Origin of the sequence: Nitrosomonas halophila, from assembly GCF_900107165.1 — a bacterium.
GTDB classification, from domain to species: domain Bacteria; phylum Pseudomonadota; class Gammaproteobacteria; order Burkholderiales; family Nitrosomonadaceae; genus Nitrosomonas; species Nitrosomonas halophila.
Window position 1 is genome coordinate 1 of the sequence record NZ_FNOY01000004.1, and the last position, 57,671, is coordinate 57,671.

The following is a 57,671-nucleotide window of genomic DNA, read 5'->3' on the forward strand; positions in this document are numbered from 1 at the left end:
CTTTTTCGCGATCACCTTCAGGTACGGCTTCCACATATCCGAACAGACGTACTTGAGCTCGGCGCTGCGCTCCTGGCCAAACCAACGGAAGAAACCCAGCAGGGTCTTCAACTTGCGCTCCTTGCCTATCCACAGCAACCGCTTGCAGTGGCTGTCGATTTGGTAGACCAAGGTCAGATACTTGTGCCCCTTCTTCCAGGCGATTTCGTCAATCCCGATGGCGCGTACACCGCTAAGGTCCCGGTGCTCACGTCCCCACTGCACAGCCATCTCCACCGAGCGAAAGACACTCTCCCAAGAGGTGCGGAACACCTCGGCGGTCTCTTTCCAACTCAAACGCTTCGCCCAACCGGCCAGGAACCAACCCATGGCTTGTGTCAGGGGCCGTTTGCCCAGCGCCCACGGCATTGATTCGACCCGCACCCCGCATTTGGGGCAATCAACCCGGCGCGGGGCATACACCAGATAGGTCTTGATACCCCACAGCGGAACAAACTCAAAACGCCTTTGCCCAAGACGGTCGTACCCAGCCCTTGGCATACCACAGACCGAGCATACGGCACGGCTGTTACGCCTCTCCACCACCTCGATCTCCAGATGGGGAGTTTCTTTGCTGCCACCCCAGCGAACGCCAGCATAGACAAATGACTTGAATTTCTGCAGATGGTTTAAGATAGTCTGGATCTGCATCCCGCTCTCTCCTGTGAAGTTGTTTGTGTCGCAACTTCATCTTCTCAGAGATTGGGCGGGGTGCTCCACTATCACCGGCCATGGTCTTACAAAAGGCGCTTTCGGTTACCCACAAATTCTGCCGAGGAGCCAAAATTACATAAAACCCTACAGCAATGTTCAGTATATAACACAATCGTTTCACAACTCAAGCCCTAAAATTTCCTGGCGCGGACTGGCCACGAAACCGCAAGATAAAACCCGCTACAAGGGTTTGAATTTACACTCTCACGATATAACCACTCCGTAAGTATTGATAAAAAACAGAATTCAACACGCAACACGATTAAAAACCACTCTCTGCAAAAGGGTAATAAAAAAATTGCAACTATTCAACCATCCTCCACTATCCACTACTAAGCAGGTGGCCAAAGAAAAGAAGCAGCAGCAGAGTAATATTAGTTGCCAATCGGTGCGCTTGCGCACCGCAAAACCACAATAGCCAAGCTGCAGGTATCACTCACAACTCTCCTGCACAACCGCCAGCAAACTTCAATTCCGCCCCGCTCACACCGGCGGCACGGCAAGATCCATAGCCAGACAAACATAGCCGACGCAATCCATCATGCCATCACATTATCCAGACGCGGAGCGCTGCAATGACTTACAGCTTTAGTCCGATCACGGTAAAATCCCGATTAAAAATAATTTTTCAGTATCATCAATTTATATAAAATGGCTCGGGTTTTGTAATAAGGGAGGGTGGATGGAAAATAAAGAACGCAACACATCTGAATTGTTGCAATTAATCGTGGTACAGAACACCAATGCAGTCATTACAGTCAATCAAATAAAAAACTCACTGCATGAGCGAGGATTTGGCGTTTTACTGGCCATTGCCGCCCTGCCGCTTTGCCTGCCCGTTCCCGTCCCGCCGGGATACACGACCTTCTTTTCAATCCCACTTTTCATTTTCTCGATACAAATGATGTGGGGCATGCAGGCGCCCTGGATTCCCAAATGGCTGGCCGACAAGGAGATCAAGAAAGACAATCTGGAAAAATTAGTCAGCAAGGCGATGCCCTGGTTGCGCAAAATTGAAAGTTACCTGCATCCCAGGCTGACCTACATCAGCGTGCACGCCTGGGAACGCATCATCGGGATTTTCTCGTTCATCTTCTCCATTTCCATCGCGCTCCCCATTCCCCTGACCAATTTTCCACCCGGCTGGGGCATACTCATCATGTCGCTGGGACTGCTCAGCAAGGATGGCCTCACCATCATCGTCGGCATGATTGTCGGCACCATCGGCATTGGCATCACGGTTGTAGTGCTCGCCCTGCTATGGATGGGTATTTCCATGCCGTCCTTTTATGGTTGATCGAAGCACATGTCGATTTCTTTTACACTGCCCGCACCCGTCTTGACTCCATCCTGAACCACTCTGAGATTCCTTTTTATAAACATTCTGTTACACACCACCGCCGCGCCCCTAAATGACTTGGCACATATTTTGCTTATATTAGTATTGTATGGAAATGTATGCCCATGAATCATTTTCAGTCACGCTTCAGACAAAATGATTATCGCGTTCATGGTGCAGGTTTGACAGCTGGCCACTGAAAGCAGCGTGGAGACATAAATAAGCACAAAACCCAGGGCGGAATATTCCAAGGAGATCTCAGCATGCGCATCGATTCCAGATTATTAGCGATATGGTTGGGTTGCTTGATGACAAGCAGTCTTGCATTGGCCCAGGATAAAGAAACGCCACCCAGTCAAATCACCCAGGACATCGAAATGCTCGTGGCGGAGGCCCGGCGCCACGAACATGGTGAAGGCGTTCCTCAAGACAGAGAGAAAGCGCTGGAATTGTATTGCCGCGCCGCGCAAAGGGGCTCGGCCGAGGGACAATACGCGCTGGGTTGGATGTACGCCAACGGCCGGGGCGTTGCACGCAATGACAACATCGCCGCGCAATTACTCACCATGGCAGCCGCCCAGGAACATCTTCCCGCAAAAAAACTGCTGCAAATCATTCCGCCACCGGATGAAACCAAGACACACCTCCCCGATTGCTGGCAAACACACCTCCACCAACCAGCCAAAGAATTTTATGTCAGCCAGCCTGTCTTCGCATTGGTGCAGAAATTAGCTCCTCAGTACCAAATTGATCCGCATCTGGTACTGGCAGTCATTTCCGTGGAATCAGCCTTCAACACACAAGCCGTATCCGCAAAAAACGCACAGGGGCTGATGCAGCTCATTCCCGCCACAGCGGAAAGATTTCAGGTCAAAGATGCATTCGACCCGGAGGAAAACATCAAGGGCGGCATGGCTTATTTAAGATGGCTACTGGCCTTTTTCCAAGGCGATGTCGCTTTAGTGGCCGCCGCATACAATGCCGGAGAAGGCGCCGTGGAAAAACATGGCGGCATCCCACCCTACCCGGAAACCATCGACTACGTCGAAAAGATTCTTGGCCGCTACCAGAAAACCACCCATCCCTACCAGCCTGAAGCCGCCAACAGAACTGCTTTTATTTTCACTCGCGCCGATCATTAAGGACTGCTCGACCACAAATAGAGTCGGCATTCTGCGCACTTGACCTTTGCGCAGACGGATTCTCCCAATCAGCTCTCCAGTTGTACCCTCTCACCACACCACTACGATCCAGAAAGATTAGGCAACCCAAGCATGCGGGCCACACTCCACAGCCGGCACTCGAAGCGCATTTGCTCGTAACATCGGACAAATATTTGCACAGTTTTATTCAAGCAGCAACGCCAAACAGAAATCACTACAGACAAAAGACCAAATTATTTGTCTCTTTTAAGAGACAAATAAAATACAAACAGAACAATTAGTTAGTTACGGTAAGTGGTTTTTCTCACAAATATGGCGACAAATATCGTAGACACCATCCAAAAATATTAATAACGCACTGATTAAACAACAATTATATTGATGGCACGAATATTGCTTATTTTTCGTCAGTGCCTCACTTTATAACTGAATTTTATCACCCTCCCTACTCACTGATGCAGAACTTTATAGACTGACATGCATTTGATTCGAACAAATATTCTATGAGGAATCGCCACCCATGCTGACCAGTAATCAAACCCAGCCAGGAACTTCAAGAAAGACCCTTCGACAAACGCACCCGATACCAGATCAATATTCCTCAAATTACATGGCATTTGAAAGAACAGCAGAACCCCTTCCTGCTCTGCAATATCGCCCATCGCAAAACTGGATACCCCCCACAGACCGAGCGGCCCAGACAGATTGTTTATTGCAAACTGATAGCTACAGCATTCATCTGGTAAGTACGCTCAAGCAACGCATCAAAGCCAGCACTCTCATCAAGCGCATGTACGCCTCTCGCGGCTACCAGACTGACAGCGCGTCAGTCTTCTCTGCAATCCCTTTTCAGTACACTTACGAAGCACGCTGCGGGCAGCAAATCATTGGCACATTGACTTTAACCATAGATAGCAACAATGGATTGCTTGCCGATACACTTTACAAATCCGAACTGGACCAATTCCGTGAACAGGGACACAAGCCATGTGAGGTATCAAAATTAGCCTTCGCTCCCAACAGCAGCTCCAAGGAAATCTTTGCAGCCTTGTTTCACATTGCCTATCTCTACGCACACGTACTGCATGATGCACAGGATGCCTTTATTGAAATCAATCCACGCCATATGTCTTTTTACCGGCGCATGCTGGGCTTCTGCCAAATTGGACAGCAACAAACCTGCCCCCGGGTCAATGCCCCAGCAGTACTACTTCATTTGGATTTGGAATACATGGGCGCGCAAATTACCTCCATGGCAGGGCAACTCAAACGGAGGGAAAGAAGCATATACCCCCTCTTTCTCACACGAAGCGAAGAAGAGGGGGTTATTCAGAGAATACAACCCAAAAAAACAATCACACACACGCGGCGTGAGTTCTATACCGATACTCGATTATCGCTGGCAAAAACATGATCACAGACGCGCCTGCTGCATTTATTCAGCAGCAAAAGGAGCTTGGCAATCTTCAAGGCACATCAGATCGCGCAACTCGTTATTTCTGTCATCTGTAACAAGCCGCCGCACCCAATCTGTCAGCCTAACACCCTCTGCACTGCTCTCCAGGTAGAAATAACCATCTGGTGGCACGGGCTTGAACAGATCTATCAATGCTGCATGGAACACTCCTGCACCTATGTAGTAATTTACATTTCCACTGGCAGCGACTCCATCAAAAGTGTCGCGCATTCTGACATGCCATTGCAGCCATATTTCGGGAGGTATATTGCTCCACCCCTCTGGATTGTTAGTTCCCGCATCGGTTTGTAGCATAATATTCAAGAAAAATGCTTGAATACCATCCCACGCAGTGGAATAAAAGGCAAATCGACTCCTTTTGAAATGGCCAGACAAGTCTGTCACCAGCTGCTGATAAAAAGTATTTGCATCATAGCCACCGACACGATCAATACCGGGGATCCAGGTCGCCAGCGTATCCCTAACCCCCCAAGGCCCTCCGTCGACCGAATTAAAGACTCGATCGACAAAAGGTTGTGTGAATACCCCCGCAGCCGCATCTACCAGCAAGGCAACGATAGCTCTATTTGGATAAAGGCTTTGCAATCGCGAGAAATTAAGCACGGCACCATAAGCACCTGCGCTGGAACCTGCTATCAGCACTTTCTCAGCACTTTTTCTGTCAAGATTCTGCTTCATCCATTCCCTGACCGCCATGAAATTATCGAATCCCCGATGCTGAACCATTACCGGGTTGCCGGAATTCACGAACCCAAGTGGATCACTGTACAGCATGTCACGCGAACCGATATGCACATCGCCAGTACAATACGGAATAAAGATGATATTCCATTCGCGAGTGGGATTGTCTTCGCGCGCAAGATCCATGATACCGCCGACTATTTCTGGCATATTTTCCGCTTCAATGGTCGGGTTATAAACCGGGCGCACGCCTGCCACCAAGGAAGTCAAGCAAGTCGCATCATTCCAGCACGCCCCACCTCCATTGAAATAGATCAGTGTCTTGTCTTTCTTGACACCCTCCCGGAAATAGAAATGAAAAGGCTGATTGGGTATACCCATTTCGTCCGGCAAATAGCTGAATGCGCAGCCTGGTTTGATACTTCTATCTTGACCATTATCATCTACCACGGTCATTGACGTACTTGAAACTTCTATTTTCTGCCAACCACTTGCAGCCACATTGAAAGCCAATAACACACACAAAAGATTCACCGAGAATTTTACAAACCCCTGAAGTCGGATCATATCCATTACCAATCCTCCCAAATGTAAAAGGCCACCGCATATTATTATGCGATGGCCTTCAGAAAATTAATTTGAATACTTCAGAGTTGAGTTGCCTAGACAGCAATACGGCGCTGCCTTCTTCCTATACCAAGACCAACAAGTCCCAGGCCCAATAATGCCAATGTTGCCGGCTCCGGCACATCTACAAACGTGCCACCGGAAATATCAGCGGTTCCGCCAAAACACCAATCGCCTTGACCAGCAGTACCATCAAAGCAACTTCCATTTACCACAGCTGTATCAAACTGGTTCAAACGGCTTCTCAGGTTTGAAAATGAAGCAGTAATATCTATATCCGCAAAACCGCCGCTGCCATCAGCTACAGAATTTCCATTCAAAAAGCTTGCCACTGAACCAATGCCAAAGCTACCGCTCAAGTCAACATCATAGAGTCCAGCAGTACTGCCAGAAAGGACCTCTGCTCCGACCAAAGTTCCTGTGCCGATAATATCGCCATTATTGTTGAATCTAGCCCATTCAGTCAATCCACCAATAGCGATTAAGTTACCTGGAGAACCAGCTGCATTGGTTAGTAAATTCGAAAGCGGTGCATCGGCACGATAGATATCAATCACACCCGTATCAAACGAAACCGCCGACCCACCTGATTCTACAAAACCAGCAGAGTTGTTAAACGTGGCAATGTAATACAAAGTACAAGTGCCGCCACCGGCACAATAACTGGTTTCGCCGTTAACAGTTGTAATTTGGCCATAGGCAGTTACATTCTGACCGTTTCCATCAATTAGTGTTTGAGCCAAAGTAGCTGTCTCAAAATGAAAGTTATCTGGGTTATCACCTAAAGCACCAAAATCAATACCCCCGACAACAATAGCATTAGCCGACATCGAGGCAACCAAAGCACCACCCGCAAGGGTAGCAATCGCCATTTTCTTAAATTTGTTTATCATCATCTTGCTCCTTAAATTTCCGTCTAATGAAACTTACATATCACTCATGAAGACTAGAGTTCTAGCTCACTTCAATAAAAGCAAGTTGCATGCCACTTCATTAAAAAGATATAAATGATATATATTACAATAGGTTATTATTTACTTATTTGCCGAAAGGCGCTCGGCACATCAACAGTGTAAAGAATTCCGACAGGGCTAAAAATGCAAATATTAATCGATGCCGTATCTTCCCGACGCCAAAACTCCTACAGGATCGAGCGCGGTCTTGAGTTTCTGATTAAAGGCCTTCAATTCCGGACAGTACTGGTACAATTTCTGCCATCCGTTAACCCCGGCACGAAAATGCTGATACCCCTTGCTATGTGATAAATCCAGAATGGCGCTGTAAAGTTGCTCTGCACGCGCACACTCCGCTTCATCCAGGCGATCATACAAGATAACCATCAGCGGACAGACGCTGCGTGCATTGAATATCATGGTCGTCATGTAAAAATCGAAGTTGAATTTCTCGAACAACAATTCACATTCTCGTGTAAACGCCACGACTTCACTCCCACGAAAAGGGAGTACTGGCACAGACCACAAAATACCCAGATCATCGCGCCCAACGTGAATATCCTTTAGGGGGCGCTTCTTTCTGTATCGAAAATACCCCCGTCGCACAACCGTCTCGACGGGCTTTCCTTCATGCAGATCGATCAGTCCCGGAAAGAGTCGAATCAATGCCAGCGAAGTGCCGAGTATTTTTCTTATGGCAAAATCGATCAGCTTCAGCCACAACTTAGATTGAATTGTCTCCACTGCTTCAATTTGCTTACGAATGAAATGTGCACGCTTTTGAGTGAACACATTGATGCGCGTACAGGAATCCGATGCTTTCAATGTTTTTTTTGCCAACCGGCTCGCAGTCTTGACCATGGGACTGTGCCCATAAATACCGAAGGAACCTGTCCAGCCAGGCACGGAATATTTGCGTTTGAGTACCTCAAGTTGATTACGGCTGATAGCCTTTTTAGGCTCCACACCTTCATCAATCGCCTGTGTCAATAGTGTCAGAATTGCAACGCTATTGGAAAACCGGCCGGTTTCATGGATCACGCCCGACAGCATCAATTCCCGCACCGTGTCCATGCATTTTGCCAGCGCGGCATTATCCCGGATATTCAGGCTGAATAGAGCGTAGTCCTGCGGTTTGCGCATCAGCCAAATTCCCGCTTTGGTGACAATACCGTAATTCGACTGACTGAATAGGCCTTCTATATATGGCCCAACCCCCCATTTGTATAAATGTGCAGCACCTTTCCCAGCTTCCTTATTGGCAACACCGGTATGGATCATACTGCCATCGGCTAGCACCACCTCATAACCGCAAAGATGCGCAAAGTGGTCACCGTATTTGGTTACACCCACGCCACGATCCAATGCATTGCCTATGACACTGCCAGTTGGTGGTCCACCTGGGGAATCTGTCCACAATGCATAATGATTCTCCTCAAGAAAGCGATTCAGTGCCTCATAAGTCACACCAGGCTCGATAATGGCATATGCCAGTTCCTGGTCAACATGAATGATTTTATTCATTCGGTTCAGCAGAACCACAAACGAATCCTCGCTTGTACTGGTATTCAGATACCCCCAGTTCTTGCCTGTACTGTAAACCCAGAGTTTGGCTTTACAATCAGTGGCAAGCCTGACCAATGTTTGAATCTGCTCAGGTGATTCCGGATAGATAAATGCATGCGGCTTGCGTGCATTGGCAACTGGATCCTTGGCCAGCAAGTCATACTCATCGCCTGATCTGATGATTTGAGTCTCATTAAAATGCATCATGAGCGACTCGATAAAGATGTCCGTCTTCGTATCCATCCCATCACCGTCATTGTCCAGTTTTGTAATATTTGTCAAACTCATTTGGTATTCCCCGTGAATAATGATCAGGACACTTTTTCATACTCCCGTTTGAATCAGCATCTCTGAAAGCTGAAAGCGACACCGCAGAACAACCTTCCTTGTAGCGCGACTTGCAATGGAAGAATTTTCACCATGTATGTTTATTAGCGACAGTTTATACTGATGGATTGAATTCCAACATTAAGACACGTCTTTTTGAAACAACACACATGTTGAGAACCTGGTCAAACTTTTCATTGTCGCTCCGCAACCTCGCACGCCACAAGCGGCGCAGCGGGATTTCGATTGGGTCGGTCGCTTTTGGGATCACTGCGCTGATTCTGGCCAGCGGTTTTATCGAATGGATTTTCGATGATTTCCGGGAAACCACCATCAAATCCCAGCTGGGCCACTTGCAAATTGTCCGGCCCGGGTATCATGAAATGGGCAAGGCCGATCCTTATGCCTTTCTCCTGCCGGATAATTTGCCACAGCTGCACAACTCCGGTGATGAGATACATCAAATTGCGGCAATTGTGCCGCGGCTGAGCTTCAGTGGCTTGATCAGTCATGACGAAGCGACGCTCTCATTCATTGGCGAGGGCATTGATCCACAGGAGCAGCTTTATTTCGGTGACGCCCTACAAATTTCGGCAGGCAAGAACCTGTCGCCCGACCGGCCTCACCATCTCATCATGGGCGAAGGCTTGGCGCGCAACCTAGGGGTCGCGGTGAAAGACCAAGTGGTGTTACTGGTCAATACTGCCTCGGGGGGGCTAAATGCCGTTGAAATGACTGTGGGCGGGCTGTTCTCCACCGTAACCAAATCCTATGACGACAATGCGCTGCGATTGCCGATCGAGACGGCCCGTGAGCTGCTGCGCACACCGGGCGCGCATAGCTGGGTTGTGCTGCTCAACGACACCGATCAAACCGATATGGTTCTGGCAAAACTGCGCGCTACGCTCCCGAGCGATCAATTCGAGATTGTACCTTGGCATGAACTGGCTGATTTCTATAACAAAACAACCGTATTGCTTGCCAAACAGGTGCAGGCCGTTAAATTAGTCATCGCACTGATTATTCTGCTCAGCATTTCCAATACGATGACCACTAACGTGATGGAACGAACCGGTGAGATCGGCACGGCCATGGCGCTAGGCGTCAAGCGCACCGGGATTTTGCGCCAGTTTCTGCATGAAGGCATGTTAATCGGCTGCATTGGCGGCTTGGTTGGCATCGGGCTCGGCTTGCTGCTCGCCGAGATGATCTCCAATATAGGTATCCCCATGCCACCGCCACCCGGGATGGCGCGGGGTTATACCGGTGAGATACTTGTTTCGTCAAACATGATACTGGAAGCCTTTCTTCTTGCCATCCTCACTACACTCATTGCCAGCATCTATCCCGCCTGGAAGGCTTCACGCATGCAGATTGTGGATGCGTTACGGCATAATCGGTAATTATCGTTCATGGCAAGACTTGCAAATCCGGCAACATGCAGAGCGTTGCACGCTATTTTCTGGGTTGTCGTGCAGGTTTGTACGGCTCACGATGACGAAGCATGTGTACATTCCAGACACTGATCACACATTGATCGCAACAGCAACCGATCAATGCTCGGGTAGCTGTCGGTTGATCGGTGCGCAAGTACACCGATCAACCCGGATTACTCCGCTGCGCTTGCAGTAGCAGCGGTTGCGGGCGTCTGTTGCCTTTGATCTTTGGTGTGTTTGCCCCCATAATACCGGTCATGAAAACTTTTTTTGCAACAGAATGAAAATACTGATTTTATTGGTTTTCTGCTTGTATTCCCTGCCAGCTTTCCCAGTGGATGTCGCGCCGCGTATCTCTGACCGGGAAATTATCGAATCGCTGGCGGAGCTGAAAGCTGGACAAAAGGCGCTTGAAGAAAGAATGGACCAGCGCTTTACCACCATGCAACAGCAAATGGATCTACGCTTCACTACCATGCAGGAGCAGATCGATCAACGGTTTGCGGCTGTCGATCAGCGCTTTGTTTCGATCGATCAGCGATTTGAGTTTCTGCAACAGTTGATGCTGGTGATGATCGCCAGCATATTCGGGCTGATCGGGTTCATCGTCTGGGACCGGTATACGACGTTACGGCCAATGGACCAGCGGTTGCGGCGGATCGAAGAAGATCTGGAAAAAGATCTCGAGCTGAAAGCGCCTGATGGTTCGCGCATTATCCGCCTAATCCATGCGCTGCGCGAGCTCTCCAAAGAGGATAAAAAGCTGGAAGCCGTTCTGCGCAGTTTCTCGTTGCTATAGCACGCTTGTGGGAAGATGGAATAAATCCATATCGACTGCTGCGGGCATGGCGCAGCCATTCAAAACAGCGGCGGAATCCACAAGCCCCGGATCACGCTGCACGACTCACTCACCCGCTTTTCCTTGTCACATATGTTCAAACTCGCTCTGCGTAACGTTTTCAGGCAAAAGACACACACACTCATGACACTGGTGGCGATCATTGCCGGGGTGGTCAGTATTATTCTGGCTGGAGGATGGGTGCAGGATATTTATGTGCAATTGGGCGAGGCCCTCATCCATTCACAGAGCGGCCATTTGCAAGTCTACCGCCAGGGGTACTATGAGGCTGGCTCACGCTCCCCGGAAAAATTTCTGATGGAGACACCTGGCTCGATCAAGCAACGCATTGCGAAGGAAGCAGCAGTCGAACAAGTGATGGCGCGGCTCAATTTCTCTGGCCTGCTCAATAATGGCAGAAGCGATCTGCCCATTATCGGCGAAGGCGTGGAGCCCGGGCTGGAAAGCGAATTGGGCAGCTTGGTTATGCTGACAGCTGGACGCCAGCTGACCGATAGCGATGCTTTTGGTATCTTGCTGGGCAAAGGGGTTGCGCGGGCGTTGCAACTCAAGCCAGGCGATCCAGTCACTTTGTTGGCCAACACACTGGATGGTGCGCTCAATAGTCTCGATTTCGAGGTCATTGGCATCTTTCAGAGCTACTCCAATGACTTTGATGCACGCGCGGTCAGGATTCCACTGCCTGCCGCCCAGGAATTGCTGGGCACAACGGGCGTCAACGCGCTCGTCGTTTCCCTGCAGCGCACTGAGACGACTGAGCAGGTCGCGTTCCGATTAGCGCAACGGCTCGAGGCATTCGGACTGGAAATCAAAACCTGGATGGAACTGAACGATTTTTACGAGAAAACCGTGGAATTGTATAAGGGTCAGTTTGGCGTGCTGCAATGGATCATTCTGGTCATGGTGATATTGAGCGTTGCCAACAGCGTCAACATGAGTATTTTTGAACGCGTCGGTGAATTTGGTACCATGATGGCCCTGGGTAATCGCAGCAGTCAGGTGTTCCTGCTCATTCTTTACGAAAACTTCCTGCTGGGGCTGATCGGCGGCGGATTGGGTGTCGGCCTGGGTATTTTCCTGGCTACGGCCATTTCTGCCATCGGCATTCCGATGCCGCCGCCCCCCAATGCCGATCTCGGTTATGTTGCCCGTATCCAGATTGTCCCCTCGGTCATATTGCTCGCACTGAGCATCGGCTTCATCGCCACGGTGATTGCAGCATTACTTCCTGCCAGACATGTGGCACGCATACCCGTTGTCGATGCGCTCAGGCAGAATCTGTAGGGAAAAGAAGCGTCTTTTTCATCATGTTACCGCTGCACGGCGCATGGAATGCACCCTACGCCTCGGTGGGAATAGCTATCAAGCGTAGGATGTATTACCACCGCACCGTGATAAACGCCTTGTCTACCGCCCCCGTTACAAAGTCCAGCAGTGGCAAGAAAAGCTGTTGCGTTATCGCTGAGATTCAGAATTCCCAATCAGCTTCGTGCTGTAAAATTTTCCGACACTCGCTCACAGGCTCCACAATCTCATCAAAAAGAGAACCGCACTTCGGTATAGACCCTGTCATTATTCGCAAACCGGCCAAAGAGTCCAGTCGGCGGGCCATCAAATATATCCGCGCCAACTGCTAGGTGCCAGTTTCTCGCGAAATTCCAGCCGAGACGGGGTCGAAGCATGCGTTCACTGCGATTGAGGCTTTGAATCAGCAACACCTGCGCATCAAAATCCCGCCAAAAGCTGGCTTGCAGAAAAACGCTGGCGCCGTTTTCGTATTTGTCCGCAAAAATATCCCGGTCGTAACCCAGAAAAACGCGCTGAAAGAACTGCAGATTCAGGCGAACATCCCGAGGTAAAGGAAAATCCAGGCCGAGCGCATAGTCGATCGTATCCTGCCGCACCAGGCCATCGGGCGCGGTCATGCGGGTAACGTTGAAGCGGCGTCCATGCGTGTAAACAAATTCCGCCTTGAGCACCGCGCCGCCCAGATCCTTGGTCAGGGTACCGCCTGCCTGGTCGATTTGGCCATGGCGTGCCTGAAACAGCAGCGGTTCGTCAGGTTGGCTGACACGATGGAAAGTAGGACTGGCATCCAGGCTGTGATAATAAAACGCCGAGATATCCCAGCCCCGGATCAATTGGGAGAGGCGTATACCATAATTCGAATTGGCCAGATTTCTGCCTGAGCGGTCCCCCCCCAGGAATCTGACCGGTACCGGCTCAGGCAAGGCGAAGGGGTAAAACTGCGCCCCCGGCCGGCCAATTTCATCCAGGCTCGCGAAGGGAATCCAGACCAGGTCGGCGTGAAAGTCATGCTTCGAGTATTCGGTACGAATGGCCCACTGCGGTATACGCAAGATATCGAAATCAGGCAGTACAAATTCGCGCATATCTCTTGCAGACACAACATCCGCAAAAAATAATCCAACCATCTCCCCCCAGATGATGTGCTGGCGGCCCACGCGGATATCGAAATCCTTGACCGAAATATCCAGGTAATTTTCCCGCAGAAACAGCTCGAAGCGATGATCCCGGCGCACAGGTCGCGGATAGAAATCCGAAATATCATGGATGGCATCATAATCGATCCGGGCGCTCAATTTCCATTTGATGTTTGGGCTCAACTGGCCGAGATTGGATAACTCCGAACGCAGCCGCAGCTTGGAGGCATGCGCCGGTTCTGCATAAGTATACGCGAACTCCAGTTGAGAAAAACCGCGCCAGGAGGCTGTCTGCTGAAACATGCGTTGAGGAAAACCGGTATCGGCACCGTCATCATCCACATCTTCGAATAAATCGTCCAGGGCAGTGGCCTGTGCCACATGCGTCGCAAAAACTACATCCGGAGAAAAGACCGGTGTCCGAGGGCCACCAGCCAGGGAACCGCATGCCGCAATACTGCTCCATAATGCCAGGCATGGCAGCAACAAGCTCCGCAGTTTTTGGGTCGGCCATTTCATGGCACTGGAAAATGCTGCATCATCTCTCATTAAGCTGATTAGCGTCTTGAGTTCCGGAAAGCTGTTTGGTTATGCGAACAAAGCCGGCCTGAAACCGGCCTGTCCAAGCAAGCTCATTTTGATAAAGCCTGTCACAACGTTATTCAAGTAGAATGATTGCAAAAAGTTCCTGGTATCCCTGCTCACAAGACGGCATGCGCTTCGACAAGTTGACCATCCTCGATCTGTATGAGCCGTTCAGCCAGTGCCATGACTTTGGCGTCATGAGTGGAAAACACAAAAGTCGTGCCGCTCTCCCGGTTGATCTGCTTCATCAACTGTAGAATACCCTCTCCTGTTTGATGGTCGAGATTTGCGGTGGGCTCATCGGCCAGAATGATTTTGGGATGTGTGGCCAGGGCGCGCGCAATGGCGACGCGCTGACGCTGGCCTCCGCTCAATTGATTGGGCCGATGGCGGGCAAATTTGGTCAATCCAACGATGTCGAGAAATTTTACAGTGCGCTCACGGCGCGCCTGCGCATTCAACTCCTTGAATTGCAGCAGAGGGTATTCAACATTCTCTTCTGCGGACAATACCGGGAAAAGATTAAATGTCTGGAAAATAAAGCCGATAGTTCTAGCTCTGAGCTCGGCCAGTTGATCGGGGGTTTGTCCACTCGTATCCTGACCATTGATAAGGATCTTTCCAGCCGTTGGCTTGTCGATACAACCAATCAGATTAAGCAGTGTGGATTTCCCGCTACCCGATGGACCGGCAATGGCAAGAAATTCACCGGCCTCTATTTGTAAATTAATGTCCTTGAGTGCCTGGACTCGGTCGGTACCGAGCACATACTCTTTACAGACGTTTTCAAAATACACAATACGCATTCACCTGATCCTGAATAAATCCTTTCTTAGGTTTCTTAGTTTAGCTGGATAACTTTCTTATAAAAATTCGATATGACACTCAATCCTCATGCATATTTACTGATTGCCGGCACTTTTTTGCTGGCCTTGGCACAGACTTTGTTCTTACCTCCGGCCAAAGCGGAAGAAGTCGATACTCTGGCCCAGAGTATACTGGAAAAAGCGGATGAGATTCGCTTCCCGCGCGGTAGCTTCCAGGTCGAAGTTGCCATACGCACCACTTCAGACCAGCAGTCCGAAGCTCTGCACCGCTACCGAGTGCTCTCCAAAGGCAATGAGAACAGCATCGTCCTGGTGACCGAACCCGCATCCGAACGTGGCCAGGCCATTCTCATGAAAGGACGCGATCTGTGGATTTTCATGCCCAGCGTGTCACAACCCATTCGATTATCACTCTCCCAGCGATTGACGGGGCAGGTTGCCAACGGCGATATCGCACGCGCCAATTTCACGGGCGACTATCATCCCGAACTGTTGCGTGAGGAAACCATCGATGATGCAGATTATTATGTCCTCCAGCTAACTGGAGTGGACCGCTCCGTTACTTATCAAAAAGTGCTGTTATGGGTAAATAAATCCAATTATTGGCCGTTTAAAGCAGAGTTCTATTCTGTTTCCGGCCGTCTGCTCAAGACCAGCCGTTATGAAAACTTCGAAACGGTATTAGGCCGACTGCGTCCGATGCGCCTGGTCATGGAAGATGCCCTGAAACAAAATGAAATTTCGGTACTGGATTATTCGAATATGAAATTACGCAATCTGCCCGACAAGATTTTTACCAAGAATTATCTAAAGAGACTTGAGTAGGTCAGCAACCACCCGTTGATATCTGAGTTTGCGAAGACATCATCGCACGTGCCCGGGCGGCCCTGGATTGACGCTTGGTAATCGGTAAAGCAGTCGTACTGCTGCATGCAATCTGGCCGCAGATCAATCAGGTCATTCACGAACGCTTAATCCATTTCAAAGAGATATTGATATGTTCTCGCGAGAATCCGCACACCTGGGCACGTCCTTTGAGCAATATTTCAGGATCGTGCCAGCATTAACCGAGGCATTAAAATACGAAGCCTATCGCGTTCGTCACTCGGTTTTTTGTGATGATCTGCAGTTCGAACTGACTCGATTCAATAAATTCGAGATGGACGAATATGATGCACATGCACTACATCTCCTGATTCGGAGCATCCAGAGTGAAACCTTTATTGGCTGCACCCGCATCATTCGTCCCTCGCCGGATATGGCCGATGGGCTCTTGCCGTTCGAAAGAACTTGTGCCGAGACCCTGGATCGCTCCATCATAGACCCATCAAGATTACCCAGAGACAAAATTGCCGAGGTCTCTCGCCTCGCTGTCGTGGCAACATTCCGCCGCCGCAAAGGCGAAGAAATTAGCCCCCTCGATATCACGGAATCGGACTATGGTGCCGGGCCTATTCCCCGTTTCCCTTACATTCCACTCGGCCTTTACATCGGAACCGTCGAATTGGCACGAATACATAACATCCAGATACTGTTCATGCTCACCGAAGAACGGCTGGCAAAACATTTCAGTCGGCTAGGCGCCCAACTTGAATTTATTGGCGCACCAGTCGAGCACCGTGGTCTACGTTTCCCATCCATGGTGTATGTCGGCGACATCATCAATAATATGCGGCCGATCTTTCGTCCGCTTTATCAGACCATTGCCACAGAAATCAGAGCCGGTCTGGCTGGAAAAATAATTGTGACCCCATCCAACGAAACTCAACGCAGCATCATCGGTTTCTAATCTGTCCAAAAACAGACAGTCAGCAACATCCATCTGAAAGACGAAAAGCAATACAGGTTACCCATAACACCTGAATCCGGCATTCTCGACCGAGAGGCCGGTGGTATCGGTTTTCAAAGTTTAGGGCGAGACATAACTTTACTGAATGGTCGCTCCCTTCCAGGGCGTCATAACATGCCACCAATCGAAAATCCGGGCCAATGCCTTTGCATCAACCTGCATATCCCTATACCAAGCCGGATAGCGACACAATAAAATCACTGACTGTAATTAAATTGTCACAATCGGGCGAGATAATGCTCGAATTGATGGCGGTCATGACGATTACGCTATCACCGGTTATGGCAAACCCTGGGAGGCTGTCCGAGAGACTGATCTACTGCGGACGAGCCTGATTGGCCGGATTTTACGATCCTTTTCGTTAAATAGAACGACTATTCGCCTCAAATGATCGGAAAAATCCAACTCAACCAGTCTCGCCCTCGCTACGATCGCTATTCTCGGACAGCCTCCTAGCATTTACCGATAATCGATCGAACTGGTTTTTACTTCTCCTTCAGAACTTTTCACACACGAAAATGCTAAAAAGATTCGACCATCGTGCCCTTGTTGCCGCGCTGCTGGCTTTGTTTATTTCACACGAAACACACGCACAACAACTGATTTTATACGTCGATACAGTCACCAAACAGGTCTACACAGAACCCGGTAAAAACAGGGTAAAACTTGGCACTTTCCAGCAAGTGGATGACCCATCCACGCTCGCAGCTGACAAAACGGAAACCAAACCATCAGAAATCGACTTGGAACAGACCAAGGAAGAGCTCAGAAAAGTCAAACAGGAACTCGAAGAACAGCTGATGGCCAAGGAAAAGGCTGCCGAAGAAATGCTCGAGCAGGCAATCGACAAGAAGCTTGATAAAGCCACTCGTGCAGCAGATGCGATCGTGCGCAGCAAGATCCCCACAGCCATCAAACCTGATGCGGAAAAGAAATGGTATGACCGGATCGGTATGCGCGGCTATGTCCAGTTTCGTTACAACAAAAGTTTGTGGGGCGACAAGGACCAGGTCTCGTTCTGGCCGGATAGCTCGGTCGGGCCGGACAAATCATTCCTGATCCGGCGTGCACGGCTGATTCTTTTCGGCAACATCACCGACCATCTCTACCTGTATATCCAGCCGGATTTAGCCAGCACACCAACCGGCTCCAGTACGACACATTTCGCGCAACTGCGCGATGCTTATGGCGACATTTTCTTTGACAAGAAAAAGGAGTTCCGTATTCGGGTCGGGCAATCCAAGATTCCCTATAGTTTCGAAAACTTGCAATCCAGCCAGCTTCGCCTGGCATTGGACCGCAATGATGCAATGAACAGCTGTTGCCGGGATGAACGTGATATCGGGGCATTCTTTTACTGGACCCCTACCCACATCCGGGATCGGTTCAAAGACCTCATCACCAAAAACCTGAAAAGCTCGGGCGATTACGGGATGTTTGCCTTCGGTGTTTATAACGGACAAGGTGCCAACCGCGTCGAACTGAACGACCAGGTCCACATGGTCAGTCGCTTTACCTACCCCTATCAATTCGAGAACGGTCAAATTTTCGAAGCGGGTGTGCAGGGCATCCACGGACGTTTTGTTCCGTCAGCCGGTCCTAACGCCGACGGCATCACGCCGACGAGAAATGCACCCAACAAGGGTTTTAAAGACCAGCGCGTGGGTGTGCATGCGGTGCTCTACCCTCAGCCATTCGGTCTGCAAGCCGAATGGAACTGGGGCAAGGGTCCGCAGTTGGATGGCAGCCAAACGGTAATCGGCAATGGAACCTTGAACGGCGGCTATGTGCAGGCCATGTATAAACATGACAGCGAACGATGGGGTACCCTGTTTCCGTTTGTCAAATGGCAGTACTTCGATGGTGCGCTGAAGTTCGAGCGCAATACCCCCCAAAACCGCGTGAGAGATCTGGAATTCGGTCTGGAGTGGCAAATTTTTCCAGAACTTGAAATTGTGGCAACTTATGCCATGATGAATCGCACCGATGTCAGAAACCCACCCTACGATCGATTCAAGGCCGATATTCTTAGATTCCAGCTGCAGTGGAATTATTTCTAAAACACGGCAACCCTACATAATTGAGAGCAATAGCTGCATTGCTATGTAGGGTGCACCTGTGCACCGATTAGCTGGTGACTGTGCCATATACAGCTCATTTGCCAGCGGATATGCTTCCAGCACACCGCGCCATCACAAGCCACGCGGGCAGCGTGGTGGCCTGAAAAAAGTCGCGTGACCGCCAGTCGCCTCACCGAAGCTTCATGCTGAGCAAGCGCACCCCACGCGCTTGCTCAGCACAATGTACATGGAAATACGCGCGCTGCACGGTGAATGCAAAGCTTTGGCTGATTGAAGCAGGCGTTTTAATCCCGGAAATTACGGAATTGCAGGGGTTGCTCGTTAATGCTGCTTTTAACGAGCTGTATCACCTCCTGCAGGACATCGCGCTTGGTGCCGGTCACGCGCACCACTTCGCCCTGAATGCTGGCTTGGGCTTTGAGCTTGCTGTCCTTGATCAGCTTGATGATTTTTTTGGCCAGATCGCTCTCCACCCCAGTTTTTACCGTGACTTTCTGCCGGACTTTATTGCCGCTGATCTTTTCTATCGTGCCTTTATCCAAACTGCGAACATCGATTTCGCGCTTGGTGCACTTGGCGATCAAAATATCCATCACTTGGGAAAGCTTGAATTCATCATCGGCATAGACCTGGAGCTCATAATCACTCTGCTCGACTCTCGCATCCGAACCCTTGAAATCGAAGCGTGTCCCCACTTCCTTATTGACCTGATCGACAGCATTGCGAACCTCCTGCTTATCTACCTCGGAAACAATATCAAATGAAGGCATAATTTTTCCCCAATTCAGTTATTTCACTACTTTCCGATTGGCCGGAAAGAAAATGACGTCATTATTCAATGCGGCTTTGGACCATTTTCAGTATGCATGTGCAATCCGCAAAAGTTCATCGTTGGTGATTGTTGTGCGCAAGCGCATCCTACGATGGCTGACCATATCCGCCAACCATCGCCACGTATCAGCTGTTACGCCGCGCCTGTGCAATACGCATTCTCAGTGCATTGAGCTTGATGAACCCTGCTGCGTCAGCATGATTGTAAGCGCCTTCGTCGTCCTCGAAAGTCGCGATATTGGGATCGAACAATGAATCCGTCTTCGAATCACGTCCAATCACCATGACATTTCCCTTGTATAGTTTGACACGTACCCAGCCATTCACGGAAGTCTGCGATCCATCAATCATGGTTTGCAAAAGCTTCCGCTCCGGACTCCACCAGTAACCGTTATAAATCAGTGCTGCATAACGTGGCATCAGGTCATCCTTCAAATGCGCCACTTCCCGGTCGAGCGTGATGGACTCGATCGCACGGTGTGCGCGCAACATGATCGTTCCACCTGGGGTTTCATAGCAGCCGCGTGACTTCATGCCAACATAACGATTCTCGACCAGATCCAGGCGGCCAATGCCATGTTTGCCGCCAAGTTGATTGAGTTTGGCCAGCACAGCGGCTGGAGAAAGTTTCTCGCCGTTCAGTGCAACAATGTCACCATGTTCGTATTCGATATCCAGATACTCCGGTTCATCGGGCGCTGCCTCAGGAGCTACCGACCAGCGCCACATGGATTCTTCGGGCGCTTGGGCCGGATCTTCCAGCGCACGCCCTTCATAGGAAATATGCAGCAAATTGGCATCCATGCTATAGGGTGAGCCTTGCTTTTGCTTCATCTCGATCGGAATCCCCTGTTTTTCCGCATAGATCAGCAGCTTCTCACGCGAGGTCAGATCCCATTCACGCCAGGGTGCGATAACGTGGATATCTGGTTGCAGCGCATAATAACCCAGCTCGAACCGGACTTGATCATTGCCCTTTCCGGTTGCGCCATGCGACACGGCATCCGCTCCCGTTGCGCGCGCAATCTCGATCTGCCGCTTGGCAATCAGGGGTCTGGCAATACTGGTGCCAAGCAGATATTCGCCCTCATAAACAGTATTGGCACGGAACATGGGAAAGACATAGTCGCGCACAAACTCTTCACGCAAGTCTTCAATAAATATCTCCTTGATGCCAAATTGTTTGGCCTTGGCGCGTGCCGGTTCGATCTCCTCGCCTTGACCAATATCAGCGGTGAAGGTCACGACTTCACACTGATAGGTATCTTGCAGCCATTTGAGTATGACCGAAGTATCCAGTCCCCCTGAAAACGCCAGAACAGTTTTCTTAATTTTATCCATATCATTAATTCTCAATCAAAATTTTTGCCAGGCCCAGAATCACCTGATATCAATCCTGCCCAGCAGCAAGTACTCCATCAAAGCCTTCTGGGTATGGAGGCGGTTCTCTGCTTCATCCCACACCACGGACTGTGGCCCATCGATCACTTCCGCATCCACTTCTTCCCCTCGGTGAGCGGGCAGACAATGCATGAACAGGGCATCCTGCTTCGCATAGGCCATCATCTCAGCGTCGACTCTGAAATCGGCAAAATCATTTTTGCGTACAGCAGTTTCTTCTTCAAATCCCATACTGGTCCAGACATCCGTGGTGACCAAATCGGCATCCTTAACCGCATCAAACGGAGAAGAAAACTGCTCGTAATGATCTGTTCCATACAAACCTGCCCGCTCGGGTTCCACTTCATAACCAGGCGGAGTTGCCACATGCACGTTGAAATCGAAAATTTCCGCCGCCTGCAGCCAGGTATTGCACATGTTGTTCGAATCACCGATCCAGGCCACCGTTCTGCCAGCAATGCTGCCACGGTGTTCCGTAAAGGTAAAAATATCTGCCAGGATCTGGCAGGGATGGTATTCATCGGTCAGGCCATTGATCACCGGCACACGTGAATTCTCGGCAAAACGTTCGATGATCTGGTGCTCGTAAGTGCGAATGGTGATGATATCGACCATCCGTGAAATCACGCGCGCGGCATCCTCTACCGGCTCGCCACGCCCCAATTGGGTATCGCGCGTGGAAAGGTAAATGGCGCTGCCGCCCAGTTGGTGCATGCCCGCCTCGAATGACAGGCGGGTACGGGTTGAATGTTTGTCAAAAATCATGGCCAGAGTGCGATCCGTCAATGGCCAGTAACGGCGGTATTGCTTGAATTCATTCTTGATCCAGCGCGTCCGGTCAAACAGATACTCATATTCCGTCCGCTCGAAATCCTTGAACTGCAAAAAATGCTTGGTTTGCATAAACTGTACTGCCTGCTAGTAAAAAATATCGTAACGATCGAGCATGCGGCTGATTGACCCGGTTTGCCATGCCATATGCCTGGAACAGCAGCAAACTGTCTGGTTACATGAAAAATATCGAATACCCACCCATATTTGGCTATGGGCCGATCAACGATTCTCAGCCCGATATCCTATCTCGCCAAGCAAGCACCTCAAGTTGGATTGCCAATAACATTCGGGCAGATTGCAGCATCATAACTTATCGCAGGTTTTGCGGTGCGCAAACACACCCCGAGTTGAAAGGCATGCCATGCGCCACGCTGCGCCGAGTATCGAGAGTCAGCACAGCGCCCGAATGCTCTGGATATGGGCTGGCTACTTCAGCCGATCTGTAAGAAATCGGTCGATGAGATCGGATGTCTGGGCCACTACTTGCTCCGCCTCCGCTTGCTGCATATTCAATGCAGGTAACAAACGTACCACTTTTTCTGAAGTCACATTGATCAGCAGCTGACGTTCCAGCGCCTCGCGCACAAGCTCTCCACAAGCGATCGGCAGCTCGATACCCATCATCATCCCCTGCCCCCTGATTTTCAGTACGTCTTGCCAGGCCTGCAGCCGCTGTCTGAATCGCTCGCGCATAAAGTCGCCAATGGTGACCGCATTGGCCAACAATGCTTCCCGCTCGATCACTTCCAGGGTCGTCAATGCCGCTCTGCATGCAAGCGGATTCCCGCCAAAGGTCGAGGCATGGTTGCCCGGATTGAATAATGTCGCCGCTTTCCCGCTTGCCAGACAGGCACCGATAGGCATGCCAGACCCCAGCCCCTTCGCCAGCGTCATGACATCCGGCAGAATATCGCTGTGCTGAAAAGCGAACCATTTACCGGTCCGCCCCAGGCCACATTGCACCTCATCCAGCATTAACAGCCATTCATTCTGATCACATATGTGGCGCAACCCTTGCAAATAGCTGGCTTGCGGAAAATTGACCCCGCCTTCGCCCTGATAGGTTTCGAGCAGGACCGCAACGATATTTTTGTTATGCGCAGCGACGTGCTGGACCGCAGCCAGATCGTCATAGGGTACGCGCACAAAGCCGGTGAGCAGAGGCTCGAATCCCGCCTGGGTTTTACGGTTGCCGGTTGCGGTCAATGTCGCCATCGTGCGGCCATGGAAGGAGCGCTCCATGACGATGATGGTCGGCAAATCGATCCCGCGATTGTGGCCATACAGCCGCGCCAGCTTGATGGCGGCTTCATTGGCTTCTGCACCGGAATTACAAAAAAAGGCGTTATCCAGCCCTGACAGTTTGGCCAGCCGCTCTGCCAGCAATGCCTGATTCTCGATATGATAGAGATTCGAGGTATGCACCAGGGTCGCAGCCTGCTCGCATAACGCGCGCGCCAATGCCGGATGACAATGCCCAAGTCCACAAACAGCGATACCCGATAGCGCGTCAAGATAGCGAACGCCCCGGTCATCCCACAGCCAAACGCCCTCTCCCCTCACAAAGGTAACAGGCAGCCGTGCATAAGTATTCATCAAATAGGACACAGCAAGTACACTCTTTTCTAATCTGAAAACAGGACGGCGGCTTACGCCGCCGTACAAAAATCAATCGTTCAATTTATCGCAATGCTGATTGCAGCACAAGTCACCCCATCCGGCAATAGGCACCCTCCAACCGAGAGCCCTTCACTTTGCCAAAGACCTCGAGCTTGGCAATGTTCACTTATTTATCATTTCATTTCAAGCGAAATCTCTCACCAGAAATGGCAACACCAACGTTGAACCGATGCGGCATGATTTATTTTCTGCGCCAGGAGCCATCTGCCTGCTGATACCACCAACCCGGTTTTGCCAATGAGATCCAGCGCTGGCTGAAGGTGGCGCGAATATTGCTCTCCCACTCGGGATGACTGTTGGCGCGTGCAATTTCCCGGTAAAGCGCATTGCGATCCTGGTTTTCCGCAGTCACCAATTGATTGACCGTTTGTCGTGCAGCCAGGGGCACAGCGTTTGCATCGCGCAGCATGATCAATCCATCGCGAGTCAGACCGACCGCACCGCTGTTATAGTAGGACTCCAGCTGGCTATGGCGCTGCTGCATGCTTTGCTTGAGCCGCGTAATTGCAGGGGTATTCGCTTCCAGGTCGGCTACGGCTTGACCGATCCCCGGCAAACACAACAAAACCAGTAGCATTAGCCGCCATATTACGATAGGCATGAGTGTACCCCTTTCAATCAAATAACGATGAGTAAACAACCGGATCATTGTGATGTGCGCTCACCCGCTTCGCTCTCTGTCGCCGCCGGTTCTTCAATCTGCCACACTTCCTCGATGATTTTGTCGGCGACCTTCTCTGCTGCGGCGGCCGGAAAGTAAATATTGATCGTGACACATGCGGATAGCAACAATCCAGCAAATATCAGCAATACCGGAACCAAGTATCTTTTTGTCATAGCATTTTAATGAATGATGGGACTGCCGCTTTTGATGGCATGCTCCAGACGTTTGATCAGTTCCGGCCAGTCCACTTGCCGATTATAGCCCGTGATGGTAATTGCCGGCACACCACTTCCTTTGACCAACACATAACCCCGTTCGTTGCTGGACGCTGGTTCGATCCCTCCCATCTGACAGACACTGCCGCGCAATCGACAGCGCCAGCCTATCTCGGCGTATCTGAATTGCTCAAAAAAACTTAGCAAGCGCCGCTGGATCGCCGGCATGGCCGACGCGCCACCTAAGGCCGTCAGATTCTGGATCGCTGCTTGGCTGATACGCCGCTTATAGCGACCCGGACTGCTGGCAAGGCTGGCATCAAACCTGACCGGCTCCCAATTGACGAGCTCGAGATCACTGACCTCGACATCCACCCGTCCTTGTATTCTGCCAAATGAATAGGCCCGTGTCAGCAAATCGAGATCGATATGGTGCATCGCCATATCCATGGTCAAATGAGGGGTTCGGCTGAGGGGCTCGGTCAGCACCAGATTTCGCGCCACCACCACGCCGTCAAACAAGTTGAAAACGAGCACCCCTTCCATCGTCATGACGGAAGCAGCATAATTCATTTTAGGAATGATGCCGGACAGGGTACCGAACATGGGCTGGATCTGCAGTGCTTCCGTCAGTTTCTCCATGGATACGGGGAAGAGCCGTCCATTGAATTGCCATTGCCAATCAGTCGCTTGCCGCGAAGCATTGAAATTTTCCACCACCACTTTGCCGTCCAGCACTGGCAGCTCCACATAAGGCACGCTGAAATGCATGCCTTCGGTCTCGAGAGAAAAGTGCACCGAACCCAGCGGGATCCGCAAAATCTGGCCGTGCTCAAGCCGAATGGTTCCAGTCGACCGCCCATTGCTTTGCCAAGGAATATTTGCAACCAGCCCCTCGAACGAGAAACGCTCACGGGTATCGATCAGGGTCACATCCTGCAAATCAAGCAGCAACGATTGTTGCCCGGTGTCTTGATAATGCCAGCTGAAGCCTGCCCGACCGCTGGCCTCGGTTTCGGCCCAAGCTGTTTCTGCAGCCAGCGGCTGGATGATGGACTTGAATAAAGCAGCCATCTCCAAATTCTCCGCCCGCAGCCGCGCTTGACGCAGCGCCAGCGCCGGGCGCTCGACTTCCCCGGAAAATGCGACCTGACCGATACCCGACAACGCCAGCTCCCCTCGCTCTATACGCAGAGACTGTCCGTTGCTCGTACCGCTGACAGCCAACCGATGACCGCCACCAGTAAAATAAAAAGGCTGCCAAAACACCCCACCCGCCAACCAGGCAAGCTGGCCCCGCCACTGCCAGCTACCCTGCTGCTTTCGTTGCGCATCCGCCTCCAGCTGCAAATGCACATCTTCACCGGCACGCAAACCCTCGGCGTCACTGAAGGATAATTCCGTGATCGCCAGTTTCGCGGCCCATTCCGTCAGCAAGGTTTCGCGCCCACTCAGACCGATTGTGCCATTGATTCTTGCCTGCCGAAGTTGCGGCCAGGCTGCATACTGCGGCAACAAGCCGGCCAGGCGCCTTCCCTGCCCATTTACTATGCGCAGCGAGCTTTGCCATCCTTCCGGGCGCCATGCCACGGCCAGATGCCATTTTTCTCTTCTGGCGGGTTCGATGGTCAGGACAATTTTTTTCTGCCGCAAAAACAGCTGCAATGAAACCGGCAAATGTTTACCGGCCAGTTGCAACTGGCCTGCATCACAGTCGATCGACTGGCGGCCAATATTGAGACGTTCGCAGGAGAAGCGCAGATTGCGCCACACGCTTTCCCCGATAAGCAACTCATCCAGGTTGATTTCAAGGTGTGGCATTGGCGCGCCGCTCAAATGGAACTCGACCGACCTTGCACTGAAAGCAGGATGCTGAACTTTCTCAAGCGTGAAAGTAAAGGATGGAATAGCTGCCTGTGCTGAAACGGAAACCAGACAAGCCAAGGCAGCCAGCCATGAACAGAGCGTTCGCCCACACCAGCAGCCCGTCCAATTAATATGACAGGATATTGCCACGAAACCTCCCTGGTTTCAGGCCCCTCGGGAAGCGAAGACTCCGGTCGATAGATAACGGTCTCCCCGGTCACAGACGATGAAAACAATGACCGCGTCGCTGACCCGAGCTGAAACCTTCAGTGCAGCAGCCAGCGCACCGCCAGAAGAAATGCCGGTAAAGATGCCTTCCTCCCGCGCCAAACGGAGCGTCATCTCCTCGGCTTCCTGTTGGGACACCAGCAGGACACGGTCGACCAGCTCCGGCTTGTAAATTTTTGGCAGATAAGCTTCCGGCCACTTGCGTATCCCTGGAATCTGGGCACCTTCCTGCGGCTGGACACCGACAATCTCTATCTCCGGATTCTTTTCCATGAAGTATCTGGCGCACCCCATGATGGTGCCAGTTGTGCCCATGCTGCTTACAAAATGCGTAATCCGGCCGTCGGTCTCATGCCAAATCTCGGGAGCTGTTCCTTCATAATGGGCCAATGGATTATCAGGATTGGCAAACTGATCGAGAATGATGCCCTGACCGGCATCACGCATTTGTTCGGCGGTATCGCGGGCCTGTTCCATGCTGCCCTCTTTGGGCGTCAGAATGATTTCAGCGCCAAATGCAGACATCACCTGACGCCGCTCCACACTTTGATTCTCCGGCATCACCAGGATCATTCGATACCCCATCATCGCGGCCGTCATGGCCAGCGCTATCCCAGTATTCCCGCTGGTTGCCTCGATCAGCGTATCGCCTGGTTTGATGTCGCCTCGTTGCTGCGCACGCATGATCATGGAAAAAGCCGGTCTGTCTTTGACCGAGCCAGCTGGGTTATTGCCTTCCAGTTTGGCTAAGATGACATTCCCGGTATCTCCAGATATGCGTTTGAGTTTGACCAGGGGCGTATGGCCGACGAAATTCTGGATAGTCTTATACATAAGCCAAGCATAGACAGTTATGAACAAAACCTGATTATCTCACAGATAAACCCATACATCCGCTCTACAGTTGAATCAGAAAGCCCCCCATGACTTTCATCATGCGGGGCTTATTCACAAAAGATTGTTGATCGTATCAGGTTTGCTATTCTGACTGGAGAATCATTGCGTTTCCATCGCTTGGTCAATCACACTGCCATCCTGAGTCGTTATTTGATCGCCAAGCTGTCTGATCATACCGGCGCCAATTCCATTGACACTGGCTAAATCCTCGATTGACTGGAACAAACCATGCTTGTTACGGTGTTCGATGATCGCTTTTGCCTTGACTGGCCCTATCCCTTTCAACGCTTCAAGATCGGACTGGGTGGCGGTATTGATATTGACTGCAGCAAAAACCGGGATATTGAAAACAAAAAGTGCCAGGAAAACCAGAAAAACTTTTTTCATAGTGATCTCCATTCAGAAAAAAATGTTAAAGAACAACGTTCTTCTCACTCTACGATCTATTTTTTTCACGCCGCTGAAACTACTTGGTTCAACCGGCAGTGAAAATCAATCATCGGCACATTTTTTTTCTGACTTTAGTCAAATTGCTGTCGTGATACGCAAAACCGTTTGCTACGCGCGACTGGCGATTATTTGCAAGCCTCCATCGCCAGTTCCAGTGCCAGCCAATCTTCCTCGAGTTGTTCAATTTTAGCTTCGAGTTCCTGGCGCCGCTGATTGAGCCGGGCAATCTTCTCCGACTGTGAATCGGTATACGTCGCCGGATCGGCCAATTGGTGATTGATGGCGGCCAATTCTGCTTGGGCAGCAGACAAAGACACATCCAGCTTGGTCTGCCTGGATTGCAGCGCCTTTTTGTTGGGGCGTGGCGCAGGCTTGCGAATCACCTTGGCAGGTTTGGATTTATCCGCCACCAGCGCGCCACGGCCCTCCAACCATTGCCTGTAATCTTCCAGGTCACCCTCGAAGGGCCGCGCCTCCCCATCCGCTACCAGCCACAGCTCATCCGCCACGGCCCGGATCAGGCTGCGGTCATGCGAAACCAACACAACCGCACCCGTATATTCCTCGAGCGCCAATGTCAATGCATCACGCATATCCAGATCAAGGTGATTGGTTGGCTCATCCAGCAAGAGCAAATGGGGTTGCTGGAATGCTAGCAACGCAAACGCCAATCGGCTTTTCTCGCCCCCGGAGAATGTGGCCACCGGCCGATTTTCCTCATCTCCCGCCAGGCCAAAGCGTCCCAGATAAGTTCTCAGATCAAGCTCCGTTTGCTTGGGTGCCAGCTGCTGCATATGCTGCAATGGTGTCAAGTCGCCGCTGAGATGTTCCAATTGATGCTGGGCAAAATAGCCGGTGCGTATATCCGGATGGATACTTACGCGGCCAGAAACCGGCTGAAGTTCGCCTATCAGCAGTTTAATCAACGTCGACTTACCCGCGCCATTCGGCCCCATGAGCGCAACACGTGCACCGGCACGCAAGACGAGATTGGCGTCTGTGAATATTTTATGGCCGTCATAGCTGAAACTCGCGCCCTCAGCCTGCAGCAATAAATCCGGCCCGCGCTCCGGGGCCTCGAGTTTCAACCGATATTGTTCCGTCCCGTCCTGCACGGGTGTAATCCGCACCAGGCGCTCCAGCGCCTTGATACGGCTTTGCGCTTGTTTGGCTTTGGTTGCCTTGGCACGGAAGCGGCGCACAAAATCTTCCATATGCGCAATCTGCCGCTGCTGTTGCTGGAATGCCTGGGCTTGTTGCGCAATGCGCTCTGCCCGTGCCTGTTCGAAGTCATCGTAATGGCCACTGTAGGTATCCAGCGTGCGATCATGAATATGCGCAATACGATTGACGCAGGCATTCAGAAATTCGCGATCATGCGAGACCATGATCAAGCTACCCGGATAACGCGCCAGGTATTGTTCCAGCCACATAATGGCTTCCAGGTCGAGGTGATTGGTTGGTTCATCCAGGAGCAGCAAATCTGCGCGGCACATCAGTGCCCGCGCGAGATTGAGACGCATCCGCCATCCACCAGAAAAATTCCTGACCGGCTGACCCAGTGCTTCCTGAGAAAACCCCAGTCCATTCAACAGCTGCGCCGCACGCGCTTGCGCACCATAACCATCGATGGCCTCGAAGCGATGCTGCGCTTCAAACCAGTCAGAATCATGCGAATCGCGTGCCAATATCTCTTGCAACCGGCGCAATTCCAGATCGCCATCCAGCACGAAAGCCAGTGCAGACTGATCGGAAGCCATAATCTCCTGCTCAACGGAAGTAATCGTCTTGCCGGCTTGCAGCGCAATCTCGCCCTGTTCGGGCAGCGCCTCGCCTTTTATCAAGCGAAACAGCGTCGATTTACCGCAACCATTCTTGCCGACCAAACCAATCCGCTGGCCGGAGAAGACCTGCAAGTTGATCTCATGCAACAGGGGAGCACCGTTTTGCAGAAAAGTAAGATTGCGAATTGTAAGCATGACTGAATGTAAAGATTAGGTTCGTTAAGCGCGACCCATCCTGGCGCAAGTAAAGCTTGAAAGAAAACTCATTCGACGCTATTTAAGGCATCATCGACCGGGCTTATGATGAAAGAGGCAACAGGAAGTATCATGGAGCGTCCCATCGCAGCAGGGTGCGTTGACACACCGCAAAACGATGACGGGTCGGGTTATTATGCGTAGATCAGCCTATTCTCGGATAGCCTCCTAGTCTGAATGAAACAGGAGCCAGAGCGATCCATCAAACGGCTTATTATGATGTTTTGCTTGCCAATTTTGCCTGATATTGCCCAAACAATCCACACCCGTCATTCAGCAGCAAACAACCGGCAACCCGCCATGAACAACTCCGGGACAACACATGGCCAGTGGTTCTTGAAAGACAAATCCATTTGCTCAAAATTTCAGCAAATTGCCAAATGGCTTTCTAAAACAGGGTGTTAGTATGCGCATCACCAAACAACACACAAACTTATCCACAGGAATTGTGGACATATTGCAGCAGCCCAGTCCTGCGAAATTCATTGATGCCATGCAAGAACCGGCAAGCACCGGATCGCTGTGACATCCCCCGACCTGCAATTAATGGAATCAATCGGCCTCTCCCCAAGAGCCAATTCCATTCAGATCGATACCATGACATACTGTTTGCTGGTCAAGCCCATACTTCCATACTTCTGAAGGAATGACATATGTTGCTGATTAAATGGTGCCTCATCCTCATCGCTGTGATCGTACTGGTTACCGTCCTGGCGGGCCAGTCAGGGTTATTCAAGGGCAACAGACCCGGCGATCTGGGCGTTCGCGACGGCAAACTCAAGCCCCCCGCTGCCACACCCAATAGCGTCACGAGTCAGGCCAAACTCTATCCGGAACACCCGCAACAAGGCTATGCCGATATTTCTCCTTTGGCCGTATATGGTGACGGACAGAATACACTGGGTTTGATCAAGGCAATCATTGAAGCCACTGCCGGCGCACAACTTATCGAAAGCCAATCCGATTATCTCTATGCCCAATTCACGACCCCTTTACTGAAATTCGTGGATGATGCGGAATTCTGGTTCGACCCCAATAGCAATGTTATTCATGTACGCTCCGCCTCGCGTCTCGGCAGGAGTGATCTGGGCGTCAATCGCAGACGTATCGAAACAATACGCCAACAGCTTGATGCCTTAGCGACCCCATCCTGAGCGCTTATCATGCAAACGGATTGCGTCAAAACTGCAAATAATGGCTCAATGATCCTGTTCATCGTTGTCATGCCTTTCAGCTTGTTCAACCTGATATTCCAAAGTGTGACAACATGTTGCGCAGACTTCTGATCTTTTTGTTTGCCCTGGCGATGGCCAGTCTGGTCCTCATCTGGCTACTCCTGCAAGGCAGTCTACCCGCTTATGAAGGGAAGCACCCCCTTGCTGGCCTGCTCAGCACCGTAGCAGCCGAGCGAGATGCGTTGGGCAGTGTTACCTTGCGCGCCGAAAACCGTTCCGATCTGGCGCGCAGCCTGGGTTTCATTCATGCGCAAGAACGTTTCTTCGAAATGGATCTGCTGCGTCGTCAAGCTGCGGGCGAACTGGCGGAACTATTTGGTGCTGTGGCATTACCGGCTGATCGCAGAAATCGCGCACACCGCATGCGGGCGCGTGTCCGTGCCATGCTGGCGGAATTACCCGATGATCAGCGTGACCTGCTCGCTGCTTATCGGGATGGCGTCAATCAAGGACTGGACAGCTTGCAGGTACGCCCATTCGGATACCTGCTGACACAAACCACTCCGCACCCCTGGCGCAGCGAGGACAGTTTGTTAGTCGTCATAGCGATGTACATGACACTGCAGGAGGGCAGTATTGATCGCGAGCTGGGGCTTTCAGTCATGCATGCGGCGTTGCCGGAGTCAGCCTATCGGTTTCTGGTTGCCAGTGGCGGTGAATGGGATGCGCCGCTGAATGGCAACAAATTCAAATGGCCCCCTCATCCTGCAATGACTGATATCGATTTGCGCGCACTCGATCAGCATCTTATCCAGGACATAGATTTTGAGGAAGTGCCTGCTGCGGGCAGCAATAGCTTTGCCGTGGCGGGAGAGCTGGCGACAAATGGCGCATTGGTAGCAAACGATCTACATTTGCCCTTACGAGCACCCAGTTTATGGTTCCGCACGCGCCTGATTTATCCAGACCCCGCGCAACCGCACCAAAGCATTGATATTAACGGTGTCAGTCTGCCTGGTACCCCGGCCATAGTTGTTGGCGCCAATCGGCATATCGCATGGGGCTTTACCAATGCGTATGGGGATTTTGCCGATTGGGTGAGAATCACGCTTGATCCAGCCGACGCCTCCCGTTACTACAATCATGGCCAGTGGAAAACCCTCTCGACCCAGCGGGAAACATTGCGCGTAAACGGTGCGCCTGATGAAACGCTGGAAATCCATGAAACGGAATGGGGACCCATCCTGGCCAGGGATCATGACGGCGCACCGCTGGCACTGGCCTGGGCAGCACACCGGCCAGGCGCCGTCAATCTCGACCTCATCGAACTTGAACGGACGACCAGTGCCGACCAAGCCGCCACCATCGCACAGAAAGCAGGCATTCCGGCACAAAATTTCATTGTCGGTGATCGACAGGGGAACATTGCCTGGACAATCGGTGGCCGCATACCTGCACGCATGGGTGACTACGACTTCAGTCTACCGGCAAACTGGGGCAGCCAGCCAATCGGTTGGAATGGCTGGCTTGACCACACGCATTACCCGCTGATCAAGAACCCGCCGGGCATGCGCCTCTGGAATGGAAACTCGAGAATGATCGATGGTGATTTGCTTGATCGGCTGGGTGACGGTGGTTATGAACTGGGCGCACGCAGTAAGCAAATCCGTGACCAATTGCATGCACGCGACCATTTTTTGCCCACTGATCTGCTCGCAATTCAACTGGATAGCCGCGCACTGCTGCTCACCCGCTGGAAACACTTGCTTGAGCAAACGCTACAAAATACGCCTTCCACTGCAGTTTGGCGCGTGGAAATAGAGCAAGCGTTGCGCGACTGGGATGGCCAGGCCTCGCCCCACTCTGTCGCCTACCGGGTCGTTCGCGATTTTCGTCATGAGGTCATGAGACACACATTGAGCGGCTTTACCGCCATGATCAAACTGAAATTTCCAGATTTCATGCCCCCACGCTTGAGCCAGGCCGAGCATGCCGTGTGGAAACTGATTGAACAGCAACCACCACACTTGCTGCCACCTGGCCACGACAATTGGAATGGCTTGCTGGCAGCATGCGCAAAACATATTGCGAAACAAATGCTAACCCGGCCTGGCGGCATTGCCGCGCACACTTGGGGAGAGCAGAATACCGCTGAAATCCGGCATCCACTCAGCCGCGCCCTGCCGGCGTGGATCGCAAAGTGGCTGGACATGCCGGCAGATCCCATGCCTGGCGATCACCACATGCCACGTGTGCAAGTGAAAAGCTTCGGCGCCTCACTCCGTTTTGTCGTCACCCCCGGCCAGGAGGAATCCGGATTCTTTCACATGCCTGGCGGGCAAAGCGGCCATCCTCTCTCTCCCTACTATGGCAGCGGCCACCATGACTGGGCAACTGGAAACAGCAGCGCTTTTTTACCAGGTCCACCTGAACGGACACTGCAACTCTATCCCCCGAGTATGATTCCACATCCATAGAAAGGACTATCTCCCATGAAAAAAATCTCTTTGATCGCTACGGGCCTGCTGTCTGTGATGCTCTCCGCTTCCATCCTGGCCAGCGATCCGGATACGCGACAAACACTTCAGCTCAATGCCATGCAGCGGCACCATATCCTCTCCGAAATGCGCGCGCTGTTACAGGGCACGCAGGCGATCATACAGTCACTGAGCGAAGAGGATATGGCGGCAGTCGCCAAGCATGCGCGTGCACTGGGCACAACCATGCCACATAAAGGGGAAAACCATCTTCGCTCGGTGCTGCCCGAAGCTTTCATGAAAATGGGCATGAGTGTACACCATGGCTTTGATCAAATCGCAGCTGAGGCCGAATCCACCAACAATGCGGGTGCCATTCAAAAACGGCTGAGTGATACCATGCAAACCTGTGTCGCTTGTCACGCAGCCTACCAAATTCGGGTCGAGCGCTCCGCCCAGGGCAGCCAGGCGCATCCGCCACATGGCAAGCACAGAAGAGAGGCTGAATAAACCCGGAGTATTCAGTTGCCTGCTATTCTAGATAACCAATAGAATAGCGAAGTAATCGGCCGGATGCCGCAAATCGCGCCGAAGAAACACAAAGTAGCTAGCTTATGGCAAAGTGAGATGTGGCGCTGCAAAAGACCGATATAGCAATGGTGCATATTGCCCGTAGAATAGCGTGGTCATGGGTGACGTTATCGACATTGGTGAATCGACTCGGCGGATTATAGCCGCAGGGACGATATCCCGTTTGAGAGAGTGAGCAAGACAACGTACCCGATGCAGCGCCCCATTTCACAACGAATGATGGAGCAAACCATGCCAAGATGCAATCGCACGATCAAGCTTAAGCCGGGCAAATCGCGGACTGCCCTGACCATCACCCACCCCAATGCAGCCGGCATCGACATTGGCAGCGCCTCTCACTTTGTTGTCGTGCCACCTGACCGGGATGATGAGCCGGTACGGGAGTTTCCGAGTTTCACGGATGATCTTAATGCCTTGGCCGACTGGCTTGACGCCTGCGGCGTAGATACAGTTGCCATGGAATCCACGGGTGTGAACTGGATTCCCTTGTTCGAATTACTGGAGTCGCGCGGTTTCACCGTATTGTTAGTCAACGCACGTCATGTCAAGAACGTCTCGGGCCGTAAATCCGATGTACTTGATTGTCAATGGCTGCAACAGCTCATGACCTATGGCTTGCTTCGTGGCGCATTTCGTCCGTCTGATGAAGTATGTGTATTGCGCTCGCTGTGGCGCCAGCGAGGAATGCTCCTGAAAACCCAGGGGCGTCATGTGCAGCACATGCAAAAAGCGCTTACGCAAATGAATATTCAACTCGCCAACGTTATCTCCGACGTCGTGGGAGAAACAGGGCAGAAGATTCTGCGCGCCATTGTTGCTGGCGAGCGAGATGGGCAGGTATTGGCCGCAATAAAAAATATACGTATCCGCGCCAGCGAGGACGAGATTGCCAAAAGCCTGCAAGGCAACTGGCGTACCGAACACCTGTTTGCGCTTAAACAGGCACTCGCCATGTTCGACTTTATCGGTTTGCAACTGGCCGAGTGTGATCGAGAAATTGAAACCCAATTGAAAAGCTTGCAAGTACATGATGGTGAGCCACCCAAAAGCAAGAAGCGCAGTCGTCCCCGCAACGCACCAAAGTTTGATCTACGTACGCAACTGTACAGGATGTGTGGCGTAGATCTCACGCGCATTGATGGTATCGATGTCACTACCGCACTCGCGGTAATCTCTGAGACCGGAGCAGACATGACCCGTTTTACAACGGTCGGCCGTTTCACGAGTTGGCTGGGACTGTGTCCGGGTACCAAGATTACCGGCGGCAAAGTGATGAGCGGCAAGACCAAACGGGTAACCAACCGCGCGGCCCAAGCCTTGAAGCTGGCCGCGGCGGCATTGCGCAGCAGCAAATCTGCGCTAGGTGCGTACTTCCGAAGAATGTGTGCGCGCATGGACAAGCCCAAAGCTGTGACTGCGGCTGCACACAAACTGGCGCGGCTAATTTACACGATGCTCACTAAAGGTGAGGAATATACCGATCGAGGCCAGGATTATTACGAGGAACGATACCGCCAGCGTGTATTGCGGAATCTGGCTCATCGTGCTGAGGAAATGGGAATGAAACTCGTTGTTAATGAAAATCTATCTTAAATATGTTGTGTTAAATCAGTTGCTTGGGAGGTGTTTCTTGAGAGCATTAACTGCTGGAGAAAACGCTTAGGCACCTGAAAGCGTTGCAAGGATTTTTGATCCTTAGGGCTCGATAATGAAAATAACGGGCCCTTACGTAAACGTCTTATCCTATGCGTTTATACACCGGCAGAGGAATTTCCCCGCTTGCAAACAGGATTCAACCATTAATTTTCATGGAAACATGTCGATAAAACTTACACACCGTTTCAACAAACATTGAAGCGCTTCTGCAAAATCGCCATGTTGGCTGGCGCTACACGATTTCTTACAGCATGAAAATGAACAAGGACTCAAAAAAACTGCTCGTAGTGGAAGATGACCCAGGGCTACAAAAACAATTACGCTGGAGCTTCGATAATTGTGAGGTGATTGTCGCATCTGACCGGGAAAGCGCGCTTGCGCAAGTTCGCCGGCATGAGCCAGCAGTCGTCACCATGGACCTCGGTCTGCCCCCTGATCCAGATGGCGCATCGGAAGGCTTGGCCACGCTTCAGCAAATTCTGGCACTGACACCCGATATCAAAGTCATTGTTTTAACAGGCAACCAGAATCGCGCCAATGCTCTAAAAGCGATAGACCTGGGGGCCTACGATTTTCATCAAAAACCTTTTGATGCCAGCGTTCTGAACCTGATCGTGGATAGAGCCTTCTATCTGCACCAGTTACAACGCGAAAATCGGAAGTTGCTCCAATCATGCTCGGCTTCGCCGATTTCGGATTTCATCACCGGCGATCCCAACATGATCAAAATATGCCAGCAAATCGAACGGGTTGCTTCGTCCGATGTGACAGTGACACTGCTCGGAGAAAGCGGGACTGGCAAGGAAGTACTGGCCAAAGCACTGCATCAACTCAGCAATAGAAAAAAGAAACGCCTGATAGCGGTCAATTGTGCAGCCATCCCTGAAACATTGCTGGAGGCAGAGCTGTTTGGTTATGAAAAAGGCGCCTTTACCGGCGCCGCCAAACAAACTCCGGGCAAAATCGAGCTGGCCCAGGAGGGTACATTTTTTCTGGATGAAGTCGGTGATCTGCCCCTCTCGTTACAGGCCAAGCTATTGAGATTCCTGCAAGAACGCGTAATTGAACGTGTAGGAGGAAGAGAAGAAATTCCAATGGATGTGCGTATTGTCTGCGCAACACATCGGGATTTGCGGGCAATGATCGGGAGCGGCACGTTCCGCGAGGATTTATATTACCGTTTATGCGAAATCAGCATCCCGATTCCCGCCTTGCGGGATCGTGTCGGTGATGCCATCTTGCTTGCCCATCACTTCAAAAATCAGTTCTATGCCAAAGAAAAGCGTCAGTCATTGAATTTCAGTCAGGACGCACTGGATGCGATTGATAGCCACCACTGGCCGGGTAACGTGCGTGAAATCGAAAACTGCATCAAACGCGCGGTCATCATGGCAGAAGGCCCTCAAATCACGGCAGAGGACCTGGGATTACAGCCAGCAAACGTTTCTTCGCAACCCGCGACGCTGCGCGAAGCCCGGGACAAGGTCGAATGCGAAACCCTGGTCAAGGCATTAGCCAGAGTAGATGGCAATATCGCCAGGGCTGCCGAGCTACTGGGCGTCACCCGGCCCACGCTCTATGACTTGATGAACCGGCATGGACTCAAGTAAATGACGGAATATCAGCACCCTCTGTTCGGCAAACTGGACCGGATATAATGCATCTGCTTCGAGCTCATACAGCAAGTGCCAGTGCATCAGGCAAATACGTCACGGCACTTGCGATAATGCGCCTTTTTCAATATAACATTTATTTTCAACAATGATTTACGGGGCAAGACTGCCAGTCAACAATCCAATGATATGCCTAATCTTTTTCACGAACTGATTTACCAATCCGCCGAGAGAGGCGCGCAATCCGATGCGCTGATTGACCACAAGCAACATATGGACTATCCAACGCTGGCCGGTGCGGTTCAATCGACCGCCGGCGCCCTGCAAGCGTTGGGATTCAAGCGCGGGGAACGTCTGGCGGTCTACCTGGAAAAACGATTCGAAACGGTCATCGCCTTGTTTGGCGCATCTGCCGCAGGCGGGGTATTCGTCCCGATCAACCCATTGCTCAAAGCTGAACAAGTCTCTTATATTCTCAATGACTGCAATGTCAGGATACTGGTCACTTCCGCCGAACGGCTGGCGTTACTCAAATCGGTGCTGCCAAACTGCCATGATTTACAAAGAATAATCGTAGTGGGCGAGACAAAAGAATGGCCGTTGATTGCCGGACTGGAAATCGTGCACTGGCAGCAGCTGCAAAAACCATTTGGAATGATGTATGCCCCGCACTGTATCGATAGTGATATGGCCGCGATTTTATATACTTCCGGCAGCACAGGCAAACCGAAGGGCGTGGTGCTCTCTCACCGCAATCTTGTAACCGGCGCCAAAAGTGTTTCTCAATACTTACGCAATCACGCTGAAGACCGAATCCTTGCTGTCCTGCCGCTCAGTTTCGATTATGGCCTGAATCAATTGACAACTGCTTTCCATGTCGGGGCAACCAGCATCCTCATGAACTATCTGCTCCCACGTGATATTCTCACGCTTATCAAAAAGCAGCATGTCAGCGGATTGGCGGCAGTGCCGCCGCTATGGACACAGCTTTCACATCTGGACTGGCAGGATATCAAGACTCTGCGCTACATTACCAACTCGGGTGGCGCCATGCCGCGCTCGACTTTGGCACGTCTGCGGAGCGCCCTGCCCAATACACAAGTCTTTCTGATGTATGGTTTAACCGAGGCCTTCCGGTCAACCTATCTGCCGCCGGAACAAATAGACAAACGCCCCGATTCCATGGGCAAGGCCATTCCCAACGTTGAAGTCATGGTTTTGCGAGAGGATGGCTCCCACTGTGCGCCAGGCGAACCCGGCGAACTTGTCCATCGTGGCCCGCTCGTTTCAATGGGTTATTGGAACGATGCCGACAAAACGGCGGCCTGTTTCCGTTCACTCACACCGCGTCAACCTGGCCTGACCATACCGGAGCTTGCAGTGTGGTCAGGCGATACGGTACGCATGGATGAAGAAGGCTATTTATACTTTATCGGCCGCCGCGATGACATGATCAAGACCTCCGGCTATCGCGTCAGCCCGACCGAAGTCGAAGAAGTGATTTACGCAACCGAAAAAGTGATCGAGGCCGCGGCTTTTGGCGTGCCGCATCCTGCGCTCGGTCAGGCCATCGTCGTCGTTGCAGTACCCAAGGAAAACCTCGATGTGTCACCAGAGATTTTACTGGCTGCTTGCAAAAAACACTTGCCCGCGTTCATGTTGCCCAGCCTCATCGAATTGAGGCAAGCCAGCCTGCCGCGCAATCCAAATGGAAAAATTGACCGCAAAAGTCTCGCCACGGTATTTGAACAAGCTTTCATCACAGCATAAACATGAAGACCACCCATCCTCAACACGCACCCATGACCCAATTTCCCGTGCAGGATCACTGTCTGGTCATTGGCGATATGCCTCTCACACGCCTGGCCCAGCGAGTCGGATCCACGCCTTTTTACGCTTATGACCGGCAACTGATTACCACCCGCGTCAATTCCCTGAGGCAGCACTTGCCCCCCAACATACACCTGCATTACGCAATGAAGGCCAATCCCATGCCAGCTGTTGTACAGCATCTGGCAAACCTGGTTGATGGCATTGATGTGGCCTCTGTTGGAGAAATGCAGGTGGCACTCAATGCAGGCGTCTCTCCCGAGAACATCAGTTTTGCAGGGCCTGGCAAAAGCCGGCAGGAACTCGCCTGCGCCATTGCTGCCGGGATCATTCTGAACGTGGAATCGGAAACCGAACTGGAACAAATCGCCGAACTGGCCCATGCAACGGGGTTTCACCCCAAAGTGGCCATACGCGTCAATCCCGACTTCGAGTTAAAAGCATCCGGTATGAAGATGGGGGGAGGATCCAAACAGTTCGGTATTGACGCTGAACGCGTTCCTGCGGTCCTGAACCGTATCGCAGCACTGAAGCTGGCGTTTGAAGGACTGCATATCTTCAGCGGCTCTCAGAATCTCAAGGTAGACGCAATCCAGGAAGCGCATGAAAAAACCCTGCAGCTTGGCTTGCAACTGGCCTCGATCTCACCCATGCCAGTTCGGCACATCAATATCGGCGGCGGATTTGGTATCCCCTATTTTCCCGGAGATACGCCGCTTGACCTGAGTGCAGTAGGGGCCAACCTGGGCCAGTTGCTAATGGCAATCAAACCCCGATTGCCAGACACTCGGTTTGTGATCGAGCTGGGTCGCTATATCGTTGCGGAAGCAGGCATTTATGTCTGCCAGGTACTCGAAAAGAAAATATCGAGAGAACAAATATTTTTGGTGACGAACGGCGGCCTGCATCATCATCTGGCCGCATCTGGCAACTTTGGCCAAGTGATCCGTAAAAATTACCCGGTTGCTGTCGGAAACAAAATGCACCTGACCGAAACCGAAATAGCTTCAGTGGTCGGACCGCTCTGCACACCGCTGGATTTACTCGCTGACCGGATGAAGCTGTCCAAGGCCGAACCAGGAGACTTCATTGTCATCTTTCAGTCCGGTGCCTATGGACTGACTGCCAGCCCCACCTCTTTTCTTAGCCACCCGCCCCCAATGGAAGTTTTAGTTTAGGGCTCGTTAATGAATAACTTGGGCATACGTTGTTACGTATTCGGGAAAGATGCAAGGCGCGAGGCAAAGCCGAATGGTCGTTCCATTCGCAAGTCTCGCAACGCCGCAGATACCCGAATACGCAACAACCCTTCGGGCTGGGGTCGCTTTTGGCGCAGACCGGCGCTGCAAGCCACTTGTTGTGAATGACACAACGGCGTGTCCTGCGCCTTGGTCTGCGCCAAAAGCGACCCCAGCGTATGCTCAAGTTATTTATTAACGAGCCCTTAAGCAACTGAGAACACTTTGACCACGCTTCTCTGAACAACAAACCGGGCATACTCACTACTGTTCTCTGTCTGCCAGGGAAGCTCGTATAATGCTAGAAATGATTGTTATAAAAAGCATAAATTGTTATTTTCTGGGACACCCAGGAAAACTGACTTAACCGTCATATCAAATAGATAATAAAGACAAGGAGATGACATGAGCGGCATATGTGGTTGGCTGGTAGCGGGCTCCACAGCGACCGAGAATCAGCAGATCAGCGAACGCATGCGCAATCCACTGATTCGTTTCGATGGCAGCCCTGCACAAACCATCGCCAAAAATAATTTTGCGCTGACAGTTGCCGCAAAACCCAGCCATGCGCATCTGCATGAGGCAAACGGTCTGGCAGTAGGTGTATGGGGCAGAATAACATTCAGGGATAAGACGTTACAGGACCGCGCACAAGCAAAAGGCATTGCCGTGGTCCTGGCCGAGCAATGGCGTCAGAACAGAGAGAAAATATTCTCAGAAGTTACCGGAGAATTCGTCTGCAGCATTGTGGACAGCGATTTGCAAGAAGTGGTGCTTACCACCGATCCCTTGGGCACGCGCACGCTCTACTATCAAGTGCTGAATCAAGGTATTTTGTTCGGCACATCTACCGATGCCTTGCTTGGCCATCCACAAGCCAATTCACAAATCGATCCGCAAGGGCTGTTCAACTATCTGTATTTCCACATGATCCCGGGGCCCGGTACTATTTATCAGGCACAGAATCGTCTGCTACCCGGTGAGTTTCTGCACTTCCAGGCCGGTCGCGTTGAGCGCAAGCGTTATACGCATGTGAAATTCGACGAAGACTTGAATCGCCCCTTCCCTGACCTCAAACAAGAATTCCTATCGCTGCTCAAAGAAAGCATCAGAGAAGTGACACAACATCAGCGAGTCGGCGCTTTTCTGAGTGGAGGGACCGACAGTTCGACCGTGGCTGGCATACTGACGGAAATATCCGGCGTGCCTGCCAAGACCTACTCGATCGGCTTTGAAGCGACGGGTTACGATGAAATGCATTATGCGCGTATTGCAGCCCGCCATTTTTCGACCGATCATCATGAATACTATGTCACCCCTGACGATGTGGTCGCGACCATCCCTAAAATTGCCGCCATCTTCGATCAGCCATTTGGCAATGCCTCGGCCATACCCGCCTATTATTGCGCACGCATGGCGAAAGCAGATGGGCTCGATTTATTGCTTGGCGGTGATGGAGGCGATGAATTGTTTGGTGGAAATGAACGCTATGCCAAACAACATATTTTCTCGCTCTACGAAAAGATTCCAGCGTCGCTGAGAAACAAGCTGCTGTCACCACTGCTGCTATCCATCCCTCCCGATATTGGCCTGAGTCTTGCCCGCAAAGCACGCAGCTATGTGGCGCAAGCAACTGTCCCCATGCCGCACAGAATGGAGACCTATAATTTGCTGATGCGTTATGGATTCGAAACGGTATTTTCCCCGGAGTTTCTCGCTCAAATCAACCCGCAGCAGCCTGCCACAATGCTCGAGCAAACTTACCATGAGATCGAGGCACGCAGTTTAATCAATCGCATGCTTGCGTTCGACTGGAAATTCACACTCGCGGACAACGACCTCCCCAAGGTTGTGCAAGCCTGCCAGCTGGCGGGTATGGAAGTCGCTTTTCCACTTATCAGTGATCAAATCACCGCTTTTTCTTGTAAATTGCGGCCCCAGCAGAAACTCAAAGGTACTCAGTTACGCTATTTCTTCAAGCAGGCATTACGCGGCTTTTTACCGGATGAAATCATTGCCAAGCAAAAACATGGCTTTGGCTTGCCATTCGGTGTCTGGCTGCAATCGCACAAACCTTTGAGAGAAATCGCTGCAGACAGTCTGAGCGATCTAAAATCACGCCATATCGTGCGTCCGGATTTCATTGATCAGCTACTTGATCAGCACTTGCAGGAACATGCAAGCTACCATGGCACCATGGTATGGCTGTTGATGATGATGGAATACTGGCACAAGCAACACCTCTCACGATCAAATTGATAATTTGATTGATTTTCTTTTATCTCTGCTATCAAATCATGATAGATTGCAAGAATTAATTTTATGTCTCATTATGACGACATATTAATTGAGGAACAAACGCTGATCATGCCATGGGTATGTCAGGCATATGCGTAGTTGATCAAACTGCCAGCCCTGAGATAAAAAAATAAAGGCAAATCACGAACATATTCACTGAATTGAAACCGGGTCTGCATCATACAATAGAGTTTACTCAGTCTGAATCTATCGATTTCATTTTAAATCATACTTCGCCAAGAGAGCGTCATGAACGATATCGAAGCAGCTTTCCATCAATATTTTGAAATCGTAACCGCTGATACCGAAGAGTTGCTTAAAGAAGTTTTTAACTTACGCTTTCGAATTTTGTGTGTGCATAACATCATCCCGGGTTTCAACAGCTCAAATTACCCCGAAGAATTGGAAAGTGATGAGTACGATAAACGTTCGGTTCATATTTTGCTACGCCACCGGCCAACCGGAATTTTTTTAGGGACCGCACGGCTCATCCTTCCCGACAGAGAACATCTTCACAAAAAATTCCCGACTGAATTGCATACCCGTTTTTTTCCAGGCTTTGCTCTAAACGAAACATCCCGTCAGCATACGGCCGAAATATCACGCTTCGCTGTTCTCAGCGACTTCTTCAGACGCAGAAGCAAGCTCCATATGCCCTCCCAATCTACCAATCCAGCACACAAGCGCCAGGAACGTCGGCGTTGTCCTCACCCGTCACTGGGACTCGCGGTTGGGATTATCAAGCTATGTGCGCAGCACAATATCTATTACTGGCTCTCATCCATGGATCCTGCCTTGAATAGGTTGCTAGGGTTTTACGGTTTACAGCTCAACCCTATCGGCCCATCGATCCATTATCATGGCATCCGCAGTCCTTACCATGCTTGTTTGTTCGATGTACTGGACAGAATGCACCGGGACCATAGAGCCATTTGGGAACTCGTCACAGACCATGGGAAAATTTGGCCCATTGATCTCACATCGATACGTGCTAATTGGTTACCAGAATCCAATACTCATTACATCCGCGCGTCTCGATAATCATCATTGATACGATTGATTGTGACGGAAATTCTTGACTGCTGCCAACGACGCATCTTTTTGCTGATGCTGCTGGCCAGTTTCTTCTTCGTCGGTAATGTCTTGCCGGCCGACAATACAGTCGAGACCGTCGTTCATCCAAGCGTCAACACTGAACAGCTTTCCAAAAACTTGTTGCGTTCCATTTTCGGCATGCGCTTGAGAACATGGCAGGATGGTCTGCCGATCAGGGTTTTTGTCCTGCCTGACGATGCACCGTTACACAGCCTGTTTGCCAAACGGAAGCTCAATATTTTTCCGTATCAGTTGCGCGCCGCCTGGGACCGTTTGATTTTCTCCGGAACCGGTCAGGCGCCGATCACAGTGCAGTCGGAAGAAGAAATGCGGCTGCGTGTTTCGACCACACCGGGAGCAATTGGTTATTTAAGTGGAACCCAGATTGATGATAGCGTCCAAATTGTCCATGTCGACCAATAACTATAAAACCTCCGTCACGGCCGTGTTGGGCTGTACAGCACTGGTCTGCGCCCTTTCATCCCCCAAAAGCCATGCCGACGAGCATCCGGATTCAGACCATCTAAATCAGCTGCGCGTACACGGATTTCTCAGCCAAGGCTATGTCAAAACGAACAAGAACAACTTTTTTGGCAAAAGTACGGGGGATGGCAGTTTTGATTTCCGGGAAATCGGCCTAACCGCATCACTGCGTCCACTATCAAAGCTGCAACTGTCTGGGCAATTACTGCACCGCAGCGCAGGTGAAGGCAGCAGGGGCGGTATCCGCATCGATTTCGGGTTTCTCGATTACAATTTTATCAATACGCCCGACACAGAGTTTGGCATGCGTCTGGGCCGCATGAAAAATCCATTGGGATTCTATAACGATACGCGCGATGTACCCTTTACCCGCCCGAGCATACTGCTACCCCAGTCGATTTACTTTGATCGCACGCGTAATCTTGCACTGGCTTCGGATGGCGCCCAGCTTTATGGAGAATCACGCGCAGACTGGGGCAATATTACTGCTCAATTCGGCACGGTGTTCCCGCAAGTAGACGATCGCGACACCGAAGTAGCCATTCTTCACCGTAGGCGACCAGGAGATCTTGAGACAAAACTTTCCTATATCGGCCGAATAGCTTATGAACAGGTTGACGGGCGGTTCCGATTAGCAGTCAGTGGCGCTCAGGTCAATGCAGGCTATGATCCGGCGATTGATGATGAGCTGGCCTCGGGTTCATTCAAATTCACGCCATTGATACTATCCGCACAATATAATGCAGAGAAATGGAGCATAACCTCAGAGTACGCACTACGCATGTTTCGTTGGAAAAATTTTGATCACCCACTAATTGATCAAAAACTGACAGGCGAAAGTATTTATGTCCAGGGAATCTATCGCTTTTTCCCCAACTGGGAAGCCGTACTGCGCTATGATTTACTATTTACTGACAGGAAAGACCGGGATGGACAGAAATTTCACATGCAGACCAACCGTCAGCTCCCGGCACATAGCCGGTTCGCCAAGGATCTAACTTTTGGTTTACGTTGGAATGCCACACCCGCCATTATGCTAAGCGCCGAATATCATCGAATCAATGGTACCGCTTGGCTCTCGCCGTTGGATAACCCTGATCAATCCATCACCGGAAGGAATTGGAATCTGTTTGCTTTCCAGGCTTCCTACCGATTCTGATCATCGCCCTATGAAACAGGTTATTTCCGAGAACCCGATCGCTTCAACAAAAACCAGTCCTCAGCCATCCCGGGCATTCGTGGGCTTGAGCTGGAAAATTTCCACATTGAGCAGCCTGATTCTGTTGCTCGTGGTGACGACATTCAGCGTCATTAACTACCAGAGTCTGCTGGACAGCATCGAACAGCAAAGGGAGACGCAATACCAGCGCTATGCCAGGGAAGTTGAGAGCCTGATCGGACGCAGCGCAGAAAATTTACATGAGCTGATCCAAATCATTCCTTACTTGAAAGGTATGGAAAACAGCTTGCTGGCGGCAAATCCGGAGCAAATATACGCAAACTTTGATCGCTACTGGACGCTCTTCCAGATCCAGAACGACATAGAAGATGTACGTTTTTATGATGCGTCCGAATCGCTGTTGACAAGCTGGAGCAATTTTGAAGCCAATGGTTACCGGGACAATCTCATACTTGAGCATGTCCGGGAGGTCAATTCACGCGAGCAACCTGCTACCCCAATGATCTGTGTTGAAAGTTGCACGCAATATACCATCGAACCGCTTCTGATCAATGGCACGCGGGTTGGCGTAATTGCCATCGGTTCATCGCTGATTGACGTATTCCTCAATTTCAGGCGCGCATCGGGTTCCGATATCGGCTTATTCATCAAGCAAAGGGATAATGCCTACGCCCCCCCCTCAGACACCGACATGCATATCCCGGAATGGAACGTGCGCATTACTGCGCTAACGGACAGCAAAAGAAATCTTGCCATTCTGAACAAGGTAGCAAAAAAACACCCCGATCTTGAAAACATCGGGCAAGGCATACAGAACAAATGGAATGACCGGCATCACCAGATCAGATTGTTGCCCCTGCATGGCATCCGCGCCTCCGATCAGGCACAACTGGTCATCATCACTGAAGTCACCGACACTGTTCAGGCAATCAAGGACTCTATCTGGCGCATAGTCATTATTGGCCTGATTGGACTCGTACTCTCCGAAATCATCCTATTCAGCGTACTCTCCCGGCCGCTTTCCCGGCTCAAGCATCTGGTATCCATTCTGCCACTGCTGGCTGGCGGTGGTTTTGGCGGCTTTCGCAGTGCGCTCGCCTCCCATCAACGTAAACGCCTGTTGGAAGATGAAATCGATCTGCTGTACGATGCGTCGTTGACGCTTTCCCATCGACTCGAGAAACTGGAAAAACAAGTCGCCTATCGCACCAAGATGCTTATCAACCAGCGAGACGAGCTCAGCAAGGAAAAGGATTTCATCGAGAATCTGCTGGATACTGCGCAGGTCATTGTTCTTACACAAGACGCCGATGGAAAAATAGTCATGCTGAATGCTTACGGCGAGATGCTGACGCGCTACAGCGAGCAGGAACTGCAAGGCAGATATTTCCTGGAACTACTGGCGCCCGACAGCGAACATTATAATCTGGATGCGCATATGCTGGAAATCCGGCAGGGGCACCGCGACCAGTTGCGGCACGAAGCCGTAGTACTATGCAAGGATGATTCAAAACGACATATCGCCTGGCTGCATTCGCGCTTAACCTGGCATGCAGGGGAAGATCCTTCCATGATCTTATCGGTAGGTCTCGATATCACTGAATACAAACGCGTGGAAGGTCATTTGGCATGGCTGGCTGATCACGACCCATTGACCAATCTATATAACCGGCGCCGTTTCAGCGAAGAGCTGGAACAGATTCTCAGTTGGGCCGAACGTTATCAACATCCCGGGGCGTTATTATTTTTTGATCTGGACCGGTTTAAATATATCAATGACACCAGCGGCCACCAGGCAGGCGATGCCCTGCTCAAAATGGTATCAGACATGCTTTCTCGCACCATTCGCACAGCAGATATCTCCGGCAGATTGGGTGGAGACGAGTTTGCGGTCATACTGCCAGAAATTACCCCAGAAGCTGCCATCGAGGTGGCCAAAAAAATTCTCAACCGCTTGAGCGAAACACAACTGACGCTCAACGGCAGAACCCACAACATCGCTGCGAGTATCGGGATAGCCCTCTTCCCTGAACATGGCAACAATGTGCATGACCTGCTCGCTGCGGCTGACCTGGCCATGTACCAGGCCAAGGAAACCGGCCGTGGCACCTGGCACTTATTTTCCAATACCGACCAGGCACGTGAACGTGTCCACACACTGGTCTACTGGAAGGAAAAAATCGAGTACGCCAATCTGCACGACCGCTATCAGCTTTATCTGCAACCGATCCTGTCACTGCATGACAAGACGATCCATCATTATGAAGTGCTGCTACGCATGCGGGACGAAGATGGGACGATACATTCACCGGCCGCTTTCATCCCGGCAGCGGAACATACCGGTCTCATCCACAAGATCGACCACATGGTACTCCGCAAAGCGGTAGCACTGGCGAGCAGTATCAATCAGGAAGCAAGGCGGCGAATCGGACTGTCGATTAATTTATCGGCACACGCCTTCAACGACCCGGAATTACTGCCGATTATCAGCCAGACGATTTCGTCTTGTGGCATCGATCCCACGCTATTGATGTTCGAAATTACGGAAACAGCGGCCCTGGATAATTTGCCTGGCACCCGCAGCCTACTGCGCGATCTGAAAAAACTTGGATGTGGATTTGTGCTGGATGATTTTGGGGTCGGCTTTTCATCTTTCTATTATTTGCGGGAATTACCGGTCGATGCTGTCAAGATCGACGGTTCCTTCATTCGCAATCTCGCCAGCAATCCCGATGACAGGATTCTGGTCAGTGCCTTGTGTAGCGTTGCGAAAGGATTTGGCAAGAAAATCACAGCCGAGTTTGTCGAAAACCAGGCCATTCTGGATATGCTGGAGAGCATGGATATTGACTTTGCCCAGGGCTACCATATTGGCAAGCCGGCGCCGGCAGATAACTTCTTCCCTACCTCAAAAAACTAACAGTTCTGCCGCAATCGAATCAAAATAAATTTATACGCCTTGATTGGCCATAAAAAAACCGCCCTAAAAGGGCGGTTAAAGCTTCTTGGTCATATATTTTAATTCTCACTATCACCTACATTATCTGGCATGGAATCACGTTCCATCATCAGGCTTGGAGGATATTGAGCAGGTTTCTCTGCCATGCATGCAGTCAATGAGGATGCTACCAACAATGCAGCCAATACTAAAGTGAGTTTCATTTTGAGTCTCCCTATAGAAATAATTACATGAGTTAATAGTTCTTTTAACAGGTATTACTACCCGATTTTCATTTCAATAAAACCGCATGCTACATACCAGAACATGAATTAATTGTCCAGATAATTTATACCCAACATGAAAAGGAACCTGATTCCTTGATCACATCAACATAAACCCACCGAATCAACTTCCTTCAATTAACTAGTACAGGATTATAATACAAGGGAAAATCAGCTTTTACAACCTACTCTTGAATTTTTTTTATTTTACCCTCCGGCGGATTGAATTGCCCATGCCGCGGCATGGCGTGCAAGCACACCCTGTAATGAATTTATAAGAAACTGTTTGGAAATTTCCATTTTGTGCCCATCTCATCAACGTAGTATCCATGACAGCGATGCACAGTCGCTGAAAAGCATCTGAATGGCCACGGCCCGTTGGGCCTCGCCAAGACGGCAGTCAAGATATGTGTGGCGGTAATTTTTACTGCCCCGTCATTGCGAGCGCAGCGAAGCAATCCAGTCTAACGCCAACCTGGCCTTGATGCCGAATACCTTGCCAGGCAAGCAGCAGGGAAGTGCTCATGGTTTTAGAAAAGCAATACGTATTAAGAAGCTGTTTGGAAATGCTGAACTTGAGTGAACGTGCCCTAGGAAGCTGTCCGAGAATAGACTGATCTACTGCGGACGAACCTGCCAGGCTGGATTTTCCGATCCTTTTCGTTGAATAGAACCACTATTCGCCTCAAATGATCGAAAAATCCCGCTCAGCCAGCTTCGCCCTCGCTACGATCGCTATTCTCGGACAGCCTCCTAATATGACGCATGTGGATACGAATGGTTTTTCCAAACTGCAAGCATCTTGGCAAGCGACTCGGTATCGAAGCCAAGCTGATGTTAGGCTGGATTGCTTCGCTGTGCTCGCAAAGACGGCAGAAAACAATGGCCATCCGCAATTTCAACCGCCGTCTTGGCGAGGCCCAATGGGCCGCGCCATCCAGATGCTTCTCAGTGACAATGCATCACCGCAATGGATATGATTGGGTATGACGTTAAAGAAATGGGCCTATAACGCAAATTTCCAGACTGCTTCTCAGATACTCACTCTGCAATGATTTCATAATCATGCGTAATAGTAACGGTCGCTTTGAGCATCATGGAGGCGGAGCAATATTTCTCAGCAGAAAGGCTGATTGCACGTTCCACCTGGTGGGGATTGAGATCCTTCCCGGTCACGATGAAATGCAAATGAATATGCGTAAAGACTTTTGGATCTTTATCTGCACGTTGCGCATCGATCTCGATCGAGCAATGACTGATCGCCTGCCGCGCCTTGCGCAGAATAAGCACGACATCAAATGCCGTGCATCCGCCCAGCCCCATCAGCATCATTTCCATCGGACGCGGCCCCAGATTCTTCCCGCCAGCCTCCGGTGCGCCATCCATCAATACGGAGTGGCCACTATCAGTTTGCCCAAGGAAGCTGACGCCTTCTTGCCATGCAATTTTTGCTTTCATCAGTATTTTAAAATTTGGCTCGGGGATTGCCGGGTTTAATTAACATGCTGCCCAGGATAACAATCCCCATTATTGTATAAATTACGGTGCCCGGCGAAACGCATTCCCAATTGCAAGAGCGCTTCCCAGGCATCACCCTGTGCCACCCCTTTGATGATACGATCGATATACGCCGCATGCCGGAGTGCGCCCATCAATAATTGCCGGTCAACATGCTGAAGCGTGCGGGCAATCAATTTCTGCTGAGAAGGCCATACCCGCTGCGCCTTCATGATCTGTGCCAGCGGAATGCCGCGCTTGGCATCAACGGCCATGCATACTTTCAATAGCACGCGGATCTGTTCGGCGAGCACTGCCAATATTAATGGCGGTGCGGTACCTTCACCCTGCAGGCCCGATAAAACCCGGCTATAACGCACCATATCAGCCATTAACAATGCTTCGGACAACTTTAAAACATCGTAGCGTGCGACATCCAAAATAGCATTTTTCACTTGTTCGAAGGACAGTCTGCCAGGAGGATAGAGCAATGCGAGCTTCTTGATTTCCTGATGTGCCGCCAACAAGTTGCCTTCCACCTTGTCCACAAAAAATTGCAGAACCTCACGATCAGCCGACTGCCCTTGTCGTTGCAGGCGTTGCGCTATCCAGCCAGCTAGTTGTCCACGTTTAACCAATGGCACCGCAATCACCAGACCTGCATGCTCAAGCGCCTTGAACCATTTGCTCGCCTGACCCTGCCTGTCAACCCCGGGCAGCATCACAAGCGTCACGGTATCGGCCGGCAAATTGTGGCAAAACATCTCGATGGCAGCGCTCCCTTCCCTGCCGGGTTTACCCGTGGGAATATGCAACTCCAGCAGCCGCTGCTCACCAAACAACGATGATTGGCAGCGCCATCGCTTCAGAAGCGCCCAGTCAAAACGCGAGTCCACTGTCAGCACTTCTCGCTCGGCATAGCCCTGGTTGCTCGCCTGGCTGCGTATCTCATCGGCGGTTTCCATGGCCAACAACAGCTCGTCGCCCAGAATCACATACAGTGGCGCAATACCACTCCCAAGCTGTTTGGCTAGATGCTCAGGGTTCAGCTGCATACGACGGGCACACTAACCAGGATTGATGGCTGAAATTTGCCGGATAATCTGCTGTACAGCGTCGTTCTGCATGTCCTTGTACAGCATTTCCTCTTCCGCAACCTTGGCTAACACCTGCGCATCCAAGAAAGGCAGAATGCGCGTCAACCTGATTTCGTTCAGGGTTAACAACTCCGCACCACTGGGATCCAGCAGCCGGGTTGCAACCCGATACCCCAATTCAAATTCGCGCACTCTCCCTCCTCCTGAAAGAGAGAGGATACGCTTTTCATTGATAGCGCTGATTATCTGGATCACCACCTCGGCTTTTTCCATTTTTTTGACCACTTGCGCACGGGTATGGGTATTGATTGCCCGTTCCAAGTCAGAACCTATGGTCAGGCCGGCAGGCGCAGTAATATAAACCCGCTCAAATGGCAGTTCGGCTACTTCCCCCCGTAACTGAAAGCCGCAGGCGGCAAGAGTCGCCACAAGAAAAACCAGCAAAACGAATGATAATCTCGGCATCTGCAGAAACAGTCAGTGATCAAACAACAATATTAACCAGCTTTCCTGGAACAATGACCACCCTTTTCACAGGCCGGCCGGCAACGCTTTTTTGAATATGCTCATGAGCCAATGCCACCTGCTCGATGGCAGCATGACTGGCGTCCCTGGCCACACGAACCTGGGCACGCAGCTTGCCATTGACTTGAACCACCAGGTCCATCTCATCCTGAATCAGCGCCTGCTCATCAGCTTTGGGCCAGGATTGATCGAGCAACTCTGTACCAGGCCTGAGCTCGCGCCAGAGGATATGGCAAATATGCGGCACAATGGGTGAAAGCAGCAATACAATATTTTCCAGCGCTTCTTGCATCAGCTGACGTGCAACCGGATCATCACTGTCCTGCAGTTTGGTCAATTCGTTTATGAGCTCCATCACTGCGGCGATTGCCGTATTAAAGGTATGGCGCCGCTCCAGATCGTCAGAAACCTTGACGATCGTTTGATGCAACTGGTAGCGCAGTGCTTTGAACTCAGCCGGGAGCGCATGCTGGGTGACCGAATCAATTGCCGGCACCGCAGCATCTTGCTGTACGTGCAAATAGACCTGCCGCCACAAGCGTTTGAGAAAGCGAAAAGCGCCTTCAACCCCGGCATCCGACCATTCCAGTGTCTGGGTAGGCGGGCTGGCAAACATCATGAACAAACGCGCAGTATCGGCACCATAATGCTCGACAATTTCCTGCGGATCGACGCCATTGTTTTTGGATTTTGACATGGTGCCAATCCCACCGGACTCGACCGGCTCACCATCGGCCTGCAAGATGGCACCCGTTCTTTTGCCTGCTTCATCATACAAAATATCGACTTCAGACGGATTGTAATAATGAATACGCCCGGCACCCGTTTTACGGAAATAAATTTCATTCAGCACCATCCCCTGCGTGAGCAGATTGGAGAAAGGTTCATCACAGGATACCCCTCCCAAATCGCGCATCACCTTGCTCCAGAAACGCGAGTAAAGCAAGTGCAGGATGGCATGCTCGATGCCCCCAATATACTGATCGACTGGCAGCCAGTAATCCGCGCGCTGATCAGTCATGGCCTCATGCTGATCCGGGCAAGCATAGCGAATAAAATACCAGGAGGAATCGACAAATGTATCCATGGTATCGGTCTCGCGCCGCGCCGGTTGCCCGCAACGCGGACAGGTACATTCATAGAACGAGGGCGTTTTGGCCAATGGATTGCCAGAGCCATCCGGCACCAGGTCTACAGGCAGCACCACTGGCAGCTGGTCATCCGGCACCGGCACGACACCACAGTGTTGGCAATGAATCAGCGGAATCGGGCACCCCCAGTAACGCTGACGTGAAATACCCCAGTCACGCAACCGATAGCGTACGCGTTTCTCGCCCATTTCTTTCCGGGCCAGCGCATCCGCAATAGCATCTATGGCCGCCGCTGACTCCAGACCGGAAAACTCACCTGAATCGAAAGTGATGCCATATTCGGTGTAGGCCTGGGTCAGCGGAAGGATCAGCTCGCCACCCGCTGGTTTGATGACTACCCTGATTGGCAGGGCATGCTGGCTGGCGAATTCGAAATCGCGCTCATCATGTGCCGGGACTGCCATCACTGCCCCCTCGCCATAGCTCATGAGCACGTAATTAGCCACCCATACCGGCAATCGCTCGCCTGTCAACGGATGCATGACATATAATCCCGTTGCCATACCCTTTTTTTCTTGCGTCGCGAGTTCCGCTTCGATGGTGGCACCATGCCGGCATTCCTCGATAAAGGCAGCCAAGGCCGGTTGATCCTGGGCGGCATGCAATGCGACTGGATGCTCGGCAGCAACAGCCACATAAGTTGCCCCGATCAAGGTATCCGCACGCGTCGTAAAAACTTTCAATGCCTGCGGCATGCCCGAAGCCGTATCGGCCGGGAAGGTGATATCCACCCCATAACTCTTGCCAATCCAGTTGGCCTGCATGGTTTTCACCCGCTCGGGCCAGCCCGGCAGTTTATCCAGATCAGCCAGCAGTTCGTCCGCATACTGGGTAATGGCGAGATAATAACCAGGAATTTCACGCTTCTCCACCAGCGCGCCGGTACGCCAGCCGCAACCATCGATGACCTGCTCATTGGCCAGCACAGTCTGATCGACTGGATCCCAATTCACCACCTGGGTTTTCTGGTAGGCAATGCCTTTTTCCAGCATCCGCAGAAACAGCCATTGATTCCAGCGATAATAATCCGGATCGCAAGTGGCCAGCTCGCGGCGCCAGTCGATGCCAAAGCCCAGACTTTGCAATTGGCCACGCATATATGCAATGTTGTCATAAGTCCATTGCGCTGGCGGCACGCCGCGCTGAATGGCCGCATTCTCGGCAGGCAGGCCGAATGCATCCCAACCCATAGGCTGCAAGACGTTATAGCCTTGCATACGGCGATAACGTGATAACACATCACCGATGGTATAGTTGCGCACATGCCCCATATGCAACTTACCGGAGGGATAGGGAAACATCGACAAGCAATAATATTTTGGCTTGTCCGAAACTTCGGATACATTAAAAACCGCCTGCTCTTGCCAGTCTTGCTGCGCCTGCCGCTCAATCTCCTGAGCATGATATTTTTCTTGCATAAAATGGTGTATATCCAGCTGAAAAGCGAAAACCTGATTATACCGTGAATGCTAGTGCTTAATATGCACAGCGCCAAGAAAAGCCCAGGTGTAGGCAAGTCGCCTGGTGCTTGCCATGGAATTGATCGACTGCTTGCTTGCAATCAGCAATCGCGCGTGCAGTGATTTGCCAGATAATGGGCTCGATCAAGCCATAGCTGTTGCTTGCAGGAGCATGCTATTGGGCAACCAGCTCATCATTACTCTCCGGACATTGCTCGCGTGGCCAAGACCGAAGAATTGCCTGGATCACGGTAGCCAGAGGAATCGCAAAAAATACCCCCCAAAAACCCCAGAGTCCGCCAAACAGCAGAATGGCCGCAATGATCGCAACTGGATGCAAATTGACGACTTCGCTGAACAGCACTGGAACCAGCAGGTTCCCGTCCAGGAACTGGATGATTGCATAGGCCAGCATGACATAGTAAAAAGATGGTGCCATACCGAATTGAAAGTATGCCACCAGTGCCACTGGCAGCGTCACGACCGTAGCGCCGACATAGGGCACAAGTACCGATAAGCCGGTCAGTGTAGCCAGCAGCGTCGCATACTGGAGATTGAGATAACGAAAGATGACCCAGGTCACAAAACTCACGATCAATATCTCGATCAGCTTGCCTTGTACATAATTTCCGATCTGACGATCGACTTCGACCCACACTTCATGCGTCAAACGCCGGTCCTTGGGCAAAAAACTGATCACCCAGTTGATTAACAGCGCCTTATCCTTCAACAGAAAAAATACCAGAATGGGCACCAGCACCAAATAGATCAGGATTGTGATCAGGGTCATCAGTGAAGCAATCGAGAAACCCAATAGCCGCTGGCTCAGCCGAATCAACTCGGTATTGAAACCGGCAAACACTTCACGAATCTGTTGCTCGGAGATCATGGCAGGGTACTTGGAAGGCAGCTGCAACAAGGCTTGCTGCACTTCGATCACCATGAACGGTATTTGATGAAACAGCTGCCCCATTTGCCGTATCAGCAGCGGCAGCAACCAGAAAAAACAGGCCCAAAGTATCGCCAGAAACAGGACAAACACCACTGAGGTTGCAATCGAGCGACGCACCCCGCAAGCACGCAAGCGTCCTGCCATCGCATCGAGCAAATAGGCGATCACCAATGAAACCAGGAGCGGGGCAAGCATATGCCCAAACAACCATACCGACAATACCAGCAGCAGCACGATCAGCGCCAGCGCGACAATCTGCGGATCAGCCAGCTGCCGCCGGAACCATGTGAGAATCAAATCCATGTCAGAATTTCCTTCAGTCCTACTTGCAACGTCAGCTGGCCATGCACTCGATCCAAACATTTATCCAGGCCATTGCCATCTATACACCTGTCTGGACCAATCGAGCAATGGACAAACAAATATTTTTCATCATTAGAATGACTGCCTGGCGAAATCCAGGGCGGTATGCAGCAAAAGATTTGCACCAATTTCCACATCCTGCCAATGCGTCCATTCGTCTGGCGCATGGCTGACGCCACCAATACTGGGTATAAATATCAGACCTGTAGGCGTGATCTTGGCCATGTACTGCGCATCGTGCCCCGCGCCACTGGGCATCACCTCATAGTCCAGCTGCAATGCCTCGGCCTGGCGGCAAAACGCCTGAATCACCTCATCGGACATGGCCTGCGGCGCCAGCCAGCTCATTTGCTCAAACTCGAACATCAGATTATGTTTGCGGGCAATGGCGGATAACACTCGTCGACAGGAGTCGGCTAGATCGTGCATGACTTGTGGATCCGTGTCCCGGCCCACCAGGGTAAACTCGGCTTCCCCGGGAACAGTATGGGCATAACCGGGCTTAAGTTTCACCCACCCAATAGTTAACCGGCTTTTATCAGTACCGTCCTCGTCTATGATGCGCGGAATTTCATGCGCGAAATCGGCCAACCCCATAAACGCATCACTGCGCATATCCATCGGCGCGGTCCCGGCATGATTCGCCTTGCCTATCAGTCTCACCAGCCATTTATAAACCCCCGAAATCGCATCGACCACCCCGACTGGTTTTTTGATTCTTTCCAACACCGGCCCCTGTTCAATGTGCAACTCCAGAAAAGCACGGAAATGCTTGGGGTCGACTCTGGCATTGAGTGCTTCCAGCGCGTTCAATCCAGCACGCGTCATTTCATCCCTGAGCAACATATGATTGGCGTCATGAGCGGTTTCCAGCCACTGCGGGGTCAGTTCCCCAGCAATCGCCTGTACGCCCATCATGCCACCGAAGCGCCCCTCTTCCTCGGCAAATGCATAAACCTCCAATGGATATTGGCAATGCAGGCCATGATCTCTAACGGTCCGCATGCATTCGAGGCCCGCCAACACGCCCAAACTGCCATCAAACATACCGCCCGCAGGAACCGAATCAATATGGGAACCGATCGCCACCACCGGCCCTGAATGCTGCCCTGGCATGCTGCCAATGATGTTGCCAGCACTGTCCATACGCGCATGAAAGCCTTCCTGCTCAAATTTCCTGATCAGCCAATCCCTGGCCTGCATATCGGCCTCGGTAAACCCCATGCGGAATACACCTTTGGATTCAGCATCGTAGCCAATACGAAACAATTCGAGCAGATCATTCTGCAATCGTGGCAATTTTATCGCCATTGCTTGGGTCATAAACATTCCTCTTTAACTCAAAAAGACCCGCCTCGGGCCAGTAGGTTTTGTTTAGAGCGCAAACCAATGTTAGCATGTAAATAAATGGATAACATTGGAGCACAGCATGGGTAACACCCTGAAGCTGGTCTTGATACTGTTGCTTTTCTACGGCGGACCCGCATCAGCTGTCCAACAATTGGAATCAAGTGAAGGTTTCTTTATACTGAATTTCAATCATTACAGCATGGTCTACGATGGCCTGAAAATCACGCGGTTGCCGGTCCCACACAGCCAGGCAAAACCGGATGATTTGCAACAATTCGACATCACCGGACAGCGTCAAGTGACGCTCTCGGGTTTTGGAAACGGCGTCTATCAAGCCCGGCTCATC

General features: G+C 51.2%; 47 protein-coding genes (1 of these 47 running past the window's edge). 24 read left to right on the top strand and 23 right to left on the bottom strand.

The genetic code is table 11. The annotated features are described in order from the left end of the window. Nucleotides 1–690, bottom strand: a 690-nt coding sequence (locus BLV85_RS01580) for a transposase (RefSeq protein WP_176973889.1), incomplete at its 3' end; no start/stop codon positions are given. Nucleotides 691–1,435: 745 nt separating this feature from the next. Here BLV85_RS01580 and BLV85_RS01590 point away from each other — a divergent pair. The 3 genes from BLV85_RS01590 to BLV85_RS01605 all read left to right on the top strand — a co-directional run bounded on the left by BLV85_RS01590 (nt 1,436) and on the right by BLV85_RS01605 (nt 4,669). Continuing rightward, entirely contained in the window at nt 1,436–2,050 is a 615-nt protein-coding gene (locus BLV85_RS01590; protein ID WP_090411443.1) for an exopolysaccharide biosynthesis protein, read from the top strand. Nucleotides 2,051–2,355: 305 nt separating this feature from the next. Further along, complete coding sequence (locus BLV85_RS01600) at nt 2,356–3,234, top strand: transglycosylase SLT domain-containing protein (RefSeq protein WP_090411446.1); 879 nt, start codon at nt 2,356–2,358, stop codon at nt 3,232–3,234. Nucleotides 3,235–3,775: 541 nt separating this feature from the next. Beyond that, complete coding sequence (locus BLV85_RS01605) at nt 3,776–4,669, top strand: N-acyl amino acid synthase FeeM domain-containing protein (protein WP_143032272.1); 894 nt, start codon at nt 3,776–3,778, stop codon at nt 4,667–4,669. 21 nt (nt 4,670–4,690) lie between these two features. Here BLV85_RS01605 and BLV85_RS01610 read toward each other — a convergent pair whose 3' ends face one another. The 3 genes from BLV85_RS01610 to BLV85_RS01620 form a co-directional block, all read right to left on the bottom strand. Further along, nucleotides 4,691–5,986, bottom strand: coding sequence for a pectinacetylesterase family protein (locus tag BLV85_RS01610; protein WP_245725037.1), 1,296 nt, complete (start codon nt 5,984–5,986; stop codon nt 4,691–4,693). Between the two features lie 89 nt (nt 5,987–6,075). Then, nucleotides 6,076–6,936 carry a PEP-CTERM sorting domain-containing protein gene (locus BLV85_RS01615; RefSeq protein ID WP_245725038.1) on the bottom strand — a complete coding sequence of 287 codons (861 nt, stop codon included), beginning with the start codon at nt 6,934–6,936 and terminating at the stop codon, nt 6,076–6,078. A gap of 210 nt (nt 6,937–7,146) precedes the next feature. Beyond that, nucleotides 7,147–8,847: an FAD-binding oxidoreductase gene (locus BLV85_RS01620; RefSeq protein ID WP_090411451.1), complete on the bottom strand. Its 1,701-nt coding sequence runs from the start codon at nt 8,845–8,847 to the stop codon at nt 7,147–7,149. 209 nt (nt 8,848–9,056) lie between these two features. Here BLV85_RS01620 and BLV85_RS01625 point away from each other — a divergent pair, with 209 nt between their 5' ends. From BLV85_RS01625 to BLV85_RS01635, 3 genes are all read left to right on the top strand, one after another. Then, nucleotides 9,057–10,289, top strand: coding sequence for an ABC transporter permease (locus BLV85_RS01625; RefSeq protein ID WP_090411453.1), 1,233 nt, complete (start codon nt 9,057–9,059; stop codon nt 10,287–10,289). A 313-nt stretch (nt 10,290–10,602) separates the two neighbouring features. After that, nucleotides 10,603–11,121, top strand: a complete 519-nt coding sequence (locus BLV85_RS01630; protein WP_090411455.1) for a hypothetical protein — start codon at nt 10,603–10,605, stop codon at nt 11,119–11,121. Between the two features lie 132 nt (nt 11,122–11,253). Beyond that, entirely contained in the window at nt 11,254–12,465 is a 1,212-nt protein-coding gene (locus BLV85_RS01635; protein WP_090411457.1) for an ABC transporter permease, read from the top strand. Nucleotides 12,466–12,716: 251 nt separating this feature from the next. Here BLV85_RS01635 and BLV85_RS01640 read toward each other — a convergent pair whose 3' ends face one another. Together BLV85_RS01640 and BLV85_RS01645 are read right to left on the bottom strand one after the other, a co-directional pair. After that, complete coding sequence (locus BLV85_RS01640; RefSeq protein ID WP_245725039.1) at nt 12,717–14,144, bottom strand: DUF1302 family protein; 1,428 nt, start codon at nt 14,142–14,144, stop codon at nt 12,717–12,719. A 182-nt stretch (nt 14,145–14,326) separates the two neighbouring features. Continuing rightward, the gene (locus BLV85_RS01645; RefSeq protein WP_090411459.1) at nt 14,327–15,016 is read right to left on the bottom strand and encodes an ABC transporter ATP-binding protein; all 690 of its coding nucleotides are present in this window, start codon (nt 15,014–15,016) and stop codon (nt 14,327–14,329) included. Nucleotides 15,017–15,088: 72 nt separating this feature from the next. Here BLV85_RS01645 and BLV85_RS01650 point away from each other — a divergent pair, with 72 nt between their 5' ends. From BLV85_RS01650 to BLV85_RS01660, 3 genes are all read left to right on the top strand, one after another. Further along, nucleotides 15,089–15,862 (top strand): outer membrane lipoprotein-sorting protein, encoded by a 774-nt coding sequence (locus BLV85_RS01650; RefSeq protein WP_090411461.1) that lies wholly within the window; start codon nt 15,089–15,091, stop codon nt 15,860–15,862. Nucleotides 15,863–16,034: 172 nt separating this feature from the next. Then, nucleotides 16,035–16,826 (top strand): PEP-CTERM/exosortase system-associated acyltransferase, encoded by a 792-nt coding sequence (locus tag BLV85_RS01655; RefSeq protein ID WP_176973890.1) that lies wholly within the window; start codon nt 16,035–16,037, stop codon nt 16,824–16,826. A 578-nt stretch (nt 16,827–17,404) separates the two neighbouring features. After that, nucleotides 17,405–18,946: a porin gene (locus tag BLV85_RS01660; RefSeq protein WP_090411464.1), complete on the top strand. Its 1,542-nt coding sequence runs from the start codon at nt 17,405–17,407 to the stop codon at nt 18,944–18,946. A 305-nt stretch (nt 18,947–19,251) separates the two neighbouring features. On the opposite strand, the gene BLV85_RS01665 is transcribed toward BLV85_RS01660, so the two are convergent. The 10 genes from BLV85_RS01665 to BLV85_RS01715 form a co-directional block, all read right to left on the bottom strand. Beyond that, nucleotides 19,252–19,737 (bottom strand): YajQ family cyclic di-GMP-binding protein, encoded by a 486-nt coding sequence (locus BLV85_RS01665; protein WP_090411466.1) that lies wholly within the window; start codon nt 19,735–19,737, stop codon nt 19,252–19,254. Nucleotides 19,738–19,924: 187 nt separating this feature from the next. Further along, a complete protein-coding gene (locus BLV85_RS01670; RefSeq protein ID WP_090411468.1) occupies nt 19,925–21,139 on the bottom strand; it encodes an argininosuccinate synthase in 1,215 nt (404 codons plus the stop codon). 39 nt (nt 21,140–21,178) lie between these two features. Next, a complete protein-coding gene (argF, locus tag BLV85_RS01675; RefSeq protein ID WP_090411470.1) occupies nt 21,179–22,102 on the bottom strand; it encodes an ornithine carbamoyltransferase in 924 nt (307 codons plus the stop codon). 357 nt (nt 22,103–22,459) lie between these two features. Continuing rightward, entirely contained in the window at nt 22,460–23,641 is a 1,182-nt protein-coding gene (locus tag BLV85_RS01685) for an aspartate aminotransferase family protein (protein ID WP_090411592.1), read from the bottom strand. Between the two features lie 253 nt (nt 23,642–23,894). Next, nucleotides 23,895–24,314, bottom strand: coding sequence for a YdbL family probable chaperone protein (locus tag BLV85_RS01690; RefSeq protein WP_090411475.1), 420 nt, complete (start codon nt 24,312–24,314; stop codon nt 23,895–23,897). 44 nt (nt 24,315–24,358) lie between these two features. Further along, nucleotides 24,359–24,550, bottom strand: a complete 192-nt coding sequence (locus BLV85_RS01695) for a hypothetical protein (protein ID WP_090411477.1) — start codon at nt 24,548–24,550, stop codon at nt 24,359–24,361. A 6-nt stretch (nt 24,551–24,556) separates the two neighbouring features. Beyond that, nucleotides 24,557–26,413 carry a hypothetical protein gene (locus tag BLV85_RS01700; RefSeq protein WP_090411479.1) on the bottom strand — a complete coding sequence of 619 codons (1,857 nt, stop codon included), beginning with the start codon at nt 26,411–26,413 and terminating at the stop codon, nt 24,557–24,559. A gap of 210 nt (nt 26,414–26,623) precedes the next feature. Continuing rightward, nucleotides 26,624–27,520, bottom strand: a complete 897-nt coding sequence (gene cysM / locus BLV85_RS01705; RefSeq protein ID WP_090411481.1) for a cysteine synthase CysM — start codon at nt 27,518–27,520, stop codon at nt 26,624–26,626. A 162-nt stretch (nt 27,521–27,682) separates the two neighbouring features. Further along, entirely contained in the window at nt 27,683–27,970 is a 288-nt protein-coding gene (locus BLV85_RS01710; RefSeq protein WP_090411483.1) for a ComEA family DNA-binding protein, read from the bottom strand. 188 nt (nt 27,971–28,158) lie between these two features. Beyond that, nucleotides 28,159–30,012 carry an ABC-F family ATP-binding cassette domain-containing protein gene (locus BLV85_RS01715; RefSeq protein WP_090411485.1) on the bottom strand — a complete coding sequence of 618 codons (1,854 nt, stop codon included), beginning with the start codon at nt 30,010–30,012 and terminating at the stop codon, nt 28,159–28,161. A 237-nt stretch (nt 30,013–30,249) separates the two neighbouring features. On the opposite strand from BLV85_RS01715, the gene BLV85_RS15055 reads away from it, so the two are divergent. From BLV85_RS15055 to BLV85_RS01780, 13 genes are all read left to right on the top strand, one after another. Beyond that, nucleotides 30,250–30,477, top strand: a complete 228-nt coding sequence (locus tag BLV85_RS15055) for a hypothetical protein (protein WP_176973891.1) — start codon at nt 30,250–30,252, stop codon at nt 30,475–30,477. 248 nt (nt 30,478–30,725) lie between these two features. Next, nucleotides 30,726–31,226, top strand: coding sequence for a DUF1499 domain-containing protein (locus BLV85_RS01725; RefSeq protein ID WP_090411489.1), 501 nt, complete (start codon nt 30,726–30,728; stop codon nt 31,224–31,226). Nucleotides 31,227–31,339: 113 nt separating this feature from the next. Further along, complete coding sequence (locus tag BLV85_RS01730; protein WP_090411491.1) at nt 31,340–33,724, top strand: penicillin acylase family protein; 2,385 nt, start codon at nt 31,340–31,342, stop codon at nt 33,722–33,724. 15 nt (nt 33,725–33,739) lie between these two features. Next, nucleotides 33,740–34,234: a cytochrome c gene (locus BLV85_RS01735; RefSeq protein ID WP_090411493.1), complete on the top strand. Its 495-nt coding sequence runs from the start codon at nt 33,740–33,742 to the stop codon at nt 34,232–34,234. A gap of 312 nt (nt 34,235–34,546) precedes the next feature. Beyond that, nucleotides 34,547–35,908, top strand: coding sequence for an IS110 family RNA-guided transposase (locus BLV85_RS01740; RefSeq protein ID WP_090411594.1), 1,362 nt, complete (start codon nt 34,547–34,549; stop codon nt 35,906–35,908). Between the two features lie 320 nt (nt 35,909–36,228). After that, nucleotides 36,229–37,581: a PEP-CTERM-box response regulator transcription factor gene (prsR, locus tag BLV85_RS01745; protein ID WP_090411495.1), complete on the top strand. Its 1,353-nt coding sequence runs from the start codon at nt 36,229–36,231 to the stop codon at nt 37,579–37,581. A 192-nt stretch (nt 37,582–37,773) separates the two neighbouring features. Continuing rightward, the gene (locus BLV85_RS01750) at nt 37,774–39,354 is read left to right on the top strand and encodes an acyl-CoA ligase (AMP-forming), exosortase A system-associated (protein WP_090411497.1); all 1,581 of its coding nucleotides are present in this window, start codon (nt 37,774–37,776) and stop codon (nt 39,352–39,354) included. Between the two features lie 2 nt (nt 39,355–39,356). After that, complete coding sequence (locus BLV85_RS01755) at nt 39,357–40,592, top strand: pyridoxal-dependent decarboxylase, exosortase A system-associated (RefSeq protein ID WP_090411501.1); 1,236 nt, start codon at nt 39,357–39,359, stop codon at nt 40,590–40,592. A 465-nt stretch (nt 40,593–41,057) separates the two neighbouring features. Then, nucleotides 41,058–42,911 (top strand): asparagine synthetase B family protein, encoded by a 1,854-nt coding sequence (locus BLV85_RS01760; RefSeq protein WP_090411503.1) that lies wholly within the window; start codon nt 41,058–41,060, stop codon nt 42,909–42,911. A 288-nt stretch (nt 42,912–43,199) separates the two neighbouring features. After that, entirely contained in the window at nt 43,200–43,991 is a 792-nt protein-coding gene (locus tag BLV85_RS01765; RefSeq protein ID WP_090411505.1) for a PEP-CTERM/exosortase system-associated acyltransferase, read from the top strand. A gap of 6 nt (nt 43,992–43,997) precedes the next feature. Continuing rightward, on the top strand, nt 43,998–44,468 hold the full coding sequence (locus BLV85_RS01770; protein ID WP_245725040.1) for a type 2 periplasmic-binding domain-containing protein: 471 nt from the start codon (nt 43,998–44,000) through the stop codon (nt 44,466–44,468). Further along, nucleotides 44,434–45,687: a hypothetical protein gene (locus tag BLV85_RS01775; RefSeq protein WP_245725041.1), complete on the top strand. Its 1,254-nt coding sequence runs from the start codon at nt 44,434–44,436 to the stop codon at nt 45,685–45,687. Before BLV85_RS01770 ends, BLV85_RS01775 begins: the two co-directional genes overlap by 35 nt. A 10-nt stretch (nt 45,688–45,697) precedes the next feature. Continuing rightward, the gene (locus BLV85_RS01780) at nt 45,698–48,628 is read left to right on the top strand and encodes a bifunctional diguanylate cyclase/phosphodiesterase (protein WP_090411509.1); all 2,931 of its coding nucleotides are present in this window, start codon (nt 45,698–45,700) and stop codon (nt 48,626–48,628) included. A 98-nt stretch (nt 48,629–48,726) separates the two neighbouring features. Here the strand turns inward: BLV85_RS01780 and BLV85_RS15060 are convergent, their stop codons facing one another. After that, the gene (locus BLV85_RS15060) at nt 48,727–48,870 is read right to left on the bottom strand and encodes a hypothetical protein (RefSeq protein WP_176973892.1); all 144 of its coding nucleotides are present in this window, start codon (nt 48,868–48,870) and stop codon (nt 48,727–48,729) included. Between the two features lie 837 nt (nt 48,871–49,707). Between BLV85_RS15060 and BLV85_RS01785 the strand changes: the two genes are divergently transcribed. Continuing rightward, nucleotides 49,708–49,920, top strand: coding sequence for a hypothetical protein (locus BLV85_RS01785; RefSeq protein ID WP_090411511.1), 213 nt, complete (start codon nt 49,708–49,710; stop codon nt 49,918–49,920). A 51-nt stretch (nt 49,921–49,971) separates the two neighbouring features. Here the strand turns inward: BLV85_RS01785 and BLV85_RS01790 are convergent, their stop codons facing one another. The 6 genes from BLV85_RS01790 to BLV85_RS01815 all read right to left on the bottom strand — a co-directional run bounded on the left by BLV85_RS01790 (nt 49,972) and on the right by BLV85_RS01815 (nt 57,298). Then, nucleotides 49,972–50,388, bottom strand: coding sequence for an OsmC family protein (locus BLV85_RS01790; protein ID WP_090411513.1), 417 nt, complete (start codon nt 50,386–50,388; stop codon nt 49,972–49,974). A 35-nt stretch (nt 50,389–50,423) separates the two neighbouring features. Next, a complete protein-coding gene (gene holA, locus BLV85_RS01795; RefSeq protein ID WP_090411515.1) occupies nt 50,424–51,482 on the bottom strand; it encodes a DNA polymerase III subunit delta in 1,059 nt (352 codons plus the stop codon). A 12-nt stretch (nt 51,483–51,494) separates the two neighbouring features. Beyond that, on the bottom strand, nt 51,495–51,989 hold the full coding sequence (locus BLV85_RS01800; protein WP_090411517.1) for an LPS-assembly lipoprotein LptE: 495 nt from the start codon (nt 51,987–51,989) through the stop codon (nt 51,495–51,497). A 19-nt stretch (nt 51,990–52,008) separates the two neighbouring features. After that, a complete protein-coding gene (gene leuS, locus BLV85_RS01805) occupies nt 52,009–54,618 on the bottom strand; it encodes a leucine--tRNA ligase (RefSeq protein WP_090411519.1) in 2,610 nt (869 codons plus the stop codon). Nucleotides 54,619–54,835: 217 nt separating this feature from the next. After that, the gene (locus tag BLV85_RS01810) at nt 54,836–55,915 is read right to left on the bottom strand and encodes an AI-2E family transporter (protein ID WP_090411521.1); all 1,080 of its coding nucleotides are present in this window, start codon (nt 55,913–55,915) and stop codon (nt 54,836–54,838) included. 132 nt (nt 55,916–56,047) lie between these two features. Further along, complete coding sequence (locus tag BLV85_RS01815; protein WP_218132753.1) at nt 56,048–57,298, bottom strand: Zn-dependent hydrolase; 1,251 nt, start codon at nt 57,296–57,298, stop codon at nt 56,048–56,050. Nucleotides 57,299–57,404: 106 nt separating this feature from the next. Between BLV85_RS01815 and BLV85_RS01820 the strand changes: the two genes are divergently transcribed. After that, nucleotides 57,405–57,671, top strand: partial view of a hypothetical protein gene (locus tag BLV85_RS01820; protein WP_090411523.1) — the 5' portion only. 162 nt of this gene lie beyond the right edge of the window; only the first 267 of its 429 coding nucleotides appear in the window; it begins with the start codon at nt 57,405–57,407; its stop codon lies beyond the right edge, outside the window.

What these genes read in the sequence shown, in the direction of transcription:
- BLV85_RS01615 (WP_245725038.1), bottom strand. Translation starts at nt 6,936, where the DNA reads ATGATGATAAACAAATTTAAGAAAATGGCGATTGCTACCCTTGCGGGT.
- BLV85_RS01700 (WP_090411479.1), bottom strand. Translation starts at nt 26,413, where the DNA reads ATGCCACACCTTGAAATCAACCTGGATGAGTTGCTTATCGGGGAAAGC.
- BLV85_RS01665 (WP_090411466.1), bottom strand. Translation starts at nt 19,737, where the DNA reads ATGCCTTCATTTGATATTGTTTCCGAGGTAGATAAGCAGGAGGTTCGC.
- argF (WP_090411470.1), bottom strand. Translation starts at nt 22,102, where the DNA reads ATGCAAACCAAGCATTTTTTGCAGTTCAAGGATTTCGAGCGGACGGAA.
- BLV85_RS01655 (WP_176973890.1), top strand. Translation starts at nt 16,035, where the DNA reads ATGTTCTCGCGAGAATCCGCACACCTGGGCACGTCCTTTGAGCAATAT.
- holA (WP_090411515.1), bottom strand. Translation starts at nt 51,482, where the DNA reads ATGCAGCTGAACCCTGAGCATCTAGCCAAACAGCTTGGGAGTGGTATT.
- BLV85_RS01670 (WP_090411468.1), bottom strand. Translation starts at nt 21,139, where the DNA reads ATGGATAAAATTAAGAAAACTGTTCTGGCGTTTTCAGGGGGACTGGAT.
- BLV85_RS01620 (WP_090411451.1), bottom strand. Translation starts at nt 8,847, where the DNA reads ATGAGTTTGACAAATATTACAAAACTGGACAATGACGGTGATGGGATG.
- BLV85_RS01735 (WP_090411493.1), top strand. Translation starts at nt 33,740, where the DNA reads ATGAAAAAAATCTCTTTGATCGCTACGGGCCTGCTGTCTGTGATGCTC.
- BLV85_RS01625 (WP_090411453.1), top strand. Translation starts at nt 9,057, where the DNA reads ATGTTGAGAACCTGGTCAAACTTTTCATTGTCGCTCCGCAACCTCGCA.
- BLV85_RS01790 (WP_090411513.1), bottom strand. Translation starts at nt 50,388, where the DNA reads ATGAAAGCAAAAATTGCATGGCAAGAAGGCGTCAGCTTCCTTGGGCAA.
- BLV85_RS01715 (WP_090411485.1), bottom strand. Translation starts at nt 30,012, where the DNA reads ATGCTTACAATTCGCAATCTTACTTTTCTGCAAAACGGTGCTCCCCTG.
- BLV85_RS01710 (WP_090411483.1), bottom strand. Translation starts at nt 27,970, where the DNA reads ATGAAAAAAGTTTTTCTGGTTTTCCTGGCACTTTTTGTTTTCAATATC.
- BLV85_RS01780 (WP_090411509.1), top strand. Translation starts at nt 45,698, where the DNA reads ATGAAACAGGTTATTTCCGAGAACCCGATCGCTTCAACAAAAACCAGT.
- BLV85_RS01600 (WP_090411446.1), top strand. Translation starts at nt 2,356, where the DNA reads ATGCGCATCGATTCCAGATTATTAGCGATATGGTTGGGTTGCTTGATG.
- BLV85_RS01630 (WP_090411455.1), top strand. Translation starts at nt 10,603, where the DNA reads ATGAAAATACTGATTTTATTGGTTTTCTGCTTGTATTCCCTGCCAGCT.
- BLV85_RS01755 (WP_090411501.1), top strand. Translation starts at nt 39,357, where the DNA reads ATGAAGACCACCCATCCTCAACACGCACCCATGACCCAATTTCCCGTG.
- BLV85_RS01610 (WP_245725037.1), bottom strand. Translation starts at nt 5,986, where the DNA reads ATGGATATGATCCGACTTCAGGGGTTTGTAAAATTCTCGGTGAATCTT.
- BLV85_RS01810 (WP_090411521.1), bottom strand. Translation starts at nt 55,915, where the DNA reads ATGGATTTGATTCTCACATGGTTCCGGCGGCAGCTGGCTGATCCGCAG.
- BLV85_RS01660 (WP_090411464.1), top strand. Translation starts at nt 17,405, where the DNA reads ATGCTAAAAAGATTCGACCATCGTGCCCTTGTTGCCGCGCTGCTGGCT.
- BLV85_RS01785 (WP_090411511.1), top strand. Translation starts at nt 49,708, where the DNA reads ATGGTTTTTCCAAACTGCAAGCATCTTGGCAAGCGACTCGGTATCGAA.
- BLV85_RS01725 (WP_090411489.1), top strand. Translation starts at nt 30,726, where the DNA reads ATGTTGCTGATTAAATGGTGCCTCATCCTCATCGCTGTGATCGTACTG.
- BLV85_RS01650 (WP_090411461.1), top strand. Translation starts at nt 15,089, where the DNA reads ATGACACTCAATCCTCATGCATATTTACTGATTGCCGGCACTTTTTTG.
- BLV85_RS01690 (WP_090411475.1), bottom strand. Translation starts at nt 24,314, where the DNA reads ATGCCTATCGTAATATGGCGGCTAATGCTACTGGTTTTGTTGTGTTTG.
- BLV85_RS01750 (WP_090411497.1), top strand. Translation starts at nt 37,774, where the DNA reads ATGCCTAATCTTTTTCACGAACTGATTTACCAATCCGCCGAGAGAGGC.
- leuS (WP_090411519.1), bottom strand. Translation starts at nt 54,618, where the DNA reads ATGCAAGAAAAATATCATGCTCAGGAGATTGAGCGGCAGGCGCAGCAA.
- BLV85_RS01645 (WP_090411459.1), bottom strand. Translation starts at nt 15,016, where the DNA reads ATGCGTATTGTGTATTTTGAAAACGTCTGTAAAGAGTATGTGCTCGGT.
- BLV85_RS01815 (WP_218132753.1), bottom strand. Translation starts at nt 57,298, where the DNA reads ATGACCCAAGCAATGGCGATAAAATTGCCACGATTGCAGAATGATCTG.
- BLV85_RS01730 (WP_090411491.1), top strand. Translation starts at nt 31,340, where the DNA reads ATGTTGCGCAGACTTCTGATCTTTTTGTTTGCCCTGGCGATGGCCAGT.
- BLV85_RS01635 (WP_090411457.1), top strand. Translation starts at nt 11,254, where the DNA reads ATGTTCAAACTCGCTCTGCGTAACGTTTTCAGGCAAAAGACACACACA.
- BLV85_RS15060 (WP_176973892.1), bottom strand. Translation starts at nt 48,870, where the DNA reads ATGAAACTCACTTTAGTATTGGCTGCATTGTTGGTAGCATCCTCATTG.
- BLV85_RS01695 (WP_090411477.1), bottom strand. Translation starts at nt 24,550, where the DNA reads ATGACAAAAAGATACTTGGTTCCGGTATTGCTGATATTTGCTGGATTG.
- BLV85_RS01605 (WP_143032272.1), top strand. Translation starts at nt 3,776, where the DNA reads ATGCTGACCAGTAATCAAACCCAGCCAGGAACTTCAAGAAAGACCCTT.
- cysM (WP_090411481.1), bottom strand. Translation starts at nt 27,520, where the DNA reads ATGTATAAGACTATCCAGAATTTCGTCGGCCATACGCCCCTGGTCAAA.
- BLV85_RS01800 (WP_090411517.1), bottom strand. Translation starts at nt 51,989, where the DNA reads ATGCCGAGATTATCATTCGTTTTGCTGGTTTTTCTTGTGGCGACTCTT.
- BLV85_RS15055 (WP_176973891.1), top strand. Translation starts at nt 30,250, where the DNA reads ATGAAACAGGAGCCAGAGCGATCCATCAAACGGCTTATTATGATGTTT.
- BLV85_RS01765 (WP_090411505.1), top strand. Translation starts at nt 43,200, where the DNA reads ATGAACGATATCGAAGCAGCTTTCCATCAATATTTTGAAATCGTAACC.
- prsR (WP_090411495.1), top strand. Translation starts at nt 36,229, where the DNA reads ATGAACAAGGACTCAAAAAAACTGCTCGTAGTGGAAGATGACCCAGGG.
- BLV85_RS01760 (WP_090411503.1), top strand. Translation starts at nt 41,058, where the DNA reads ATGAGCGGCATATGTGGTTGGCTGGTAGCGGGCTCCACAGCGACCGAG.
- BLV85_RS01590 (WP_090411443.1), top strand. Translation starts at nt 1,436, where the DNA reads ATGGAAAATAAAGAACGCAACACATCTGAATTGTTGCAATTAATCGTG.
- BLV85_RS01640 (WP_245725039.1), bottom strand. Translation starts at nt 14,144, where the DNA reads ATGAAATGGCCGACCCAAAAACTGCGGAGCTTGTTGCTGCCATGCCTG.
- BLV85_RS01775 (WP_245725041.1), top strand. Translation starts at nt 44,434, where the DNA reads ATGATAGCGTCCAAATTGTCCATGTCGACCAATAACTATAAAACCTCC.
- BLV85_RS01740 (WP_090411594.1), top strand. Translation starts at nt 34,547, where the DNA reads ATGCCAAGATGCAATCGCACGATCAAGCTTAAGCCGGGCAAATCGCGG.